Origin of the sequence: Pseudomonas sp. GL-RE-29 (assembly GCF_019947275.1) — a bacterium.
Taxonomy (GTDB): Bacteria; Pseudomonadota; Gammaproteobacteria; order Pseudomonadales; family Pseudomonadaceae; genus Aquipseudomonas; species Aquipseudomonas fluorescens_A.
The window spans coordinates 1-56920 of the sequence record NZ_JAGYGD010000013.1; the positions used below are offsets into that span (position 1 = coordinate 1).

Below are 56920 nucleotides of genomic sequence, written 5' to 3' on the forward strand. Positions count from 1 at the left end.
AGTAATGCATCTCCACAACCAAGCGAATGGCTTCTGCTTTTTCCTCTGACGTGACAACCCGATAACCCATGATGCTTCCTTAGATCGACGCTCCTACATCATGGTCTAAAAAAATTCGACCGCAACACGGCAGCTCCTACATGGAATGCGTACACCTGTAGGAGCTGCCGAAGGCTCGGGCCTCGTTCGGACGATCTTTTGTACATTTACAACCGAATCACATGCCCTTCCACCGGCGCGACCTGTCCATGAAACAAACGGGAAATAACCACCTGCGCCGCTTCGTAACCCTGACTTTCTATAACCTCCATTAACGGCGGTTCACTGCCCGTCACTTTCTTGAAAAACGCCAACAAGCCAGCACCAATATGCTCACTAACCCCTTCCGGCCCCCAATCGGCATTGCGCTTGCGGATCTGGATCGGTGCAAAAAAGAACACCGGTTGCGGCCCCGCTATGGCCGTCAATCGTGCCTCATCGGTACTTTGTGCCGATCCGGCGAAGCAGCTGTAAACCAACTGCCCGGCAAAATGCTGGTGCACCCGGTCGCGTAAATCGAGGTCGCCGGAAAAGTCCACGTACAGCGTCGGACGGTCATTGGGCAGGCTTGCCAGTTCCGCGTAAGACACCGTTCGCTCATAACAACCAAGCGTTTCGACAAAAGCTTTATTGCCGGCGGAGGTCAGCGCCACCCGTTCCAGACCCGGATGATTACCCAGGCAAACCGCGGTGCCATAGGCGGTTTTGCTCGACGCGCTGGAGAACACCAGTCGAGTGGCGCCGAAGAACTGCTTGTCCTGCAAAAAATCCGCGAGCATTGAAGAGGTCAAAAACAGTGGTTTGAGCAGAATCTGCAGGTTTTCGGTTGCCGGGCGGTAGTACGAATCCCAACTGCAACGGGTGTATTGGTTGTAGGCCGAAGTCAACCCGACTCGATGCTCGGCGCCATCGTAGAAACCCCGTTCAGTCACCCGCTCCGGACGCATCCACAAATGGCTCGCGATCGGGAAATACCCGTAGAAGCGCTCCCCAACCTTGATCCCTGGCACATCGGACGCCACGACATCAGCGAAACCCCAGGCCGGAACGTGGCCCCATTCCGCCAACCCTGTGGGAAAGAATCCCCAGTAGTTCATCGAATTGCCATACGCGGCGTAGGTAATGTTGTTGGTCGTCAGCGCGCAACGATCAATCTTCAAAATCACCTCGCCGGCCGCCGGAACCAGGCTTCGTTGCTCCTGTTCGATCCGGCTCTGATCGAGGGCGTTTTTACGGGTTATCAGCCGTGTTACCGTGCTTGAACCTTGCATCCTTCAGTCTCCTGCTGCGCAAATGTGGCGGGTAGCACCAGAGTAAAGCCAGCCGATGAAGAACGGGTTCGGAAACATTAAGGGCAGCGCGCCCACCCTAAATCCCCGTGCAAAACCGCTGAAACGGCCGACTCAGGCCCGGGCCGTTTTCACCGTCGAAGCGATTTACCAGGCTTTTGTTCGGATTTGGCAAAGGGATGGTTGGTCCGGTTTGACCACTCGGGAAGTGGCACTCGAAGCAGGCGTTGCGATCGGTACGCTGTACGATTATTTCCCGAGCAAAGAGGCGCTGCTGTCCGGTTACATCCGGCATCGGCTGGATGCCTTGTTGCAACAGATGGACGAGTTGATTGTGCAAGCAACCGAGTTGGATTGGCACACCCGGATCAAACGCCTGATACGTCTGACCTGCGATCCCGACGACGACCACCAGCCACTGTTCAACCATGCCGTGCTGCTCATCGAACACCAGTTCGCCGAACCCAAACATCATCGAAGGGTGTTCGATGAACTGTCGCAGAAATGGCACGAAGCCTTTGCGGCTTGTAGTGACTTGCCGGTGCCGCCCTCGCAAGCCACCGTCGACGCGTGGGTCATCATGGCTTGGGGCGGCCGGCGTTATTGCGTCACCGCGCAACCCGCGGCGGCGCAAACCGCCGCATGGTTGTCGGAAATGGAAACGATGATCTGTAGCCGACTGGTCAGCGCTTCGTAAGCCGCAGCATCAAAGCTTTTTGTGCTGCTCGACCCACTTCCCGTAGGCATCGATGAATTTCTGCAAGAACGGTCTGACGGATTCGGACAGGTTACCCGCCTCGTCGAACGCCGAACCGGCACCACCGAGGTAGGCTTCCGGTTGCTGCATCATCGGTACATCAAGAAACACCATGGACTGGCGCAAGTTGTGATTCGCGCCGAATCCACCGACCGCGCCCGGCGAAACACTGATCACCGCACCTGGCTTGCCACTCCAGGCACTCTGGCCATAGGGACGCGAACCGACGTCGATGGCGTTTTTCAGCGGGGCTGGCACCGAACGGTTGTATTCCGGGGTGACGAAGAGCACTGCGTCGGATGAGCTCACTGTTTGTCGGAAAGTGCTGTAGGCTGCCGGCGGTGCAGCACCATCGATGTCTTCGTTGTAGAGCGGCAGATCACCGATTTCGACAATATTCAACTTGAGGTTGGCCGGCGCCAGATCCGCCAGCGCCAGGGCGACCTTGCGGTTGATCGATGCTTTGCGCAGGCTGCCGACCACTACGGCGACGTTGTAGACATTGCTCATGGAAGACTCTCGATTGTCCGTGGGGGGAGCCTGTAGTTATAGATGATCAGGCGACGGTTCAACCAGTGAACACAGGTATATCTGCGTCCTGATTATTTTTTTTATGTCGGAAAACTTACCGTACTCGGTGGCGGTCTATCCAACCGCACATTGAGTGATTTATCTCCAGAGGTTCTAAGCAGATGGCAGCAGTACTCGTCGGTCAGTTCCATGCAAGAGACGCGGAAGGCCGCATTTATTCCGTACATGAGTTCCAGGAATCCACCCCGCCGGCAGACGGATTCGCCCCCGTCACCACGTACAAGCTGGCCATTGGCGATCGCGTAAACAAGGTTGATGAAGATCAATTTCTGCTGGTGCAATCGGGCGTGACCATCATCCGTGAACCGGTAACGAACGTCGCTTCATAACTCGACGTTATGAGCAGAAGTCATATGCGCAGACTTGGGTTAGGATTCAGCCACTGACTCCTTTCACTCGCTGAACATGGACTTCACGCATGCGCTTACGCCATATCGAAGTGATCCAGGCGCTCCTGCAGACCGGTCACCTGGGCACCGCCGCCGAATGGCTGCAGTTGCCGGTGGCCGAAGTCGAGCGCATTTTGCGCGACGCCGAGGATCAGTTGGGTTTCATGCTGTTCTCCAGCGTTCGCGGACGCTTGCAGGCTACGCGTGAAGCCCGGGCGTTGCAGGTCGAAATCACCCGCGTCTACGATGCGCTCGAACCGCTGCAACGTCTGGCCAGCAGTCTCAAGCAATACCTCGCCCCGCCGTTACGCATCATCTGCACCCCGCCCCTGGCCCAACAATTGTTGCCGCAAAGCATCGCTGCGCTGCGCCGACGACTGCCCGACGCGCCTTGTACGCTGCAGAGCCAACCCACTCGCGATATCGTTCGCAGCTTGTTGCTGCGTGAAAGCGATCTGGGCCTGAGCCTGCACGATCCCGAGCACAGCGATATCCATTGTCAGGCGATTGCTCAAGGCAAGCTGCAACTGCTCGCCCCGCACGGCTGGCTGCAACCGAAGCAGAAATACATCTCGCTACAGGACCTGGCGGGCCAAGCGATGGTCGGCCTTGAGGGTCATGACCCGCTCAGCCCGGCGCTTGAAAACAAGCTGCATGCGCTGCGGCCGGCGCCGGTCATCCAGACCCGGGTTCAGACACACCAGATGATGCGCAGCATGGTCGAGGCCGGTGAAGGCCTGGCCATTGTCGATCCCTTCACCGCCCTCGGCGCCAAGTCGGCCGGGCTCGATGTTTGCCCACTGGCGCCAGCGGTGCCGGTCACCCTTTACGCCCTGACCCTGAAGAACGATGAGCCCTCACCCGCCATTCAGAGCTTGCTGGCGATCATCACGGAACAAGCCGCGGCGATGCTGGCGAGCTGAGCGGATTTTCCAGCGGGTTATCGAACAATCGATACCAGAACAGCGCCACTTCGGCCGTATTGGGATCGATGCCGCGATAGCGCAGGTGATCAATGCCGCCAATCACATAGCCGCTGCGCTCATACAATCGACAAGCCCCAAGATTGTTGTTCTGGGTTTCGAGCATGATGCCCGGCAGCTTCTTCTTGCGACTCCAGAACTGCGCCACATCCAGCAACGCCTTGGCCACGCCATGGCGTCGTGCCGGGGCATGCACCGCCAATTCGTCGATGTGGGCAAAGCCGTTCCAATTGGTGCTGATCACCAGGTGGCCCACGGGCTCATCGTCCAGATACGCCATGAAAATCGCACTGTCGGCAGCGTCGCGAAAACTGCTGAACTCCTCGGGATCGATGCCATAACACTTGCGATAAGGGGTGATCGGCGTGACCCGCCACTGCTCCACCGGCTGACCTATTTCGGGTGTGCCGTAGGCGGCAACTTCAAAACTGAAATCACTGCCCCAGATATAAGCGGCAAAGCCTTCGTCGGCCACGCGCACCGACAGCCCTGGGTAATTCGGATTTATAACCGGTTGCATACTGGGAAAGGTCCTCATTCCTTGATGCAATCGACGGTGTAGTGCCGTCCATTGCCCTCGTCTTCGTGTTGCAAGCCGTGCACGTCAGCGACGAAACCGGGGAAGCTGCTATCGAACGTGCGAGCAAACGCCAGGTAGTCGATGATCGAGCGGGTCGACTCGGTAAAACGTTCGCCGGGCATGATCAACGGAATTCCGGGCGGGTACGGTACCAGCATGACGGCAGCGATACGCCCGTCCAAAGCATCGATCGACACCGCTTCGACTTCGCCTCGCACCAGTTGATCATAGGCGTCAGCTGGCTTCATGGCGATTTCCGGCAGCACCGTGTACATGCGCTTGAGATGCTTGGCCGTGGCGTTGCTGCGATAGCAGGCGTGCAGTTGATCGCACAAATCGCGCAGGCCCATGCCCTGATAGCGCGCGACATTCTGTTGCGCCACACAAGGCAGGCAGGCTGCCAGACTGACGTTGGCGTCATAACTGCGTTTGAATTCGAGTAACTCGGTGAGCAGCGTGCTCCATTTGCCTTTGGTGATGCCCATGGAGAACAACACCAGGAACGAATACAGGCCGGTCTTTTCCACCACCAGCCCGCGCTCCCAGAGGAATTTGCTGACGACGGCGGCCGGAATCCCACGCTCACTGAGTGCGCCGCCCGCGGTCAGTCCCGGCATCACCAGGGTGACCTTGATCGGATCGAGCAACACGTAATCGTCAGTGACGCCGCCAAAGCCGTGCCAGTCGACCTCCGGTTGCAGCAACCAGTCTTGGGTGACAACCCGGTCGATGCCTTCCACCGAAGGTGGCTGCCAGATGGAAAACCACCAGTCGTCAGCGGCAATGTGTTGGCGCAGGTTGGCCAGCGCCCGGCGAAAACTCAGGGCCTCATCGAACATTTCCTGCAAAAGCGAACGCCCGGCCCCGCCTTCCATCATGGCCGAGGCGACATCCAGCGAGGCAATGATGCCGTACTGCGGCGACGTCGAGATGTGCATCATGAAGGCTTCGTTGAAGCGATCACGGTCAAGCTGCCGCGCGCCGCCGTCCTGCACATGAATCATCGACGCCTGGCTGAAGGCCGCCAGCAGTTTGTGGGTGGAATGGGTGGTGAACACCAGCGGGCCGTCGTCGCTGCGGGACGTGCCCATGCCGTAACGCCCGGCAAAAAACTCATGGAACGCCGCATAGGCGTACCAGGCCTCGTCGAAGTGCAACACCTCGACACTGTTGCCCAGTTGCTGCTTGATCAGCTCAGCGTTGTAGCAGAGCCCGTCGTAGGTCGAATTGGTGACGACCGCAAGTTTGACCTTGGGCGCCCGGCCTCGGGTCAACGGGCTGGCGTCGATCTTGGCCTGAATCGACTCCACACTGAATTCACTCAGCGGGATCGGGCCGATAATCCCCAGTTCATTACGTTCCGGACTCAGGTACAACGGAATGGCACCAGTCATGATGATCGAATGCAGCACCGACTTGTGACAGTTGCGATCCACCAGCACCAGGTCATCGCGAGCGACCATGGAGTGCCAGACGATCTTGTTGGCGGTCGACGTGCCGTTGATCACGAAGAAGGTGTGATCAGCGCCGAAATTCCGTGCCGCGCGGGCCTCTGCTTCTGCCAGCGGACCGGTGTGATCCAGCAAGGAACCGAGCTCCGGCACCGACACCGACAAATCCGACCGCAGGGTGTTTTCCCCGAAGAACTGGTGGAACGCCTGCCCCACCGGACTTTTGTGATACGCAACGCCACCACCGTGACCGGGGGTGTGCCAGGAATAATTGGAGTCGGCGGTGTGTTGCACCAAGGCCTTGAAGAACGGCGGCAGCAGGCCATCCAGATACTTGCGCGCGGCGCGGGCAACCTGGCGGGCGAGAAATGGCACGGTGTCTTCGAACAGATAAAGGATGCCGCGCAGTTGATTAAGCTCAGCCATCGCGTCGGCGGGGGCGTTTTCCAGGGTCACCTGTTCGCCCAGGGCGAAGATCGGCAGATCAGGGGCTCGCACGCGCGCCAGGCCAATCAGCTCGGCCATATTCTGTAACAAATGAGAATGGGCGCTGGCGTCTTCCGCTGCGATCAACATGCACGAAAGGCCGTGATGGGTCGAAGCCACCAGGCGCCCTTCGGTGTAATCCACGGCCGAGACAATGCTGAAACCTTCTTGCTCCAGCTCCCGGGCAATCCCCCGAACACGATCACCGGCGACGGTGTCGGCCTTGATGTCGCGGTGGACGATCAGGACCGGGAATTTCAAATCTTTGTACATGAGGCTCAGTATCCTGAGGCGGCAGACCAGAGCCTGCCAATCACCTCAGGGTAGAGGGTTGGAGCGGATGTGGCGAGCGGGATGCCCCATCCCGGACGATGAACGCACCCTTTTGTAGCGAGGGAGCTTGCTCCCGCTCGGCGGCGCAGCGGTCAAAAAACCTGCGAATTTTCTGTCACTGGAAAAAATGCGGGGGCCGCTTCGCGACCCAGCGGGAGCAAGCTCCCTCGCCACAAAAGCTTGTATTTCTAAGCCTGAGCTTCAGCCTCAGCTTTGGCTTCAGCCAGTTGCACCCACAGCGCCGGAGCACCGGCGGATTTGGCAATGACTTCCATACGCGCCGCGTGTCGGGCCAGATCGTCTTCGCTGGCGCGGATGATGCGCGTTGGCTGTCGGTCCGCTGGCAGGCGTCGGATTTCTGTGGCCGAGTTATCCGCACCTTCACCGGAGCCATTGCCATCGGACGCATTACCGGCCAACGACAGACTGGTCTGCCCGCCGGTCATGGTCAGGTAGACGTCGGCAAGGATCTCGGAGTCGAGCAAGGCGCCGTGCAGTTCACGGCCGGAGTTGTCGACGCCATAGCGTTTGCACAAGGCATCGAGGCTGTTGCGCTGCCCCGGGTGACGTTCCCGGGCCATCATCAGGGTGTCGAGGATCGAGCAATGCTGCGTGATGTCAGCGCGATCCTGCTGACCCATCAGGGCGAATTCGTTGTTGATGAAGCCAACGTCGAACGCCGCGTTATGGATGATCAGCTGCGCGCCCTTGATGAACTCGAAGAATTCTTCGGCCACTTCAGCGAAACGCGGCTTGCCCACCAGGAATTCGTTGGTGATGCCGTGGACGCCGATGGCGCCTTCATCACTTTCGCGGTCCGGTTGCAGGTAAACATGGAAATGCCGGCCGGTCAGGCGCCGACCGATCAACTCGACACAACCGATTTCGATAATCCGGTGGCCGTCGGTTACCGGCATGCCGGTAGTTTCGGTATCGAGTACAACGGATCTGGTGGCCATCTAGTGCTCAGCTCTCAATCGGTCAATCGTGCAAAAGCGCGGATCTTAACATGGGGAAAACCGTCCCTGTAGGAGGATCGTCGTCAGGCTTGTTTGTAGCCGCGCACTTCATCCACCCCACGGTTGGCCAACTGGTCGGCCCGTTCGTTACCGTGGTGACCGATGTGCCCGCGCACCCACTTCCAGGTGACGTTGTGGCGATTGACCTGTTCGTCAAGCATCTGCCACAGGTCGGCATTCTTGACGGGCTCTTTGGCCGCGGTTTTCCAGCCGCGTTTTTTCCAGTTGGCCATCCACTCGTTGATGCCTTTCATCACGTACTGGGAGTCGGTCACCAGCAGCACGTCGCAGGGACGCTTGAGTTCTTCGAGGCCGCGAATCGCGCCCATCAGTTCCATGCGGTTGTTGGTGGTATTGGCTTCGCCGCCCCAGAGTTCTTTTTCAACGCCCTTGCACACCAGCAATGCGCCCCAGCCGCCAGGGCCGGGGTTGCCTTTGCAGGCGCCGTCGGTGAAGAGTTCTACGCTATCGCTCATGCCATCTATCCAGAAAATGCGGTGGCTCGCCAATCAACGATCGACGACGCCCGAGACCGGGGCAACCCCGGCCGAAAATAAAAGTGTGTATTACGGTTCGATACGACGACGGTTGACCTTGGCCATCGGCAACGGAATCAACTTGCCCATCGGTTCGCGGCGTTCTTGTCGCACGGGTCGCAAGCCGACCACGATTTTGCGCGCCACCAATAAATAGAAGCCGCCACCCGACAATTGCCAATCACCGGCCTTGCGTTCCCAACCGGCCAGACGGGTCTGCCAGGTGGGCGAAGCAAGCGGCGGACGATAGCATCCGAAGCGGCGTTTCTCCAGCGCGAAGCCCAGCAGGTTCAGCCAGTCGGCCACCCGTGACGGCGAAATGCAGCGGGCTTTGCGCAACGCATCATGAGCAAACACATGACGCAGGCCCCAACTGCTCCAGGGATTGATCCCGATGATCAACAGATGCCCGCCGGGCCGCACGCTGCTCGCCGCTTCACGCAGCAATCCGTGGGGCGACAGGCAGAAATCCAGACCGTGCTGCAACACCACCACGTCGGCGGCATGCTCGCTCAATGGCCAGGCCTGTTCCTCGCAAACAATCTCGACCCCAGGCAACGGCGCACCCAGGCGCACATTGCGCTGAACCTGCGGTGCCGGTGGCGGCGTCTGCGCGGACGGACCGTAGTGCACCAGGTAGCCGCCGAAGAAACGCCCAAGCTCGTCTTCGAGCATGCGCCGTTCTTCATCCAGCAAAAACTGCCCGAGGGGACCGGACAGCCATTCGCGGGCGGCGCTGATCAACGCCAGCCAGTCAGGATCGGCCTGAGCGAACGCTTTATCAGTCATTGCATTCTCCAACGCGCCAGGAAGTTCTAAGATGCGCCATTGTTTACCGCTTGGCGAATCCGACGATGATACAGATCACAGCCCTGCCCGCCTTCACCGACAACTACATCTGGTTGTTACAAGACACAGACGCCCAGCGCTGCGCGGTGGTCGATCCGGGCGATGCCGCGCCGGTGCAAGCCTGGCTCGCGGCAAACCCGCAATGGACCCTGAGCGATATTCTGATCACCCACCACCATCATGACCATGTCGGCGGTGTCGAACAGCTGAAGAAAGCGACAAACGCGAAGGTCTACGGCCCGGCCAGCGAAACCATCCCGGCGCGGGACGTTGCGCTCAAGGATAACGACAGCATCAATGTCCTGGGCCATGACTTCGAGATCATCGCCGTCCCCGGCCATACCCTGGGGCACATTGCCTATTATCATCCCGACCTGCTGTTTTGTGGCGATACCCTGTTCGCCGCTGGTTGCGGTCGTTTGTTCGAGGGCACACCTCAACAAATGTACACCTCGCTGTCGCGCCTCGCGGCCCTTCCCGAGGAGACGAAGGTCTACTGCACGCACGAATATACGCTGAGCAATCTGCGCTTCGCCGTCGCTGTCGAACCGGGTAATCCGGACACCCTCGAACGTCTCGCTGATGTCACTCGGCAACGGGAAACCGGGACCATCACACTGCCTTCCACGATAGCCCTGGAAAAGCGCACAAACCCGTTTTTGCGCACCCGTGAAACATCCGTTAAAGAAAAAGCAGATGAACGGACCGGCACCGATAACTCCGCGCCCGATATAGTTTTTGCTGCTCTACGAGCCTGGAAAGACAAGTTTTGAGCGACTTGCACGATGGTCCTAAAATTCTGAATGGTTGACCGCCGGGGGTGCGCTTTCTAGAATCGCCCGACATTTTTGCCCGGAACTTACTTCCAGCCAATGTCGTCATCTATTCGTAAAGCCATCAACTCGGACGCTTTGTCCCGCCTGGCGCAAGCCATAGCGGTGGCTGTGTCCGCGACATTGGCAGGCTGTTCAAGCCATGTGCCGCAAACCGACGCGGCACACACTCCGAATATTGCCGCGCGCGCCAAGCAGAAGCCCGTCTGGCTCAGCGAAAAGCCGAGCCCGCAGATTCCGCAGGACGTCTGGGAGCGCATGCGCCAGGGCTTCCAGTTGCAAGACGGGCTGGGCGTCAACCCACGCATCGAGCAGCAGCGCCTGTGGTTCGCCAGCAATCCATCTTTCCTGGAAAACGCCGGCGAACGCGGCAGTCTCTACATTCATTACATTGTCGAACGCCTTGAAGAACGCAACATGCCGCTGGAGCTGGCGCTGCTGCCAGTGATTGAAAGCGCCTACAACCCGATGGCCTATTCCCGGGCCAATGCGGTTGGCTTGTGGCAATTCATCCCGTCCACCGGGCGTTACTTCAACCTGCGCCAGACACGCTTCTACGATGGCCGTCGCGACATCACCGCTTCGACCAACGCCGCAATGGACTACCTGACCCGTCTGCATGACATGTTCAACGGTGACTGGTTGTTGGCACTTGCCGCTTACAATGCGGGCGAAGGTACGGTCAGCCGGGCAATCGAGCGTAACGAAAGGCTTGGCCTGCCAACCGACTACTGGAACCTGCCGCTGCCCGCCGAAACCCAGGCCTATGTGCCGAAGTTGCTGGCCCTGTCGCAAGTGGTCATGGCGCCTGAAGCCTACGGCGTGAACCTCAACCCGATCGCCAACGAACCGTACTTCCAGGTCGTCGAAATCAACCAGCGGATGGACCTGTCCAAGGTTGCAGAAGTCGCCAACATCGACGAAGACGAACTGTTTCAGCTCAACCCGGCATTCAAGCAGCGCACCACCCTCGATGGCCCTCAGCATCTGCTGGTGCCGACGTCCAAGGCGCAATTGCTGACCACCAGCCTGCAAACCATGCGGCCTGAAGAGTTGATCAGCAAGAAACAGCTCAAGCCGGTTTTCGAAGGTGCAAACGATACCCAACTGGCGAGCGCCAAACGCAGCTACAAGGTCAAGCGCGGCGACAACCTCGGCTCCATCGCCAAGGCCAACAATGTCGACGTCAAGGACTTGCAGCGCTGGAACAAGCTGAGCGGCAAGAACCTCAAGCCTGGGCAGACGCTGGTCATGCAGGACACCAGCAAACGCAACTCCGGGCGTATCAACACCGTCGTCGCAGCCAAGTCCAAGAGCAAGGACAAGAAACCGCAGTCGCAATACAAGGTCCAGCAAGGCGACTCGCTGTACATCGTGGCCAAGCGCTTCAACGTTGAAATGCAACACCTCAAGCGCTGGAACCCGCGCGTTGGCCAGGCGCTGAAGCCTGGGCAGATGCTGACGGTGTCCAACCCGCATTAAAAATGAGCCCCTGATTCCAGGGGCTTTTTTATGTTCAATCCTGTAGGAGCCGGCTCGCTGGTGATGGGTGCGCCGCGTTTAACCTGTCACAACGCGTCATCGTTAACGACCATCGCCAGCAAGCCGGCTCCTACAGAAAATCGCAAATCCTGACCCGCTGACATTACCCTTCAAGTCTCCGTCTTTTTCCTGTCCATACAAGCTGTTACTGTACCGACCACCAAGCCCAAGCCGCCCGGATCGGATTCCTTATTTGAAGCGTCCCCTCCTCCTGCTCCTGATCAGCCTGGCCTTGAGCTCCACCGCAAGCGCGTCGATCAGCGAAAGCCATGGTTATGCGCAGTTCGGCACGCTCAAGTACCCGGCCAGATTTACCCATTTCGACTGGGTCAACCCGCAAGCGCCCAAGGGCGGTACGTTGCGGGTGATGGCGTTTGGCACCTTCGATACGCTCAACCCGTACACCTTCAAGGGCACCAGCCCGGTTGCCACACCCAACTTCCTGCAATACGGCATCAACGAGCTCAACGAACCGCTGATGGTCGGCACCGGCCAATACGCGCCATCCGGCGACGAGCCGACGTCAAGTTATGGCCTGATTGCCCAATCGGTTGAGTACAGCGAAGACCGCAGCTGGGTGGTGTTCAACCTGCGCCCGGAAGCGCGCTTCCACGATGGCACCCCGATCACGGCCTACGACGTGGCGTTCTCCTACCGCTTGCTGCTCAAGGAAGGTCATCCGCAGTACCGCACCAATCTTCAGGAAGTGTTGCGGGTCGACATCCTCAACCCGCAACGCATTCGCTTCGTCTTCAAGCGTGCCGGCAATCCGCTGTTGATCCTGCGCCTGGGCGAGTTGCCGGTGCTGCCGCAGCACTACTGGAAAGGACGCGACTTCAAGGCCACGACCTTCGAACCGCCATTGGGCAGCGGACCGTATCGCGTAACGTCGGTGACGCCGGGGCGGCAGATCGTTTTCGAGCGGGTCAAGGACTACTGGGGCAAAGATCTGCCGGTCAACCGTGGCAAGTACAACTTCGATCGCATGGAAGTCGAGTTCTACCGCGACAGCGACGTGGCCTTCGAAGCGTTCAAGGCCGGCGAATTCGACATCTACATTGAGCACCAGGCAAAGAACTGGGACACCGGCTACAACTTCCCGGCAATCCGCCGTGGCGAGGTGATCAAGGCGCAAATTCCGCACCAGATCCCGACACAGACCCAAGGCCTGTTCATGAACAGCCGCCGACCGACGTTCGCCGAGGCCAAGGTGCGTGAAGCGTTGGGATTGATGTTCGACTTCGAGTGGACCAATCGCACCCTATTCAGCGGCGCCTATAAGCGCGCCATGAGTTACTACCCCAACAGCGAGTTTTCTGCCACCGGCCTGCCGCTCGGTCATGAATGGCTGATGCTCAAACCGTATCGCGAGCAATTGCCCGCCAAGCTGTTCACCGAGCCTTTCAGCCTGTCGCAAACCCAAGGCCGCGGCATCCCCCGGGAAACCATGCGCAAAGCCCTGGCCCTGCTTGCCGAGGCCGGCTGGAAGCTCAATGGTCAGCGTTTACAAAACGCGGCCGGGCAACCGTTGCGCCTGGAGATCCTGCTGGTCAACCCGAACCTGGAACGCATTCTTCAGCCTTATGTCGAGAACCTCGCCAGCATTGGCGTCGACGCCAAGCTGCGCACGGTCGATCGCGCCCAGTACAAGCAGCGCCTCGACCAGTTCGATTTCGACATGATCCTGATGACCCTCAACCAGACCCTCAGTCCCGGCCTGGAACAATGGCAGTATTTCCACTCAAGCCAGGTCGGGGTCAAGGGCAGCAAGAATTACGCAGGCATCGCCAACCCGGTGGTCGATCATTTGCTCGAACAATTGCTCGCAGCGAAGAGTCGCGATGAGCAGGTCGCCGCCGGCAAGGCACTCGACCGGGTGCTGCTGTGGCAGCACTACATCATTCCCAACTGGTACCTCAATTATCATCGCCTGGCCTACCGCAACCGGTTCGCCTTTGTCACCACGCCGCCCTATACCCTGGGCCTGAGCGCGTGGTGGCTGAAGTCTTCGGAGAAAGATCAATGAAACCCGCAAGTGCCCTGCTCCTGCAGGCCAGCGCCCTGTTGTTCGCCGGGCTGGCCTGTGCCGCCCCGCAACATGCGTTGACCCTGTACAACGAGCCGCCGAAATACCCGGCCGATTTCAAATACTTCGATTACGTCAATCCGGATGCACCCAAGGGCGGAAAATTCCGTCAGGCCGGTTTCGGTGGCTTCGACAGCCTCAATCCGTTCATCAGCAAGGGTGTCGCCGCCGACGACATCAATTTGATCTATGACACCCTGGCCAAGCAGGGCCTGGATGAACCGTTCACCGAGTACGGTCTGGTCGCCGGCAAGATCGAAAAGGCTCCGGACAATTCCTGGGTGCGTTTCTATCTGCGTCCGCAAGCGCGGTTCCACGACGGGCATCCGATCCGTGCCGAAGATGTGGTGTTCAGCTTCCAGACCCTGATCAAGGATGGCGCGCCGATGTTCCGCGGCTACTACAGCGACGTCGAAGACGTGGTCGCCGAAGATCCGCTGACGGTGCTGTTCAAGTTCAAGCACAACAACAACCGCGAGTTGCCGCTGATCCTCGGCCAGTTGCCGGTGCTGCCCAAACATTGGTGGGCCAGTCGCGATTTCAACAAAGGCAATCTGGAAATTCCGCTGGGCAGCGGTCCCTACAAAGTCGCCGAAGTAAAGGCCGGACGTTCGGTGCGCTATGAGCGAGTGAAGGACTACTGGGGCAAGGACCTGCCGGTCAACCGCGGGTTCTACAACTTCGACGTGATGATCACCGACTATTACCGCGACAACACCGTGGCGCTCGAAGCGCTGAAGGCCGGGCAGTTCGACTACTGGCTGGAAATGACCGCGAAGAACTGGGCCAATGCCTACAACATCCCGGCCGTGACCGAAGGCCGGCTGATCAAAGAGCAGATCGCCAACGGCAACCCCACTGGCATGCAAGGCTTCGTGTTCAACCTGCGACGCCCGGTGTTCCAGGATGTGCGGGTGCGCCAGGCCCTGACCCTGCTGCTGGACTTCGAATGGACCAACAAGCAGTTGTTCAACGGCGCCTACGCGCGCACCCGCAGCTATTTCGAGAACTCGGAAATGGCTGCTACGGGCCTGCCGGATGCCGATCAGCTGGCGATTCTCGATCCATTCCGCGGCAAGATTCCGGAGCAGGTGTTCAGCGAAGCCTTCCAGAACCCGATGACCGACGGCAGCGGCATGATCCGCACCCAGCAGCGCAAAGCCTACCAACTGCTGCAAGAGGCTGGCTGGCGCATCGTTGATGACAAGATGGTCGATGCCACCGGCAAACCAGTGAGCATCGAATTCCTTTTGGCGCAAACCGAATTCGAACGGGTGTTGTTGCCGTTCAAGCGTAACCTCAGCGACCTGGGCATCGATCTGGTGATTCGCCGGGTCGACGTCTCGCAGTACGTCAACCGCGTGCGCTCGCGGGACTTCGACATGATTGTCGGCAGCTTCCCGCAGTCCAACTCGCCGGGCAACGAACAGCGCGAATTCTGGATGACCGCCGCCGCCGAGAAACCCGGCAGCCGCAATTCCATGGGCCTCAAAGACCCGGTGGTGGACCAACTGGTCGAGCAACTGATCAATGCCGATTCGCGCAAAAGCTTGGTGGCCCACGCCCGCGCACTGGACCGGGTGCTGCAATGGGGCTATTACGTGATTCCCAACTGGCACATCAAAACCTGGCGCGTGGCCTACTGGAACCACATCGGTCATCCAAAGGTCTCGCCTAAATATGACATCGGCATCGCCACCTGGTGGGTCAAGCCCGATGCCAAACCGGCTATAGAGATCGAAACCAAATTGCAAGCCGACCCTGCGGGCACGGAGTAATCAGATGCTGGCGTATATTTTTCGGCGACTGCTGCTGATCATCCCGACACTGTTCGGCATTTTGCTGATCAACTTCGTGATCATCCAGGCTGCCCCCGGTGGGCCGGTGGAACAGATGATCGCCAAGCTCGAAGGCTTCGAAGGCGCCACCAGCCGCATCGCTGGCGGCGGTGCCGAAGTGTCGGTGGCCGGTTCCGCCTATCGCGGCGCACAAGGTCTGGACCCGGCGCTGATCAAGGAAATCGAGCACATGTACGGCTTCGACAAATCGGCGCCGGAACGCTTGTGGATCATGGTCAAGAACTACGCGTCGCTGGATTTTGGCGACAGTTTTTTCCGCGACGCCAAGGTCATCGACCTGATCAAGGAAAAGATGCCGGTGTCGATCTCCCTCGGGCTGTGGAGCACCCTGATCATGTACCTGGTGTCGATCCCGCTGGGGATCGCCAAGGCCACGCGACACGGCAGCCACTTCGACGTCTGGACCAGTTCGGCGATCATCGTCGGCTACGCGATCCCGGCGTTCCTGTTCGCCATCCTGTTGATCGTGGTGTTTGCCGGTGGCAGTTACCTCGACTGGTTCCCGTTGCGCGGGCTGACCTCGAACAACTTCGATGAGCTGAGCATGGGAGGCAAGATCCTCGATTACTTCTGGCACCTGGCGCTTCCCGTGACTGCACTGGTAATCGGCAACTTCGCGACCATGACGCTGCTGACCAAAAACAGCTTCCTCGATGAAATCAACAAACAGTACGTCGTTACCGCCAAGGCCAAGGGCCTGACCAATCATCGCGTGCTCTACGGCCACGTGTTCCGCAACGCCATGCTGCTGGTGATTGCCGGTTTCCCGTCGGCGTTCATCGGGATCTTCTTCACCGGTTCGTTGCTGGTGGAAGTGATTTTCTCCCTCGACGGACTCGGCCTGATGAGTTTCGAGGCGGCAATCAACCGCGATTACCCGGTGGTGTTCGGCACACTGTTCATCTTCACCCTGCTCGGGCTGGTGGTGAAGCTGATCGGTGACCTAACCTACACCTTTGTCGATCCACGAATTGACTTCGAAAGCCGGGAGCATTGAGATGAACCTGTCCCCTCTCAATCGCCGCCGCTTCGAACTGTTCAAGGCCAACAAGCGAGGCTGGTGGTCGCTGTGGCTGTTTCTGATACTGTTTGGTGCCAGCCTCGGCGCCGAGTTGATCGCCAACGACAAGCCGCTGGTGGTGCATTACGACAACAACTGGTACTTCCCGGCGCTCAAGCGTTACCCGGAAACCACTTTCGGCGGCGAGTTTCCGCTGGAGGCCAACTACAAGAGCCCGTACATCCGCGAACTGCTCAAGGCCAAGGACGCCTGGGTGTTGTGGGCACCGATTCCCTACAGTTACCAGAGCATCAACTACGACCTGAGAGTTCCGGCCCCGGCCCCACCGTCCACCGACAACCTGTTGGGCACTGATGATCAGGGTCGCGATGTGTTGGCCCGGGTGATTTACGGCTTCCGTGTTTCGGTGTTGTTCGCCCTGACGCTGACCATTCTCAGCTCGATCATCGGCGTCATCGCGGGCGCCTTGCAGGGTTTCTATGGCGGTTGGGTGGATCTGGCGGGACAGCGCTTCCTGGAGATCTGGTCGGGGTTGCCGGTGCTGTATCTGCTGATCATCCTCGCCAGTTTCGTCCAACCGAACTTCTGGTGGTTGCTGGGAATCATGCTGCTGTTTTCCTGGATGAGTCTGGTGGATGTGGTGCGCGCCGAGTTCTTGCGTGGGCGTAATCTGGAATACGTGCGCGCCGCGCGAGCCCTGGGCATGCAAAACGGTGCGATCATGTTCCGCCATATCTTGCCCAACGCCATGGTTTCGACCATGACCTTCATGCCGTTCATCCTGACCGGCGCCATCGGCACCCTGACGGCACTGGATTTTCTCGGCTTCGGCTTGCCGGCAGGCAGCCCGTCACTGGGTGAACTGGTGGCCCAGGGTAAATCCAACCTGCAAGCGCCGTGGCTGGGCATGAGCGCGTTTGCCGTGCTGGCGTTGATGTTGAGTTTGCTGGTGTTCATCGGCGAGTCCGCTCGCGATGCCTTCGACCCGAGGAAGTGAAATGAATCAGGACAATCTGATCGAAGTGCGCGACCTCTCCGTCGAATTCGTCGTCGGTGAGCGCTCGCAACGTGTAGTCGAGGGTGTCAGCTTCGATATCAGGCGCGGTGAAACCCTGGCGCTGGTAGGTGAAAGTGGTTCCGGTAAATCGGTGACGGCGCATTCGATCCTGCGCCTGCTGCCCTACCCGCTCGCCCGGCACCCGTCCGGCACCATCGAGTATTCCGGGCAGGATCTGCTCAGCCTCAAGGAAAAAACCATCCGCCACATCCGCGGCAACCGGATCGCGATGATCTTCCAGGAGCCGATGACCTCGCTCAACCCGCTGCACTCGATCGAGAAGCAGATCAACGAGGTGCTCGGCATCCACAAGGGCCTGATCGGCAAAGTGGCGACTAAACGCACCCTTGAATTGCTGGAGATGGTCGGCATTCCTGAGCCGGAAAAGCGCCTCAAGGCCCTGCCCCACGAATTGTCCGGCGGCCAGCGCCAGCGCGTCATGATCGCCATGGCCCTGGCCAACGAGCCGGAGTTGCTGATTGCCGACGAGCCGACCACCGCACTGGACGTGACCGTTCAGCTGAAAATCCTCGAATTGCTCAAGGAATTGCAGGCCCGTTTGGGCATGGCGTTGCTGCTGATCAGCCACGATTTGAACCTGGTGAAAAGAATTGCGCATCGCGTATGTGTCATGCAGCGCGGTTGCATCGTCGAACAGGCATCGTGCGAAGAGTTGTTCCGCGCGCCGCAGCATCCGTACACTCGGACCCTGCTGGCAGCGGAGCCCAGCGGCACACCGGCGACCAACGTGATTGGCCCGCCATTGCTGGCGGTCGAGGACTTGAAAGTCTGGTTCCCGATCAAGAAAGGCTTGCTGAAAAAGACCGTGGATTACGTCAAAGCCGTCGATGGCATCAATTTCAGCCTGCCCCAGGGCCAGACCCTGGGGATTGTGGGAGAAAGCGGTTCCGGCAAATCGACTCTGGGTCTGGCGATCCTGCGGTTGATCGGCAGTACAGGCGCCATCCGGTTTGAAGGCAAGCAGCTAGACTGCCTGACGCAGCAGCAGGTTCGACCGCTTCGGCGGGAGATGCAGGTGGTGTTTCAGGACCCGTTCGGCAGCCTGAGCCCACGGATGTGCGTGAGCCAGATCGTTGGCGAAGGCCTGCGGATCCACAAAATGGGCACCGAGGCGGAACAGGAACAAGCGATAATTGCAGCACTCAAGGAGGTAGGCCTGGATCCGGAAACCCGGAACCGCTACCCCCACGAATTTTCCGGCGGGCAGCGGCAGCGAATCGCCATTGCCCGGGCACTGGTGCTAAAACCGGCGTTGATTCTGCTGGACGAGCCGACTTCGGCCCTCGACCGCACCGTGCAACGCCAAGTGGTGGAGCTTTTGCGTTCACTGCAAAGCAAGTACAACCTGACGTATCTGTTTATCAGCCATGACCTGGCTGTGGTGAAAGCGCTGAGCCACCAGCTGATGGTGGTCAAGCATGGCCAAGTGGTCGAACAGGGAGACGCGCAAAGCATTTTTGCCGCCCCCCAACATCCGTATACACAGCAGTTGCTGGAAGCCGCTTTCCTGGCTCCAGCCACTGCGCAATAACCTGAAAAGAGGAGCAACACATGGGTTTTCTCGCCGGTAAGCGCGTACTGATCGTCGGTGTCGCCAGCAAGCTGTCCATCGCATCCGGCATCGCTGCCGCCATGCATCGCGAGGGCGCTGAGCTTGCCTTCACTTATCAGAACGACAAACTCAAGGGTCGTGTCGAAGAGTTCGCACAAGGCTGGGGCTCCAGCCCTGAGCTGTGCTTCCCGTGCGACGTGGCCAGCGACGCCGAAATCGCCAAGGTCTTCGAAGAACTGAGCAAGAAGTGGGACGGCCTGGACTGCATCGTGCACTCCGTGGGCTTCGCCCCGGGCGACCAACTGGACGGCGACTTCACCGAAGCCACCACCCGTGAAGGTTTCCGCATCGCTCACGACATCAGCGCCTACAGCTTCGTAGCCCTGGCCAAGGCCGGTCGCGAAATGATGAAAGGCCGCAACGGCAGCCTGCTGACCCTGTCGTACCTGGGCGCCGAGCGCACCATGCCGAACTACAACGTCATGGGCATGGCCAAGGCTTCCCTGGAAGCTGGCGTACGTTACCTGGCCGGCTCCCTGGGCCCGGACGGCACTCGCGTCAACTGCGTGTCGGCTGGCCCGATCCGTACCCTCGCGGCTTCCGGCATCAAGAACTTCCGCAAGATGCTGGCCGCCAACGAAGCGCAAACCCCGCTGCGTCGCAACGTCACCATCGACGAAGTCGGCAACGCCGGCGCCTTCCTGTGCTCGGACCTCGCATCCGGCATTAGCGGCGAAATCATGTACGTGGACGGTGGCTTCAACACCACTGCCATGGGCAATATCGAAGAGTGATCTTCGGTTAGCCAATAAAAAACCCGCCTGTCTGGCGGGTTTTTTTATGTGTTCAAAATCAAAAGATCGCAGCTTTCGGCAGCTCCCCTGTAGGAGCTGCCGAACGTTCGGACGATCTTTTAAAGACTCACGCCACAGTCTTGCCTTCCCGATGATCAGCAAAGAACGCCTTGCCCTTGCCGATCCGGTCGGAAGCCTTGGGCATGTTCACGGCCTGGGTGTCCTGCGTATCCACATACCAATAGCAATGACTCACTGCCCGGGTAATACCGACGTAAGCCAGTCGCAATATCTCGTCTTTTTGCGCGTTGTCATAAGGCTCGCTGTCACCCGCCTTGCCCAAACCTGCCATGCGATACACCTGGTTCTTGTACGGTGAACTGGTCAGACGCTGACAATCGCCGAGCAGAAACACCGCATCAGCCTGAAGGCCTTTGGCGCTGTGATAAGTCAATTGTTTCAAGCGTCGAGATTCATACGGCAAGCTAGAATCAACATTAACTACCGACTGAATATGCTCTTCAATCAATAACTTATCGCTACTTTTTCGATAGAGCATCAAGATTGAATCGCCCTTGCGGTAATGCTCGATCAGACGTTTGGCCATGCCTTGATCGTCCCGGTCCAGCACGTTGACTGGCAGCAGGTCTTTCGGCTCGCCACTGGCTTTGGCCTTTTTGCCTGCGATGGCTGGCGCAGCACGCACGATGTGCTCGGCGGCGTCGATGATGTATTGGTGGCTGCGATAGTTGTCGCTGAGCATGACTTTGGTGGTGCTCGGCGAAGAAAACTCCTTGTTGAACTCCATGAAGTAACTCGGTGAGCTGCCGCGCCAACCGTAGATCGATTGCCAGTCGTCACCCACACAGAGCAACGACGAGCGCTGGGCCCCTCGCCCGACGCGCATGGCCGGGCCGCGGCTACGGATTTCGGCCAGGCTGGCGCGGATCCACGAAACAATTTGCGGCGATACATCCTGGAACTCGTCGATCATCAAGTGCGACAGCGGCCTTAGCAGTTCATCGCTAAGCAGCTTGAGGTTTTCCGGGGAATGTTCGCTGAACAGGGCAAACATCCGGTTGTACGTCATGATCGGTGGCTTTTGGTCGAGCAGATGATCTTCCAGCGCTCGCCAATACAGGCTCAATGCCTCGAAGAAAAACCGGTCCGGGTCGTCTTTTGAAAAGCTCATCTGGCCAACGGCGGTCGGCACATCCAGGCCAAGGTTTTCGATAAACCCGGCGGCGGCGACGAAACTGTCCAGCAAAGGCGCGGACGCGAGTTCACCTTTTACCTTGTAATCGAAGCCCGGCCCAGCGCTGGCATCACCGGCAAGAGAGGCCAGAACACGCTTTGATGAATCGTAACTATCAAGCCATATCAATGGCTTACGGCAGAAAGCTTGAAACAGGGTGCGCTTGACTGCCCATTCCGCGCGGACAGTGAGCTTGGCGTTTGGACGGGAGACCTGAGGGTTTTCCCGAGGATCGAACCCCAATACCACCCAGGCGTCGAGGGAAGGAATGTAGCCGTGACAATGAAAGGTCGATCCGTTGATATCGAAGGTCTGACGATTCGGTTCTATGCCTTTGATCGGCCAGGCCCCGGCGCGAAACCACAAATCCTCAACAGTGTCGCAAAGTTCCTCATCGCGTTTGGCGGCCAGTTCGGTCACCGCCATGCGTTTCTGCACGTCCGGGTGGTCACGTTCCAGTTCTTTGAGCTGCAAGGCGTGGCGCGACAACGGCTTGATCAGCTCACGGAAACGCTCATCACGGGTGTGCAAGGCGTGATAGCAGGCATTGAGCTGTTGGCGTTGTGCGTCGTTGATGCGCAGGTCGAACGGATTGCTGTCGACCTCTTCATCGCCGCTTTGCGCGCGGTGGCTGAGATTCTCGAAGGCTTGCAAGCGTTCGAAGCCCGGCAGGCTGCGAACCATCGGCAGGATCCGCGAGTGGAAGGTACGCACCAGGTCGCGCGCTTCCTTGTAGCCGAGCGCCCGTCCCCACAGCGCAAACAGTTCGATCAGTTTGTTGATGAAGTCCTTGCGCGACTCGCGAGTGAAGGTCACCACGGTCATGGAGCTCAGTTCAAAGCCCAAATAATGTGTCAGCAACACAATGCGCAACACCAGGGTCGTCGACTTGCCGGCACCCGCACCGGCAATCACTGAAGTTGACGGCGTATCACTGAAAATCATCTTCCACTGGTTGGTGCTCGGTTGGGCGTGAGGAGGCAGCAGCCGGGCGACATCGGCCTTCATGCGCTTCTTCAACTCCGCGGTCAATGGCAGGCGCCAGTCGTCGAACAGATGATCATCAACGTTGGGTGGCCGATGCTCGGTCGAGCGCGAATCGCGTATCAGCAGGACCTGTCGACCTTCCTCCAGCCCTTCGAGCTTGCCTTCCTTGTAGCCGTAATCCACGCCGGCGATGTGACCGCTACGAAAGCCATCCGCCTGCCCGTGCAACCAGGATGCACGGTGTTGTGCACGCAGGCGCGTCAGGCCGTGGCCAAAGAATCGTGCGGCCAGGCGTTTGAGCAGCGGCATCTCGGACAGAGGACGAAGTTCAGGCGGAAGATCGGGGGTGTGTTGCGGCACGCGGGCTGACTCCAGGGTGTGAGGCTGTTGAGGGCTATGGTGTCTGCATTTGCTTCTGAGTTCTAGTGAAATGCTTATGACTCATTGGCTTAGGTGATGAACTGAAGGCTGAACAAGAATGTTTCGAAGCGAGTTTCTATCAACTGATTCGATGGTTATAAGGCATTTTTTACGCTTTTTATCGATCAGTGCCTGATGGATGATGCCCACCATCAACCACCGGTCTCGCTTCGTGGCCCAGGCGCACTGCCCCATGACGAACCTTTTCAGGAGACGATCATGCTTGAACTCAGACCTTTCAATTCGCTCGGTGGTGCTCACCATGGCTGGTTGGATGCCCATCACCATTTTTCGTTCGCCGAGTACCACGATCCGAAACGCATGAACTGGGGCAACCTGCGGGTCTGGAACGATGACGTGATCGCGCCCGGCACTGGTTTCCCGCAGCACCCGCATCGGGACATGGAAATCATCACCTATGTCCGCGAAGGTGCAATTACTCACCAGGACAACCTGGGCAACAAGGGTCGCACTGAAGCGGGTGACGTTCAGGTCATGAGCGCCGGCACCGGGATCGCTCACAGCGAATACAACCTGGAAGCGGCACCGACGAAGATTTTCCAGATCTGGATCATCCCTAACGAATCCGGCCTGGCACCTTCCTGGGGCGCCAAGCCGTTTCCGAAAGGCCAGCGCGAAGGTTTCGTAACCCTCGCCAGCGGCAAGGCCGGGGACGATCAAAGCCTGCGAATCCGCGCCGATGCGCGCTTGGTGGCGGCGAACCTCAAGGCGGGTGAAACCGCTGAATATCAGCTGGACAGCGGCCGTCGCGCTTACCTCGTGCCAGCCACGGGTGTTATTGAAGTCAATGGCTTGCGTGCACAAGCTCGAGACGGTGTTGCGGTTGCGCAAGAGCAGGTGTTGCGGGTGACGGCGATCGAGGACAGTGAGATCGTGTTGGTGGATCTGGCTTGATTCGGTAAATGCGGGGCAAAAAAAGGGGCGACCATGTAGGTCGCCCCTTTTACTTTGTTCTACACACAACCTGTAGGAGCCGGCTTGCTGGCGATGGGGACCCTGCGTTAAATCAGACCACACGCGTCATCGTTAACGACCATCGCCAGCAAGCCGGCTCCTACGGTTATTTGGCGGAGATGGCGCCATCCACCAACGTCTGCGCCTCAGCCACCAACTGCTTGAGGTGGTCGTCGCTGATGAAGCTTTCCGCATAGATCTTGTAGATATCTTCGGTGCCCGAAGGACGCGCCGCGAACCAGCCGTTTTCGGTCATGACTTTCAGACCGCCAATCGCCTGATTGTTACCCGGTGCGTGGCTCAGAATGCTCTGGATCGGTTCGCCCGCCAGTTCGGTCGAGGTGACCTGATCCGGCGACAACTTGCTCAGCAGGGCTTTTTGTTCCGGGTTGGCCTTGGCATCCACCCGCACCGAGAACGGTTCGCCCAGTTCATCGGTCAAGGCACGATAAGCCTGGCTCGGGTCACGCCCCGTGCGTGCGGTCATTTCAGCGGCCAGCAGAGCCGGGATCAACCCGTCCTTATCGGTGCACCAGACGCCGCCATCCTTGCGCAGGAACGAGGCACCGGCGCTCTCTTCCCCGCCAAAACCCAGCGAGCCGTCGAACAGGCCATCGGCAAACCATTTGAAGCCGACCGGCACTTCGTACAGGCGACGACCCAGACGCTTGGCCACGCGATCAATCAAACCGCTGCTGACCACGGTTTTACCCACGGCCGCATCGGCACGCCATTGCGGACGGTTCTGGAACAGGTAGTCGATGGATACCGCGAGGTAGTTGTTCGGCGCCAGCAGGCCACCGGACGGGGTGACGATGCCATGACGGTCGTGATCCGGGTCGCAGGCAAACGCCACATCGAAACGCTCTTTCAGACCAATCAGGCCCTGCATGGCGTGGGTGGACGATGGGTCCATGCGGATCTGGCCATCCCAGTCGACGGTCATGAAGCGGAAGGTCGAATCGACCTGCTTGTTCACCACATCGAGGTCCAGGCGATAGTGCTCGGCGATCGCCGACCAGTAGCGCACCCCTGCTCCGCCCAGCGGATCGACACCCAAACGCAGCTTGGCGTCGCGGATGGCATCGAAGTCGATCACGTTAATCAGGTCGGCGACGTAGGTGTTCAGGTAATCGTGACGATGGGTGGTACTGGCCTTCAGGGCTTGCTCGTAGCTGATGCGCTTGACCCCGGCGAGCTTGTTGCTCAGCAGCTCGTTGGCCTTGGCTTCGATCCACTTGGTGATGTGAGTATCGGCCGGGCCACCGTTGGTGGGGTTGTATTTGTAGCCACCGCTTTGCGGTGGGTTGTGGGACGGCGTAATGACGATGCCGTCCGCCAATCCTGAAGTTCGCCCACGGTTGTAGCAAAGAATCGCGTGGGAAATGGCCGGGGTCGGGGTGTATTCATCACCTTCTGCGATCATCACGGTGACGCCGTTGGCGGCGAGCACTTCCAGGGCGCTGGCGCCGGCCGGCGTGGACAACGCGTGAGTGTCGATGCCGACAAACAGCGGGCCGTCGATACCTTGGGCTTCGCGATACAGGCAGATCGCCTGGCTGATCGCCAGGACGTGCCATTCATTGAAACTCAAGTCGAATGAGCTGCCCCGGTGCCCGGACGTACCAAAGGCAACCCGTTGGGTCGAGACGGCGGCGTCGGGCTGGCCGGTGTAATAGGCCGTTACCAGTCGCGGGATGTCGACCAACAATTCTGCCGGTGCCGGTTTGCCCGCAAAAGGACTGAGTGTCATGCAAAACCTCTGGAATAGAGTGGTTCAGGAGTAGGACCGCAGTTTACTGGCACTTTGACCGTAGCGCGATGGGATCGATCCATCAGTGTGGACGATGTTTTGCCGCCCTGCTCAATCGATCGCTTCCAGGCGCAAGGCGTCCCCTAACAACCCCAGTGCAGCAGCGAGGTCGTGATCGCCGCCGAAGGTGTGACTCAGGCGCAGGTGTTGCGCATGCAGGCCCCGGAGACTGAAGAGTTCTCCCGGGGCAATCACCACCTGTTGTTTGAGCAGGCGCAGGAACACTTGACGCACATCGACACGGCGCAGCGAGCGAACCCAGATCGTCGCGCCCCCTTGCGGCTCGACAAAGTGCAACGCTTCACCCAGCCGTTCCCGCAACAACTGTGTCATCTGCGCTTTGCCGTCCTTGAGTCGCCGCCGTAACACTTGCAGATGCTGGTCGATACGTCCGTTGCTGTACAAACGGGCAATGGCTTTCTGGCGAATCGGTGACAGGCGAAAGGCGCGAAACAGAAAGTGTCGCTGCAATTCAGCGCTCAGATGGCGTGAGAGCAAAAAACCGTAAGGGGCTTCCGGGCCGATGATTTTCTCGAACGTGGAGAACACGATCAGCCGCTCTGGCGCCAGAAGTTCGCGAAACCGCAGGCCATCCGGCTCAAATCCGAGTTCACCGTAACAATCGTTTTCCAGTACCCAAGTGTCATGCCGTTCCAGCAAGTGCGCCACGGACAGCCGGTTTTCGTCGGACGCCCTGCTGCCCCGGGGCATGTTCAGCGCGGACGAGACCATCACTAACCGCACTGATTCGGTTTCCAGTAGTTCTTCAAGGTGATCGATGTCCAGGCCGCCGTCAGCCAGGACTGGCCATTCGATCACCCGCACGCTGGCGGATTGAAGCAAGCGCAATATCACCCAGTCACAGGGCGACTCGACCACCACCGTGGTGTCCTTGAGGGCTAGCACGTCGATCAATATTTCCAGCACACCGCGAAGGTCCGCGCCAATGAAAACATCATCGGCGTGCCAGCAACGCACGGGGGACGTGGTGTAGCGCGCAGCCAGCGCCGTGCGCAACTCCAGTTCGCCGCAAGGCTGCGAAACCGGCTGCGGCGCACGCGGGTACTGGCGCAGCAGCTCTCTTTCCAGCAACAACAACGGGCTGTCGAGTGGCTGTAACAACGCGGGCTCGTCGGCACTCAGGACCAGCATTCCAGGGCGACGGGCATTCACATAAACGGTTTCGAGCAAGTCGTGACCACTGTAGAGCGTGTTGATGGCGGGCATAGGCAGTGCGAAGTAACCGGACTTGGCCACCGAATAGACGCGCCCCTCCTTTTCCAGCAGGGAATACGCGTACTGAATGGTCGAGATCGACACATTCAAACGCTGCGCCAGCTGCCGCAACGAGGGCAATCGTACGCGTGTATCGCTGACGGGCTCACTGATCAGAGTGGTGAGGTAACGGTACACCGCCTGGTACGCGAAGTCGGTTTCACGTGGGCCTTTCATGGCGAGGGGCCAAATGCCTGACGACAGTCATTCACTTTCAACGACCTGCTGACTTTTCACAGCTCAAGGAGGTAGCGTCGTCGGCTTCGATCATCAATCCCGTTTCTCCGTTCGCCGTATCAATGACCTGTCCCTGGCACGCGGATACCGGCCCCATTTGGTAGATCATGCCGATCTGGCTGACAGACAGACCGCTGACATCAACCATCCACTGCATGATCTGGTCTGCCACCAATTGCCCCTGCATGGCCCGGTGCAGTTCCGGCATGGCCACGAGCATGCCCGGATGGCACTGGCGCAAGAAGCGTTCAAGCATCGCGCCCTGTTCGACAAATGGCGCAAACAGCAGGCACACCCATTGGGCCTCGTTCAAGCCGAAGGTGCGTTGAGCTTCGGAAGCTGTCCGCACTCGCTGTTCTGCCAGCATCGTTGAATGCCCGAAGGCGTCCACCACTTGTTCACACAAGCGTTCCGGTAACTGTTTGCGGCGCATCATCACCAGTGCTCGTTGCAGGTATTGCGCCACACCTGCCTCGTAGGTACTCCCCTGCATGAAGCAGGCCTGCAACCCCTGAATATGCGCCGCGACAGAGAAGCTGACGAATTCGTTATCGCTGAGTTGTGCCGCCAATTCGTCAGCCTTGAATCCGAGGAATTCAGTGAGCAGCGGCCAGCGTTCTTCCAGGTTGCTGACCAACAGATCGTGAATGCCGATGAATGTGCTACGACGACACGCTTCAAACTGTCCTGCGGGGCGCCAGGGCGCCTGGTCTTGTTCCGGATACAAGCCCTGATACCAATCGTTGCCCATGGCGTCGAGTAGTGGGAATAGTGCGCCGTAGCCCGGCTCATCGTGATCCGGTGTATCGATTCCGGCCTTGGCGGCCGCACGTTTCAACCCTTCGATAAACTGCTTCTGCTGGCGCGGCGTGTCACCGCTGACTAACGCATCGACACCATGATTCCAACGGGCGATTTGCCCAAAGAATTCACCCGTGGCCAGATACCCATCATCCGCCAATTCAAGCATCCCGAGCGAAGCCTGGCGATGTCCCATCATCAGCAGGTTCATCCGGTTGGCCTCGCGTCCGGCATCGGAAATCGGCGCCAGATGGTCGAACGACAAGACTTCGCGGTGATCAACCATCAGCACTTCGACCCGCGGATCGTCGTAGACGAACAACGCGCTGTAGGTGCGATGGATGTTTTCCAGCGCTGTCGGGCTAGTGCCATTCAGGCGCAGCGTCGCCACCCGCAACTTGAACGTTGCCGGCGTGCGACTGGCGATGGTCAACTGTGCAGCGCGCAGTAGCGCCAGGGTGTAACAACTGTCACGGGAACCGGACTGGATCGCCAGCACCTTGAAGTCCCCTATACGGTCCATGCCGCCGGCGGCCATGGCCAAGCGCTGAATCAACAACTGCAATGCCGTGCGCTCGGCGCGGGAAAAAAAACTCAGCAGGCGCTGCAGCACTTGTTGATAGACATAGTTCATCGCTTGATCATGGATGTTCGTCATCTTGATTTACCTGGTGCTCATAGTTTCGAAACGGTACAAACAGCTGCACGCACAGAACAAAGGATTGTCTGGGCATGTTTGAAGTACTGGACTTTACTGCCGAATGCTAACACTTAAGTTTTTAAGGCAACATTTGATTTATTTGACAGCGACTGGAGTGTCGACCACGCTCAGGACTGCCGAAAAGCCCGGCTGGCGCGGTTCGATGCGAATACACTCTGCGTCCTAGGAAATGTCCGACACAGTCCCACAGACGTTTAGTACAAGAAATAAAGAAAGAAGTTATCCGTTCTTCGGATACTTCGAAGAAGCCCACTAGTTGTTGACTATTTATCAACAGTGCGCATTGAAAAGTATCAGCCTGATACCCATTCATGGCTCATTCCTTGAGATGAAAGTAATCATCCAATTATCAGGGCTTGGATATTGATTAGAAGCTACAGATCGAGAGCAAAAACCAGTTCAGTTGCTGAACCGGCCCATCGACAGGTCAATGGGACGTCTCGTGTTGGCAGGGGCTAAAAACAAAAAAGTCCGTGCGGGCACGGACTTTTTGAGGGGCTTAGGCCGGTTCGACCTGAAGGGCAACCCGTTCCCGACATGGACATTCGTCCATGTAGCGGTGTGCTTCGACCACCTCGGCAAACGGGAAGACCCGAGTCTTGAGCGGCAGCAGCACGTGGTCAGCGGTCAGCTGGTTGATGTCGCGCAAGGCACGTTGCAGTGCGACCTGGTCCTGGATAATGCCCAGTTCCGGCTTGCCAGTGAAGTTGCCGATGCAGTGCACAAAGAACTGAATGTTCTTCTGGAACGCCGCACAGGCCGGGAATGGCGTCTGGTTGCCACCTTGCAGGCCGTACAGCACCAGGCTGCCGCGCGGTGCCAGCACATCGCCAAGCAGCGACATCTGCGGGCCACCCAAACCATCGAACACCACATCCACGCCGCGGTTATCGGTGATTTTGTTGATCCGCATCAGCAGATCTTCTTCTTCGGTGACGATCACTTTCTCGGCACCCAGCGACAGCAGGTAGTCACGCTCATCCGCCGTTTTAGTGGCAGCGATCACCCGTACACCCAAGGCTTTGCCCAGTTGTACGAACGATGGTCCGGCGCAGTGACTGGCGTCGGTGACCAGGGCAAATTGCCCAGGCTTGACCCGCGCCAGATCAACGTAGCCGAAATAAGCGATCAACAGCGGCGTGTAATGCACGCTGGCTTCGATCGGGCTGAGCACGTCCGGGTAACGGGTCAGCGACGAGCGCGGCAGCACAATCAGCTCGCCGTAGACCGGGTAATCATTCGGGCTTTGAGCCGGGAAACTGGCGACCTTGTCACCGACCGCGAGGTCATCGACGCCTTCACCGACCGCAGTGACGATACCGGCCATTTCCTGGCCAATACCGGCCGGCAGTTGAGCACGGGACGACGCCAGGTTCTGACGCCAGAGGGTGTCGTACCAGCTGATGCCAATGGCTTCGACGCGCACCTGCACTTCACCCGGTGCAGGCAGAGCAGCCGCATGCTCTTCGCATTTGAGCACCTCGGCCGGACCAAACTTGTGAAAACGGATCGTGCGGGACATCGCAAACCTCGCCAAATAAACCTCTAATGCCATGAACTCTAGCTGGGCTTTTAACCCAACACTATCAGTGGCTATTAATAGTCGACATGCCTGTCATTGATTCCGCAGCGGCGGCAACATCGTCAAATGTCGTAAGAAACCGAAGCAGCCTTTGTAGGAAAACTGAATTACTCGGTGCAGAGTACCAGCCTTTCCCCGTAATATTCTTGCTGGCCATTGTTCTCATATGGCCGCTCACGTCAAGTTTGCTGACTCTGCCAGGACTCCAGATGAATCGTAATGACCTGCGTCGTGTCGACCTGAACCTGTTAATCGTATTCGAAACATTGATGCACGAGCGCAGCGTGACGCGCGCGGCCGAGAAGCTGTTCCTCGGCCAGCCGGCCATCAGTGCGGCGCTTTCACGCCTGCGCGGGTTGTTCGACGACCCGCTGTTCGTGCGTACCGGCCGCAGCATGGAACCGTCCGCTCGAGCCGTGGAGATCTTCGCCCTGCTCTCTCCGGCACTGGATTCGATCTCCACCGCTGTCAGTCGTGCGGCCGAATTCGACCCGGCTACCAGCACCGCGGTGTTTCGCATCGGTCTATCCGATGATGTGGAATTCGCCCTGCTGCCCATGTTGCTCAAGCGCCTGCGTGCCGAATCCCCGGGGATCGTGCTGGTGGTGCGACGGGTCAACTACATCCTGATGCCGGGGTTGCTGGCCTCGGGCGAAATCTCCATCGGGGTCAGCTACACCACCGACCTGCCGGCCAACGCCAAGCGTAAAGTGCTGCGCCGCAGCTCGCCAAAATTGTTGCGCGCCGATACCGTGCCCGGGCCATTGAGCCTGGATGACTTCTGCGCGCGCCCCCATGCGCTGGTGTCTTTCGCGGGTGACCTGAGCGGCTTTATTGATGAAGAGCTGGAAAAGCTCGGGCGCAAACGGCATGTGGTGCTGGCGGTTCCGCAGTTCAACGGGCTGAGCACCCTTCTCTCCGGAACCGACATCGTAGCGACAGTGCCGGACTACACGGCGGACGCGTTGACGGCGGCTGGCGGTGTGCGGGCTGAAGACCCACCGCTACCGGTGCGCAGCTTTGAGCTGCACATGGCGTGGCGCGGGTCCCAGGACAACGATCCGGGGGAGCGTTGGTTGCGGTCGCGGATTCAGATGTTTTTTGGAGACCCCGATAGCCTGTAATGGAATTCCACTAAGCTCCATAAAATCGTTTTATAACAATGACTTATTTATAATTTAAGTCCACTGCCGTCTGTCTAAATCCAATGGATTCCACGACTCATGGGGGCATAATTGGGGGCAAATTTCGGTTCCTTAAAAAAGATGCCCCCACCGATGCCCTCAGCTAATGCGGTTGTTTTCAAACGAAAACTCAGCGATGCCTTGATCCGCTCACTGACCGAACCCGGCAAACACGCCGATGGCGAAGTCCCTGGCCTCTACTTGGAGATAAGGGCGTCGAGCAAGGTCGGCAAAACCCCTTCCAAGGTTTGGCGATTGAAGTATCGGCTGCATGGCAAGGAAAATCGCTTCTCCATCGGCGCTTACCCCGACATTGGTCTCAAGGAGGCGCGCGACATTGCCCGCGGCGCACGCCGCGACGTGGCTAACCACACCGCTCCGCTCAAGGCCAAGACCGCCAAGATCGAGGCGCAGTTGCTCAATGAAGAGCGCAACTTCGAATACGTAGCCAAGCAATGGTTATCGTTCAAGTCTGCCGAACTGGTGACCAAGTCCATCGCGGGATTTAACGGAGCGCTGAAAAACCACATCCTGCCCGCGATTGGTAAAAAACCGGTCAGCGAGATCAAGCTGGAGCACATCACCACAATCATTACGGAGTTGCGCCGTCAGCGCACTATGGCCATGGCCCGCCGCGTGCGTACCATCATCCGCGCCGTCCTGGGCTTTGCTGAAGGGCGCGGCTGGGTGGAGCGCAACGTGGCTCTCAGCAACATTGAGGAGTTGAAGATTCGCCACATCGTGACCAGCAACCCGGCGATCGAAAGGCCATCCGACCTGGGCAGGTTTCTTCTACGCCTTGATGACTGCAACAACGGCAGCGTAGCCGTAGCAATGCGACTGCTGGTCATGTTGCCGGTTCGCCCAGGCGAACTGGTGCAGATGCGCTGGGAAGATGTCGACTTGGTGGGCGCCGATTGGCGTTATGTGGTGAGCAAGACTAAGCACCTGGACAAGAGCAAACACATCGTGCCGTTGCCTGAGCAAGCTTTGGTTCTGTTACGAGAGCTACATAAAACCCGCGTGGTGGATGAAGACGGCAAAGGCTGGGTGTTCGTCTCGCCGGTCTATCCGGGACGTCCCATAAACCCAACCTCCATGCTCAAGTCCTTCCAGCGCATCTGGCCGGAGTACGACATCACTGCCCATGGCTTTCGCGCCACGTACCGCTCCATTGCTCACGAGCACTTGGGCATCGATCCCATCGTGCTTGAACTATCCTTATCGCACCGGATGCCCGGTGCGCTCGGTGCTGTGTACGCGCGCGCGCAATTGCTTGTGCAACGGCGAGAGGCCGCCCAACAATGGGCGAATTACCTAGACCAGTTGCGGCAAAACGCGGCGCAGGTAACAACAGACTAGCCGCAGTTGCCGCGTACTGTGATCCATCACGAGCCGGACAACACTCGGTGCGCTTGCGGCTGCCAGTTTAATTGCATAGGTGAAGACGTCAGCGAAAAGCTGGACTACACACCGGGCGTGTTCACCGTCGAACAGCACCTTCGTGGGAAGTGGGCCTGCCGGATTTGCGAAACACTGATCCAGCCCCGGTGCCGCCACAGGTGATCGATAAGGGCATCCCCACTTCCGGCCTGCTGGCGGATGTGATGGTGGCGAAGTTCGCCGACCAACTTCCGCTGTATCGACAGAAAAAGATCTTCGGCCGTGCAGGCCTGACAATCCCGCGCTCGACACTGGTGCAGTGGGTGGGTCAAACCGGCGTCGATGCGCTGCGCGAAGTGCTGCTGGCCCAGCGCGTGGTTTAAGGTGAAGAGGTGTCTACGGTGCCGGCGGCAGTCCAGTTGTTGTTCCCGCAGTCGCAGATGGCCTGCGCGGTCTTTCCCTAGGTGTCGGATTCAGCTCGCCGTCTCATATCATTCAGGCGTCGGCGCAAGCGTCAGAAGCGTACCTCCTTGCCGAGCTGAAGCGTAGGCAGCGTCCATGGCCTGCATGATGGCCTCGGCGTCACGCAATCAGGCATTGCGACTTGCGCCGATCTCTGTCTGGATTGAGGAGATTGGGTCGTTTGATTAGTCGAGCCGTCCACTATTCTCCCGTGCGTGCTTGATGTCTCTAGAGGGTGGGGCTCCGAAACGCCGGGCATATTCGCGACTGAATTGAGCGACACTTTCATAGCCGACCCGCAAGGCGGCCGTGTTCACATCAACCCTATCGGTCAACATCAGGCTGCGCGCGGCTTGCAGCCGTAACGACTTTTGATATTGAACGGGGCTGGTGCCTGTCAGCTTGCGAAAGTTGTGATGCAGAGTAGAACTGGCCATGCCCGATCGTTGGGCGAGATCGGCCACATGCAGCGGTTTGTCGTAATGATGTTTCAACCATTCAATGGCTCTCACGATCCCCTTATCTCGGTAACCATCGCGAGTGACGCTGCGCAGCCACTGGCCTGCGCCACTGAGCAGCAGCCGAACGCATATCTCTCGCTTGATAAGGTTCGACATCAAGCCTGCCTCAAGCGGCCGTTCGATCAGCGTGGAGAGTCGGGTGAACGCGTCGAGCATCTCGCTCGACGCCGCACCAGATGCGAAGCCTCGTGCTTCAGAAGCCATTTCCTGCCTTGGGGGTTCCAAGGTCTGGATCACCTCATTGAGCATGGCAAGATCGAGCTTCAACACAACTGATAAATAAGGGGTTTGCTCGTTAGCCGCGGTAACGCGAGCCAGTGTAGGTATATCGACCGAAGTGACGAAGAACGCTCCCTGTCCAAACTCACAGGCTTCCTCACCGAACGTTATCTCCTTCGCACCCTGCAGAATGATGGCTACGCAAGGCTCATAAATACAGTACGTGGGCGTACCCAGTTCGGTCATTCGATAAAAGGTCAGGCCTGGAATCGATGTTGTGCATACCTCGTTCAAACCAATCTGCAGGGTGACTTTTTCGATAAGCCGTCTGAGTACCTGGAGGCGCTCGTTGGGCTGAGCGGGTTCGCTCAAGGCCAGGGAATGCGCATCGCCGAAACCGAACTGCAAGAATGAACCGCTCGTCATCACATGCCCCCCTATTTACGGAATGTTCGAGTCTGCTGAGAGTGCGTGACCAGCACAAGTGCATCGGCAGGATTGTGCAAAAGATATGGCGCATTAGGGTCACCCGGCCAACCCTCGTTGTTCTAGTTTCTAGCATGAAGACCGGCTTTGATGAGCCCGTGAGCCCTCAGTTGCGAAAGGAAATTTGGATGGACAGACGAGATTTTCTTACTTATTCGGCGGCGGGTGCTGTTGCAGCCGCTTTGCTGCCAGCATCGAGTGTCGCAAGTTCAGTGGCTACAGCCCCAGCGCCCTCTTCACTGACAGAGCGCGGAAGCGTGATGCCTACGCAAGGCCGCCTCGTGCGCACAGACCTGCCCCTCAATTCGCCCTCACATGCAATTAGATACATGACACCTCAACGCTTTGGTATGGGCGGGACGCAGATTGGCAATATCTTTGCGCCGATCAGCGACGAGCAGGCGGCCTTGGTTCTGCAGGCTGCTTGGGGGGCGGGTGTAAGGCTTTACGACACGTCACCGTTCTACGGGTTTGGCTTGAGTGAATATCGTCTGGGCCGCTTCCTGCACGGCAAAAATCCAGACGATTATGTGGTCTCTACCAAGGTCGGCCGCGTATTGACGGCCGCTGGTGGCCTGCGCGCGGACCATGCTATCTGGAAGTCGCCGGCGCCCTTTAACTATCGATATGACTACACCGCAGCAGGCACACGTCGCTCCGTGGAAGACAGCCTGCAGCGTCTGGGCTTGCCCCGTATCGATATCGTCTTTATCCATGACCTCTCGCCAGATAACACCGAGCTGGAGGGCGGATGGGAAGCGGCATATCAAATTGCACGCACAGGGGCGATGGTTGAGCTTGAAAAAATGCGTGATGAAGGACTCATCAAGGCATGGGGCTTCGGAGTCAATACACCGAACGCCGTGGTTCAGGCGCTGACCAGTAATGACCCGACGCCCGACATCGTGTTGCTTGCCTGTCAGTATTCCCTCCTCGACCACAGCGATGCGTTGCGCAACACCTTTCCGGCATTGAGAAGCAAGGGCACCAGTGTCGTGGTTGGAACACCCCTGAATGATGGATTTCTGGGAGGGCGCAGCCGATATAACTTCAGCCTGGATCTACCTGCCGGAGCGGTAGAAAAGCGCGCGCGGATCATGGCGCTTGCCAGCCGACATGGCATCGACATTCATACCGCCGCCCTGCAGTTCGCCGCGGCACATCCGCAAGTGTCCGCGATCATTCCGGGGGCGCGTTCCCCGGGGCAGATAGTTTCCAATGTACAAGCGATGAAGGTCGGTATTCCGTCAGCCTTTTGGGAGGAGCTCAAGAGCCAGAGCTTGATCGATGCGCAAGCACCGGTTCCTTCCTGAATAGGGGCCACGCCCGTGCTACCTGCTGAATAAGAACACTAGCCTGAGGTCGTAACAAATGAAGATACGAACGTCTTTCATGATTTTCGGCGGCCTACTTGCGCTCTCCAGTAGCAGTCACTTATTCGCAGACACACTTGCGCTGAGCGTTCCCTTGCCTGATCCACTCCCACAGCTAAACGTTCTGACACTCCTTGTAGGTATACACCTGCTCGGTATGTGCTTCGGTCTCGGCGGGGCAACCATGCTAGACCTCTGGATTTTCCGTTGGATGCGCAGGGGGAGCCTCCCAGTTGAAATCGGACGCACCTTTCACTTCATCAGCGACGCGGTCACTACTGGACTATGCCTCCTATGGCTTTCAGGCCTTGGTTTCCTAGCCCTTTACGCGATGGAGTCACCGGGGAAATTGGAAAACCCTAAACTCTGGGCGAAAATAATTGTGGTGATCGCCCTGACCATCAATGGAGTAATCATCCATGCGTTTGTATTGCCAGAAGCACTACGCGACTTGAGTCGCCCCCTGCTCTTTGGAGTCTCCCGCAGCAGAGCTGCCTTATTTCTCGCATCAGGTGCAGTTTCGGGTGGGTCTTGGTACACCGCTTTTGCCTTCGGCATTTTCCGTGAGTTAAACAATAGCGTCACATTCAGCGTGTTGGTCATCATGTTGTTTACGCTGATAGTAGCCGCCTCTCTCGCTGCCATTCTGCTCTGGTTAAACTCTGCAGCAGGAGCAAGAAAATTTTCTGCGCTCAGCCCTCCGAGTTAGAAATAAAGAGTCGAGCGAAAAAACAGGCACTCCCGCACGCGCCTAGGCCGAGTTTCGACAAAAAATTCCTCTACATGAAAATTGCGCAGTCTTCGGCCAAGGTGGCTGCCTTCCTCAAGGAGTTCCCGGCAGCCTTCTGGTGAAATACCGCAACGACGACAGTCTCATTGCGCAGATAAGACGCTACTTGCATGGATCAAGCCCGGAAAAATGGCCCGAGCGCATGAACTGGCGGTGATCCTTCACATGTCCAACTCGACACTGCAACGCCGCTTGCAAGCCGAGGGCACGCATTATCAGAACCTCAGGGACAACCTTCGCCGCGACATGGCGATTGACCTGCTATCGCGTGGCGATATGACCGTCATACAGGTTGCGGCCGCCACCGGCTTCGAGGAAACCAGTGCGTTTCATCGGGCGTTCAGGCAACAGGAAACTCCAGAGTGCGACCTTTGGGGAAAAACCGCCGCAGGCGCAGAAAGACAAGGTGATAAGCCTTCATTCTGAGCATCCCGCCCTGTTTCCAGAAACGAGTAAATTTGCAGAACACTTATAGCGAATTGGATCAATCATGCAGCTGCGCAATCCTGACGGTCTCGCGGTCTTCCTAGGGGTGGTGGGATGCGAGGATTTTTCCTCCGCAGCCCGGGCGGTGGACCTGCCCCCTGCCACGGTGAGCACGCGCTGGGTGCCCGCCTGTTCGAGCGCAACACGCAACACTTGCGCATCCCTGACGAGGGCCGCGCCGTCGCCGAGCGCGCCCGCCCGGTTTTGGCCTTGCTGGACGAGGCAGCCGACGTGGCCCGGCAAGGCACGGGCATGTTGCGCCTGACGGCGCCGGTGCCGCTGGGAGTGCGTTACCTGGTGCCGGTCATCGCTGCCTTCCGAGAGCATCATCCCCGGCTGGGCTTGATTTGCAGTTGAGCGACCATGTGGTCGATCTGTACGGCGGCCATATTGATCTGGCCGTGCGCGTGGGCCAGTTGGCGGACTCCCGGCTGGTCAGCCGCAATCTGGCCGACAGCCGGCGGACTCTGTTGGCGGCACCGGCCTATCTGCGAAGAGCAGGCGCACCCTCCCATTCCAGCGAGATGCACCAGCCCCCATTTCTGCTGTTTGCCTATCCCGGCCTGCGGCAGAACCGTTGGACCCTCAAGCACAGCGTCCGCGGCGGCAGAACCGAGGTGGTGGAAGTCGTGGGCGATCTGCGCAGCGATAACGGCGATGCGCTACGCGCTTGGAGCGGCGCCGGGATGGGAATTTCGCTGTGCGAGACTTGGGATGTCGCCGACGAACTGGGCAGCGGTGCCCTGATGCGCGTTCTGCCCGTATGGGCGGAACCTGCGACGCCCATCCCGGCCGTGCGCGTCCAGCGCGACCCTGCGCCGCGCCGGATCGGCGCTTTCGTGGATTTCCTGGCCGGACAATGGCGCGAGGCGCCCTGGGATGCGGGACAGTGACGGTTGCAACTAATGCTGGGCGGCCGTGTGAGCGAAGTGAAATTGCTCGCCCACGGCCCGAAAGCAACTAAGTTGACGAAGCTCCATCGCTATCCCCTCATCCAGCGGCTTCAGTGTGTTGAGCGCGGTTTCTTCGCATCTGCCAGAGCATCCAGACGATCCCCAGGCCGACGGCCAGCGTACCGACCCAAGCCGTGCTGGTCAGACCCATCGCTTCCAGGCTCGCCCCGCCTAGCAGCGAACCCAACGCGATGCCGCCATTGAAGCCGGCGATGTTCAGCCCAGCCGCCACTGCCGGTGCCTGCGGCGCGTGGATGTGCGACAACCCGATCACCCGCGCCTGCAAGGCAGGCACCGCTGCATAGGTCAGCGCACCGAGCAGGCCCGTCAGCAACACCATCAACGGCAACGACGGTGCCGATGCCCATATTGCCAACAGCACGACGGCCAGGCCGACCAGTACGGTCATCACCGCAAAGTCGGCACCCTTGCGGTCGGTCAGCCGCCCGCCCCACACATTGCCGATGGCGGCCATCACGCCGTAGCCCAGCATCAAAAGGCTCGCCGTGCTTTCACTGATGTTCGTCACTTGCAGCAGGATCGGCGAAATGTAGGTGTAGAGCGCGAAAGACCCCGCATACGCCAACACGGTGATGCCGGCTCCGGCCAGCAGACGCGGATTGAACATGGCTTTCAGGCCATCCATCGCCTTGGCCTGCGCCGAGGCATCGTTGCTATCTGTCGGCATCAGGGCCAGCAGGCCGACGAACCCAATGGCACCACTTGCGGCCACTGCCATGAAGATGACCTTCCAGCTCAACACGCTGCCCAGGTAGGTGCCGAGCGGTACGCCCAGCGCCAGTGCCAGCGTCAGGCCGCCGAACACCACGGCCACCGCCGCACCGGCGCGATGTCGGCCCGCCAATTGGGTTGCCACGCTGGATGCTACGGCGAGAAATACCCCATGTCCCAGGCCGGAGGCGAAGCGGGCCACCAGCATGGGCGTCAGTGCATCGGACAGACTGACTACAGCGTTGCCCAACGTGAACAGCCCCATCGCCACCAGCAGCAGCCGCTTGCGCGGCCAGCGGGTCGCCAACGCGGTCAGGCCCGGTGCACCAATCACCGCACCCAGCGCGTAGGCCGTAACCGCCGTGCCAACCTGGCTGACGCTGGCATGCAGATCAGCGGAAATAGTGGACACCAGCCCGATGGTGACGAACTCGGTAAAGCCCAGGGCGAACGCGCAAAGCGCGAAGACGTAGATGACGAAAGGCATACGTGGATTCATGGTTTAGGCTCGCTTCTCGGCTGTCACCGCTAATAGGGGCAGCATCGCTTCCGCGACGCCCTTGGCCGAGGCCGGGTTCTGCCCCGTCACCAGTCGCTCGCTCACCACTACCTGCGCCTGGAAATTCGCCGCAGGCACATGCCGGGCACCACGTTCCTGCAAAGCATCGGCCAGCAGGAACGGCACCGTGTCGTACAGGCCGACCGCACGCTCCTCGTTGGTGAAGGCCGTCACGTCCTTACCCGCTACCAGATAGCCGCCATCGGACAGCTTGAGGTTTACCAGCCCGGCCGGCCCGTGGCACACCGCCGCGACCACGCCTCCACGCTCGTAGATGAACGCCGCAATGGCCGCCAGTTCGGCGTTGTCCGGGAAGTCCCACATCGTCGCGTGGCCGCCGGCGTAGAAGATCGCGGCGTAGGCATCGGGATCGACCTGCGTGGGTGCCATGGTGTTCTCGGTGGCGCTTCTTAGCGTCGCATCGTTCCAGAACGCGGCATTGATCGGATCGTCCAGATCGAGTCCATCGACGTGCGTCTTGCCGCCCTTGGGGCTGACGAAATCGACCGCATGACCGGCGTCTGCCAGCACCCGATGCGGATGCGTGACCTCGGACAGATAGAAACCGCTGGGCGCGGCATAGGCGGCGCCGGCCGGCCCCTTGCGGTCGTGGCTGGTCAGGACGAAAAGAATACGTTGGGTCATCAGAAGCTCCTGCAAGCGAATCGAGCACACCGCCGGACACCTCCAACGGAGGCATGCGCGTGGCAGCGTGGGAAGTTGGGATCCTCATTCTGGTGAATCCGGCATATCCTTTAAATGACCAAAATTGACAAACACTTTCCCCGGAACGACCCAAATGGCCCTACGCAACCTTGATGACCTAGCGGTGTTCGTGCATGTTGTGGAGCGCCACAGCTTTTCCGCCACCGCACGCGACCTGCACCTCGCGCCTAAGACGGTCAGCAAGCAGATCGCCCGGCTGGAACAGGCGTTGGGCACCACGCTGTTCGAGCGCAACACCCGTAACTTGCGAATCACCAACGAAGGCCGCGCCATCGCCGAGCGCGCACGAGTTGCCCTGGCGGTGCTGGAAGAAGTGCAGGAACTGGCAACTGGCGGCAGCCAGGAACTGAACGGCACCATCCGCCTGACCGCGCCCACGCCGTTCGGGCGCAAGTTCGTGGCCCCGGCGATCCACGATTTCTGCCGCCTGCATCCCCGCGTCGGCTTCGACCTGCGCCTGTCCGACCAGGTGCAGGATCTGTATAGCGGCGACCTCGACTTGGCGATCCGTATGGGCGAATTGGCCGATTCACGTTTGGTGGCGCGGCGCGTGGCCGATAACCGGCGCATCCTGGCGGCGTCTCCTGCCTATCTGAAGGCGCAGGGTCATCCGGGGCAGCCGGAGGAACTGGAACGACATAGCTGCTTGGTGTTCGCCTATCCGGGCCTGCTGCAAAGCACCTGGCCGCTGCGCAAAGGCCACCGGGAGAAGCCTATTGCAGTCAGTGGCACGCTGTGCAGCGACAGCGGTGACGTGCTGCATGCGTGGTGCCTGGCCGGGTTGGGTATCTCGCTGCGCGAGACCTGGGACATTCACGAGGAACTGCGCGACGGGAGGCTGGTGCGCGTGCTGCCAGAATGGGAAGCCACGCCCTCGAAGATCAGCATCGTGCGGGCGCGGCGCGAACCCGTGCCGCGCCGGCTGACGGCGTTCAGCGATTTTCTGTTCGACCGCTGGCAGGAGGCGCCGTGGGATCAATGACCTCATTCGCCGCAGCCGACGCATCGTAGGCATCTCGAACTGCCGCTAAGTTTCGTAGGAAATTTTGTAGGTCTTGCCTATCCGCTCGACATGTGCAAATCCGAGCTCGCCAAGGTGCATACCAGCGATAAGAATCTTATCCGAGCTAACAACATTCAATAGTTTGGATCGTGTTTCGGCGGAAAGAAGCGGATCTTGGTCGAATGCAATGGATACGTCGGGACGAGCAATCTGAATTTGGGGGAAATGAACGATATCCCCCCAAACCAGCAGACTACGATCATTGGAATCGAGACGATAACCGGAATGTCCTGCGGTATGCCCCAGAAGGGGCATCGCACTAATGCCAGGGAGAACTTCGCTATCAGTAAACATGCGCGTCTTCTCCCGATACTGATCGAACACCTTCCGAGCAAACAGAAAGTTGCCACGAGCACGCTCACTCGCTCGACTGAGATTGCCCTCATCCTCCCAGAAAGAAACCTCACGCTGGTGGACGACCAGCTCTGCATCGGGAAAGGCTGCTTCCCCTGAAGAGTCAAGCAGCCCCCCAACATGGTCGGGATGTGCGTGGGTCAGAAGAATGGTGTCAATGTCAGCGGGTTGCACGCCAGCAAGCGCGAGATTCGCCTTTAGCTTGCCGCCCCACTGCTTGAAACCACCAGCCCCCGCATCGATGAGGATCGTGCGGCCCATTCCACGCACCAGGTAACAGTTGATGTGGATCGAGAATGGATCGCTCACACCTGCGTCCTGCTGCAACTTGGACGCCTCCGTAGGATCGATATTGGAGAGAAGATCTAGACTTGCGGAAAGGTATCCGTCACTGATGGCCGTAATAGAAAACTCGCCGATCTGCTGGCCCGGAAATTTCATGTCGTTCATTGCGGCACTCCTTGCGAGTCATCAGTTCCGCGCGTAGATGGCGGGGGGCGAATAGCCGAAGCAACGGATGCGCGCCGTTAGCCCTGTATGGCGCTTTATGGCCACATCCAATCGCGCCGTGAAGGCGTCCATGACCGATGGCGTTCTGAACGGTTCGAGGCGGTACTTGATTTCCGCGTAAGCAGGATGCCCGCGCCCCTGGCGGGCAGCGACATAGATGACATGCACGTTGTCCAGCGCCGCCTGAAGGACGTCCGTGCAAAGTCGAGCGCATCGTTCGGTGAGTTCCGCCAGATTTGCTTCGGGTGGCATCTCGTCCGCCTGGATGAAGATCGTCAGGTTAGGCATGTCGGTTCTGCACCTGCGTCTGGGGCTCTGCGCCTCTGCCACTCGTCAATTGCGCGGTCATCGGGGCATAGAGATGCACGTTCTTCGGAAGGGTATCTACACCAAGACTAATGGCGCTATCCAGCTTCGCCAGCCACCTGTTTTCAGGACATTTCTCCAATGCGACGGCCCACATCTGCTCAGGCGTGAGCCCCATCTCGATGAGCGGCTCGGGACCGACTGCGCTCACGATCAGATGCTCGCCTTCACCGATGGCAGGCGCACGCTCAAGGCCGCCGTAAAGATTGCGGTGCCAATCGGTGATGTGCTGCTGCCAGCGTGCGAAGTTGCCCCCGCCCTTCTGGCGATACTCATCGCCCTCAAGCACAGCCAGACCGTCGATCGAGTGCATGGCCAGGTAGACAGGGCAACCAGCGCTAAACGCCTTGAAGCGCTGCGAAGTATGGAACCCGCTCACGGAAATAAGCGCGGGTAGCTTTTCCAGGCTATAGAAATCATTCCACTCTGCTTCGCTGGCTGGGTCGGCAAAGCTGCACTCAACGGTGTAGATCATGGATCACTCGCTACCGGACTTCTTGTACGTCCGGCCCTCTTTGTTGATGTCTCGTCATGGTATGACCTTGATATCCGCGAATAAAACGATTATTCGGTATGCTTCAGTGACAAAAGATCAAGCTAAGCTAGATCGTCATCTTCAGAACGGGAACGCTCATGCGAAGGAAGATCCCTAGCAGCACGGCACTGACAGCATTTGAAGCCGCCGCCCGCCACGGCAGTTTCGCGCGCGCGGCAGAGGAACTGTCTTTGACTGAAGGAGCTATCAGTCGCCAGATTGGCCGGTTGGAAGCCTTCCTCGGGATCACGCTGTTCGAGCGGGTCGGCAATCGTGTCCGACTCCTTCCTAACGGAGAGCGTTACGCGATCCAAGTTCGAGAATCGCTTGACCGCTTGGATCGGGACAGCCAGTACTTAATGGGGCAGCCGAACGATGGCGCAAGCCTGGACATTGCCACTATCCCGACGTTCGCGATGCGATGGCTCATTCCTCGCTTGGGACGATTCCAGCAGAAGCATCCGAACATTACTGTGCATTTGGCCGAGCGCATGGAGCCCTTCGTCCTGGCAGGGAGCGGATTCGATGCTGCCATCCATTTCGAGCACCCAGCGTGGACAGGAATGCGGACTCACCAACTTTTGCATGAAGTGCTGGTTCCGGTTTGCCATCCTGAACTTCTGACAGGACGCAATCGAACAACCGCACTGGACGAATTACCGCGCCTTCACCGACGACAGAACCCTGAAGCTTGGCAACACTACTCCCAAGAGACGGGAAGCCCGCTGACCAATCCTGCAATTGGCGCACGCTTTGATCTCCATGGAATGTTGATAGAAGCCGCATTGGCCGGCCTCGGCGTTGCGCTAGTACCGCGCCTGTACGTTGAAACCGAACTTGCGTCAGGAAACCTGATCGCCCCGTGGCCAGAGGGAAAAGCCATCTCCAAAACCTTTTGCCTCATCCTTCCCGAGCCCATCGGGTTGAGCAGAGAGCCAATACAAGCGTTTTCTCAATGGCTACTCGACGAAGCAAAGCAGGGAAAAACGGTTAGCTCGTAGGAAATGAGCTAATGTGACTTACCCTTTCATCCGATTGGATGAAGGAGGTACGCTTGTGACTCTTGCACCGCCCCTGAATGATTAGAGCCGCCGAGCTGAATCCGACACCTAGACAGCTAACAATTGCGACTTGCGTCGAGCTCTACCTGGATTGAGGAGATTCGGTCGCTTAAGTTGCCCTGCCCGGTATGGCGGTTCCTCGATGTCAGGCCTGTGTACTGGCCTTGCAAATATTATTTTCATAGCCCTCAGTTTGGCTCTACCTCTTCATCGCCACGTGTTCCGCTTGAACAATCATCGCGTCATTCAAAAGGCACCTGGTCAGGTCCCACCCTGAGCCAAAACTCCTCGGCAGACTGGCTCAGCATTGCTTTGGGGCGGGTTAAATGAATTTCTAACGGTATGTCCCAGCTTTCGTCAAGAGCTCTGACTAAGCGACCATCAAGAATTTCTTGCTCCGTGAGGCTCTTGGGCAGCCACGCGACTCCTTTGCTCTCCAGAGCCATGGACATAAGTACCGCTGCAAGATGGCTGCTGAATAGTGGTTTGAGGTGAAGGTAGTCCTCCTTCCCTCGAAGTCTGTGGGCGACAATACGCCCAAGTCCCGACTCATGCGTGTACGCGAGATATGGCAACGCTGCAGGCAAAGTGCCGAAGTTTATTGACGCACTAGCAAGGGGCACGAGAACGTCTTCACCCACCTTCTTGCTTATGAACTGATCAGGTGCCAGTAAAGGGGGAACATCAGGATGGCGGTGACAGAGCATAAACTGGACCTGACCATGTATCAGCATCTGCTCACAGACTGCCATGCTATCTGAATGTAACTGCACAGCCTCAATTGGCGCACCGTTTTCCGAGCTTCGGAGCCACTTCGGAAAAAATGTGAACGACAGAGAATGCGTCGCAGCAAATTTGAGTGACCTCGCTGTCATCCCAGCGACTTCTTGAGCTTCGCTACGCATCCTGTAGAGGTGCCTAGCCGCCTCCTGCGCACTGGGCAAAATTTGCCGCCCTGCCTCGGTCAGGGTAGCTCCATGCGGTGTGCGCACAAACAGGTCAATGCCCATCCAGTTTTCCAGTGAGCGAACTCTCCGACTGAAAGCGGGCTGAGTAACATGACGTGCTTCAGCGGCTCGGACAAAACTGCCGTACTCCGCAAGCGCTGAAAGGTCTTCGAGCCATACGAGTTCCATGGGCCATGCCTCCTGTGCATAGGGTGCGGCATTAATAGCATTGGGCGGGTGACATCGCAAAGCATAACGTGGGGCCACAAACAACAAGAGGAACCCGTCATGCGTATCGTAGACATCCGTGAAAAAACAGTTTCTATTGCCTCCCCGATTGCCAATGCCTATATCGATTTTTCGAAAATGACCTGCTCGGTCGTCGCTGTTATCACGGATGTGATTCGCGATGGCAAACCTGTCATCGGCTACGGTTTCAACTCCAACGGTCGCTATGGTCAAGGCGCTCTGATGCGTGATCGTTTCCTGGCGCGTATCACCGAAGCGGATCCAGACACGCTCGTCGACCATGAAAACAACAACCTGGATCCGTTTGCCATCTGGAAAGCCCTGATGACAAACGAAAAGCCTGGAGGTCACGGTGAGCGCTCAGTAGCAGTTGGCACCATCGACATGGCTGTATGGGATGCCGTCGCCAAGATCGAAGGCAAACCTCTTTATCGTCTGCTGGCTGATCGTTACCGCAACGGCGTGGCCGATGACAAAGTTTGGGTCTACGCAGCAGGTGGCTACTACTACCCAGGCAAAGACCAGACCAAACTCAAAGCAGAAATGCAGAGCTACCTGGATCGTGGCTACGACGTTGTTAAAATGAAGATCGGTGCGGTGCCACTGGACGAAGATATCCGTCGCATCGAAGCGGTACTTGAAGTGGTTGGGGACGGTCGTCGACTGGCGGTCGATGCCAACGGTCGCTTCGATCTTCAGACCGGTATTGCTTACGCGGAAGCCATCAAGAAGTACAACCTCTTCTGGTACGAGGAGATCGGCGACCCGCTCGATTACGCACTTCAGGCTGAGCTTGCCAATCACTATGAACTGCCCATGGCGACCGGTGAAAACCTGTTCTCCCACCAAGACGCCCGTAACCTGTTGCGTCACGGCGGCATGCGCCCGGATCGCGACTTCCTGCAGTTCGACTGTGCGCTGTCCTACGGGCTCGTGGAGTACATGCGCACCCTGAAAGTGATGGAAGAAATGGGCTGGTCTTCCCGCCGCGTAGTTCCGCACGGTGGTCACCAGATGTCCTTGAACATCGCAGCCGGTCTGCACCTGGGCGGCAACGAATCTTACCCCGACGTGTTCCAGCCTTTCGGCGGCTTCGCCGACGGAATCAAGGTGGAAAATGGATATGTCGGCCTGCCAGATATTCCAGGCGTTGGCTTTGAAGCCAAGTCAGCCTTGTATGCAGTCATGCGCGAGCTAGGCGAAGGCTGATCAACCTAGATCTGCGGTTTCTTTTAAAGAGACCGCAGACTCAGGCGTCACCCGCTGACGCCAAACCACATGCCCATCACAAAAATAAAATGAGGTGCTTCCGTGGAAATTTCCAAGTCCCGCTGGTACAGCCAGCTATATGTGCAGGTGCTGATCGGCATCGTCATCGGCGCTGCGATTGGTCACTTTGAACCGCAATTCGGAGCCAAGCTTCAACCTTTTGCCGATGGCTTTATCAAACTCATCAAAATGCTCTTGGCGCCGATTATTTTCGGTACCGTCGTGGTTGGTATCGCCAAGATGGGCAGCATCAAGGAGGTTGGGCGGATCGGCGTCAAGGCGCTGCTCTACTTTGAAATCCTTTCAACCATTGCGCTAGTCATCGGCCTTATTGTGGTCAACATCGCAAAGCCAGGCGCCGGGATGAATATCAACGCTACCACGCTTGATGCCAGCGCTATCGCCAAGTACAGCCAAGCCGCCACGGAACAGGGCGGCACTATCGATTTCTTTCTCAACATCATCCCTAGCACCTTCATTGGCGCATTCTCGAATGGCGTCATGCTTCAGGTCATTCTGATTTCGGTATTGATGGGCGTTGCCCTCGTTCAGATGGGCGAAACCAGCAAACCGCTCATCAATACCATCGACTTGTTTCTGCAAGGGCTGTTCAAGATCGTGGCAATGGTGATGCGCTTGGCTCCCCTTGGCGCCGGCGCCGGGATGGCTTTCACTATAGGCAAGTACGGCATTGGTACCTTGCTGTCACTCGGCCAGTTGCTGGTCGCGCTCTACATCACCACCCTGATTTTCATCGTGGTAGTGCTGGGTACGGTTGCCAGATGGTCGGGCATGCCGCTGATGCAATTTCTTCGTTATTTCAAAGATGAAATTCTCATCACGCTTGGCACCTGCTCAACCGAAGCTGTGCTTCCGCGAATGATGGTGAAACTTGAAAAGCTGGGCTGCAAGAAGTCAGTGGTAGGCATGGTGCTGCCAACTGGATATGCCTTCAATGCAGATGGCACCTGCATTTACCTCACCATGGCGGCGATTTTTATCGCACAGGCAACCAATACGCCACTGACGTTTATGGATCAGATGATTCTGTTGGGCGTCTTCCTGCTGACCTCAAAAGGTTCCGCTGGCGTGGCGGGTGCCGGGTTCATAACCCTTGCGGCAACGCTAACAACCATCCACTCCATTCCTCTGGTCGGCCTCGTCTTGCTACTGGGCATTGACCGATTCCTGAACGAAGCACGGGCCGTGACCAACCTGATCGGTAACGGCATCGGCACCATCGCCATTGCCAAGTGGGATAACTCGTTCGATGTCGAGGCCTGCGAGCGTGAAATCGCCGCCATGAAACACGAAAAAGCGGCCAGGAAGGCAATGCTGGCACAGAAATAATCTGCAAAGGGAGCCGGTCATCTCGCCTTAAAAACGGTTATGACCGGGAGTGTCTTCCAGGTCTCGTTCAAATCGAATGAGACCAACAAATTACTTGTAAGAATTTGATGGAGCCAAAAATGATTGAACGATCGCATTATGAACTGCGCAAGGCGTTTGGTGATTTACTCCAGGGTACCGTCTGCAAATTCGCTGCTTCCGTATTCGATCCGATCTCGGTTCGTATGGCTTCCGACCTTGGCTTTGAGGTCGCCATTCAAGGTGGTTCCGTCGCCTCGCTTCAGGTGCTCGGGGCACCGGACATCGCACTGCTCACGCTGGATGAGTATGTCGAGCAGGTTTCCAGAGTCGGACGAGCCAGCCAAATCCCAATCATTGGGGATGCTGACCATGGATTCGGAAACGCGCTGAATGTAATGCGAACTGTGACCGAGCTGCAGAAAGCCGGCGTCGCTGCGCTAACGCTGGAAGACACCCACCTACCGGCCAAGTACGACGAGCAATCGCATGTGCTCATCGAGAGGGAAGAAGCCGCGAGCAAGATTTACGCTGCGCGATTTGCGCGATCAGACGATGCGCTCAGCATCATCGCCCGTACGAATGTGGCCGTTACCACCTTGGAAGATTCCATTGCACGTATTACGGCCTATGAAAAAGCCGGGGCCGACGCGATTTGCCTCGTCGGGGTAAAAGACTTCCACCACTTGGAAGCACTCACAGCACATCTCAGTGTGCCGATCATGCTGATCAATTATGGAAATCCGGCTCTTAGTGATGTTGAGAAACTGAGTGCTGCCAATGTGCGGATTGTGGTCAATGGGCATGCACCGTATTTGTCCGCAATCAAAGCGACATACGAGGCGCTGCGCGAACAAAGCGGCACAGAGGGAGGCGAGCTGTCGCTTCCCGATCTGCTTTCTAAATACACACTCTCGGACAATTACCGAGAGTGGGCAAAGACCTATTTGAAGTCAGAACACGATTCGAATTGAGTTTGAAACAGGTGAAATAAAGCTTCATGAAAAAAACAATCTTGGCCTTCAGCCGCGTATCACCCAGCCTGCTTGCCCCTTACAAAGACAAGTACAACATCATCGTCATGCGTCCAGAGCTTGGTGACATGGATGCTCAGTTCGAAGATGCCATTCCCAGCGCTCATGGATTGATCGGCGGGAATCGGCGCCTAGGTGAAGCAGAGCTGGCTTCGGCTAAAAACCTTGAGATCATTTCCAGCATTTCGGTTGGCTACGACAACTATGACCTCAGCTATCTCAATGGCCGAGGGGTCATGTTGACCAACACGCCAGATGTCTTGAACGAAACCACAGCTGATCTGGCTTTCGCTCTGATCCTGGCCACAGCGAGACGCGTCCCTGAGCTTGATGCTTGGACGAAAGCCGGCAATTGGACAAAGACCATCGAAGCATCCCACTTCGGATGCGATGTGCATGGAAAGACCTTGGGCATTATCGGTTTAGGCAAAATTGGAGAGGCCATCGCACGCAGAGGGCGTTTCGGTTTTGGCATGAACATCCTCTACAGCGGCAACAATCGTAAACCGCAGCTTGAGAAAGAACTCGGTGCGCGGTTCGTCCCGCAAGAGAAACTTTTAAGCGAGTCTCATTTTGTCTGTCCGGTCGTGCCGTTGACGGACGGCACGAGAAACCTCATCGGACGTAAGGAGCTAGCGTTGATGGGCCCGGAGAGTATTTTGATTAATGTTTCTCGCGGCCCTGTGGTTGATCAGGACGCACTCCTTCAAGCGCTTGAGGAGAATACGATACGAGCAGCCGGTTTAGATGTTTACGTGAAAGAACCGCTTGTGAGTTCAGGTCTTTTCAAATTGAAGAACGTTGTCACCGTGCCTCATATCGGCTCTGCAACAAGCGATACACGCAATGCGATGGCACTGCGTGCACTGGAAAATTTGCTATCGGGGCTCGAAGGACGGCAACCGAGAGACCTCGTGAATACTCACGGGCTAGGACGTAGATGGACGCAGTGACGACAAGGACGCTGGCAGTATGGCCGCCGCGCAGGATGGATCGCGGCTTATAGGTCGGGGCGCCTACTCAAGCTTAAGCCGCTCTAAACAAGATCGACTATTTGCCGATGCGCTCCGTTTCCTGTTCTCGCCGACGCGTGTCCTGACGTTGATGCTACCCGTTATTCTTTTTCAGGCTTTCGGGGCTGCCAGCGCACAGACCATCCATCACCAAATTCATCAATCTGGCGAGACGTAAGCGCCATTCGCTCTGGGCATCCATTTGCCATATTCCCGCGATGGCTAGAAAAAAGTCGTCGTTTGTAATCCCGCTACGAATCGTTCCTGCCTTTTCATTTGCCCTCAAAAGCAACTCGGCAGCTCCTTGGACAGGAGCGTATCCCGACTTCCCTGGGAACTCGTAAACGCAAGCAGCTTGCTGGATCGCAGCAGCGAGCCCTGCCTTTGTCATTGCATATTCAGCGAGGCAGTCCATCCACTCTCGGAGGGCTTCCTTAGGTGGTTTTGTCGCCAGCAACTCTTCCGCCAACAAGGCCACCTGCTGCATTTCGAATTGATAGACCTCGAATACCAACTTCTCCCTGCTAGGGAAGTGACGATAGAACGTGCCCTGCCCTACCCCCGCCTTCTTCGCAATCGTACTCAGCGGAACAGCAGGATCGCTAGTCAGCTCTACCACTGCGACCTCCAGAATCCGTTCCCGGTTTTTCTTGGCGTCAGAACGCATCACCAAATCGTGAGTCATGAACAAAATTTTCCTTCACTGCATTGCTAAGCGGACAGTTGTCCGGTACGGTTTTAAAGTGGACAGCTGTCCGCTTAGTCATCGTTTCTGGAGTTTACTATGAACAGCACTGGCAACACGATTCTGGTTACTGGCGGCACCTCAGGCATCGGCCTCGGTCTGGCTCTAAGATTTCACAAGGCGGACAACAAAGTCATTATCGCGGGACGTCGCAAGTCTCTGCTCGACAAGATCGTGTCGGAACATCCTGGCATTGAATCAGTATTGCTGGACGTCTCTGATGGCCAATCCATCCAACGCACCAGCGAAGCGCTTGCGATCAGCCATCCGAATCTGAACATTCTCATAAATAACGCTGGGATCATGCACTGGGAGGATCTGACTGATCCGGAAAGCCTGAGCACAGCCGAAGATATCGTGACGACGAACTTACTTGGCACGATTCGCATGGTCTACGCACTCACTCCCCATCTGATCAAGCAGACCAGTGCAACGATAGTGAATGTCAGCTCGGCGTTGGCATTCGTGCCGCTGCCAGCCACACCGACCTATAGCGCAACTAAAGCGGCGGTTCACTCGTTCACTCAAAGTCTTCGAGTACAGCTAGAAGCCTCGCCAGTCGAGGTCATCGAGCTTGCGCCACCGGGGGTACGTACCACCTTACTTGGTCAGGAAAATGACGAGCACGCGATGCCATTGGAGGATTTTTTGGATGAAATCTTCGAACTGCTCAAGACTGTTCCGACCCCACTAGAATTAGTAGTCGAGCGCGCGAAGCCATTACGATTTGCAGAAGCGAGCGGTTCACATGATGAGGTGTTGAAAATGCTTGCCGGATACAAACCACCAGCAGAGTAACGTTTAACTTGTGGGCACACCTGATGCGTCCAAATAAGCGGCTGGCATCTGCCTACTGGGCGCACAGTTTTTTTGTTGCTCCTATTCATATTGGGAAAAGGGCGGCACAGCTGATAATCCAATTGGAGCGGATAGATGGATGCGGTGCGCAATCTCACGCCCATAAATTTGGCTACCAGCGGAGCAGTCCGATACAGCCTGGAACGCTGGCCTACGCATCTGGCAAGTGGGATTGGCCATTCCCTACCGCATGACTAGGCGTCCGGCTCAAATCACAGTAGCTGTGAGGCATATTCTACTTATCTAGATGAGCCATTCGTCGAGTGCCGAAGGCGTCGGTTGACACAGCAACTCTCCTTCTAGAATATATAGCGCACTATATAATAGTGAGCTATGAAATGACCTCAAACCGGAAGCGGGTGGGTACCCAGCTGTCTTTTTCACTCTACGCGGCGGCAAATCGGGTGGTGCGATTGCACAAACCCTACCTGGAGCCGTTGGGCCTAACCTTCCCTCAGTACCTGGTCATCCTGGAGCTTCTAAACGGTTCGCCACTCACTGTGGGAGCACTCGGAACCCGCCTTGCGATGGACGCTGGAACCATAACGCCATTGCTGAAAAGGCTTGAGGCTGCCGAACTCGTCAGCCGCGCACGGGATCCTTCCGACGAGCGCCGCGTGATGATCGACCTGACGCCTAATAGCCGCATGTTGGAAGCTGACATTCGGGGAATCACTAGCAAAATTAAGTCAGCTTGCCAGCTTGATGAGCGGGGTATCGATGAGCTTCGACAAACACTCGATGCGCTCGGTCATCCGGCAACCGACTGAGTATTTTTCACGCCTTGCACAAAGAGGAAATCATGACTATTTCAATATCTAGATTCGATGCTGATACAGCGATGGATGACACCCTTCAATTTCAAAAGACGGCACGCACTCGGCGGTCTTTTCGCGGGTTTCTGGACACCTCCGTGCCCGACCACATCATTCAGGAGGTGTTGAAGGATGCTCAGTGCGCCCCCTCCAACTGCAACACCCAACCTTGGGATGTACACATCGTTCGCGGGCAAAAACTGAAAGAGCTTTCGCAGATTCTCCACGCAAAAAATACTGCAGGCGAATTCACGCCAGACTTTTCGTTCGATATGGATGCTTTTTACGGCATGTATGGGGATCGTAAGAATGCGCAAGGCAAAGCCTACTACGAGGCTATGAATGTTATGCGCGAAGACAAGGAGGGGCGTCGGCGGGCCGCAGCCCTGAACTTGTCTTTTTTCAATGCTCCCCAGGCAGTTTTTTTATTCATGCCGGTGTTTGGCGACAGTGTTCGAACTGCTGGCGACATTGGTATGTACGGCCAAACCTTCCTACTGTCACTCGCTGCCCGTGGGTTAGGCGGCATCCCGCAAACCTCGCTTGGTTTCTATGCAGAAACGATCCGCGAGGTGTTAGGAATTTCTGAAGAAATGAAAATGCTGTTTGGCATGTCATTTGGCTACCCAGACGAGAGTGCTCCAGGCAACCGCATGCATATGGATCGCGTGCCAATTACTGACAGCGTGACCTTTCACTCTTGAAGAGTCGTATTTACCTGAGCCAGGCGACATGCGTGCCCCAGAGCGAAGTGGCTGCGTGACATGCTTAATTCATTCGCATATCCAACCAAGCGGTCACTCAAGTATTGGTTGTAGGTAAGGAGGTTGAAGTGAAAATCGGAATTATTGGCGCCGGCAATATTGGGGCTACCCTTGCCCGCAAGCTTGCTGCGTGCGGCCATGAAGTTAAGCTGGCAAACTCGAAAGACCCTAGCAGCATCCAGAACCTTGCCAATGAAATCGGCGTGAGCGCGGTCACCAAGGAAGATGCGGTGTCCGGGGTAGACGTTGTTATCCTCTCGATCCCGTTCGCCAAATACCCTGATCTCAAACAGACGTTGAGCAATGTTCCTGAGAAAACCGTCGTCATTGACACGTCCAATTATTATCCGGGGCGCGACGGGGCGATCAAAGAAGTTGACGACGGCAAGCCTGAGAGCATCTGGGTAAGCGAACAGATTGGCCGACCGGTGATTAAGGCTTGGAACGCCGTTCTCGCAGCGACCCTTGCCAATAAAGGTCAATCAGGCGAATCCTCAACTCGTATTGCCGTACCTGTAGCTGGAGGAGATACCTATGCTGAGTCAATCGCGCAGGATCTTGTTGAGGGTACGGGCTTCCTCGCGCTCGCCGCTGGCGACCTTGAAGATTCGTGGCGTCAGCAACCAGGTACACCAGCGTACTGTACCGAGCTGACATTACCACAGCTGAGATTGGCGCTGGTATCGGCAGACAAGGCCAGAACGCCGCAAAACCGCGACGCACTGATCGCCAAATTTATGGCTCATGACGGCCAGTTAACACATGAGCAAATCGTTGCCTTGAACCGGGCCATGACCGCCTGACCAATCAGATTGGTGGCATGCTTACCTGAAGATTCACCTTGTCGATTCCATATTACAGCGGCGGAAGTACTCTCAGTCGCGCCGTGTCTGCCTGGGACGAAATGGTTACAGAAAATAAGGTATTGGATGGATGAAATGACCTCGTCGAGCTGAAAATCCAAATAGCAGCCACTGTTATCAGGTAGGCGATGTAGAGATGTTTCGATTGAGGTCGTCCATGCGGATGGAGGCCCGATCGCACATGTCGTCGAAGAGAATTAATCCACAGGCTAAAACCTTCTATCGTCCTATTGAAGCAGCACTGCGCTGGTGCAATCTCATTCGTTTCGAAACTCAAATCCTGCAAGCTCCTTGGTCTTACCCAGGAGAGCTCAGGCGCCTGTTTCCCCAGTGGCCATGCCTACAAACCAATACCGAACTAATTTATGACGCCGTCCGCAATGGCGAATTGCCATACGGCTGTTTCGGGATTCCGGTGCCATCGGGCACCACCGTGGAGCCCAATTTGTTAACGGTCCGACATTCAGATCTGCGTCAATGGCTGGCGATTTGTTACCCTGATCAGCGACCTGGTTTTTTGTTCGAGCCATGCGCCGTCACTCGAGACAAAATTAGCTTGGGCATTTACTTTGCCCTCCAGGCCGAGCGCAATGCCCTCTTGCGAGAACGCGATACGCTGCGACGTCAGCTCCAAGATGTAAGAGCGGACCTTCGTGCGTTAGGACTTGAACAGGAAAACCTTAAATCAATGGTGAGCTCCAATGGGCGTCTCAGCGAGCGGAGCGAACGAACCTACCTACAAATCATCGGTGCCCTGCTCAACACCGTCTTGGACTCGTCACCCGCGGGCAAGCCTCTTTCCGTGTTTAAGAGCCAAGCCGCAATCGTCGATGCTTTGACCGCGCGCCACAGTGACATTCCCGGTCTGAGTAAACGAACATTGGACGAAAAGTTTGCTGCAGCCAACCGTAGCATCAGGAAAAAACCTAATACATAACATTGCGCTGCAATCACGTTGATTGCAGCGCAATGACTCTCTTCAATTTCTGCGATTCAATTCAGGTCACTTCCTACTACGTGCCAATCGCCGCCAGGAGTGACCATCATGTCAACCCAAACCTCACCCATCGTTGAAGTGTCACAACCGCAAATCGAGCGCCATATTATGCGGCGCGAGGAGGTAGAGCGTAAAACCGGATTCAAGCGCGCGCACATCTACAACTTGATGAAGGAAGGTAAATTCCCTCAAGCCAAGCGCATTGGGCTGCGCGCGGTTGGTTGGGACTCGCTGGAAATCGAGCGATGGGTCGTTGAACGCCTTGGCCAGCAGAGTTGACGCCATGCGTGTGGTCGCGGTGCTTTCCACCAAAGGTGGGGTCGGCAAAACCACAGTAGTGGCCAATCTCGGTGGTCTGCTGGCGGATGCTGGTCTACGTGTCCTATTGCTCGATCTGGATAGCCAACCCACCCTCTCCAGCTATTACGCCTTGAGCCAGAAAGCTGTTGCTGGGGCGTACGAGCTCATTGCACTCAACTTAACAACGCCTACACAGATTGTATCCAGGACCATGATCGCAGGGCTCGACCTGATCATCTCCAACGACGCCCAAGGCCAGTTGAATACGTTGCTGCTGCACGCCCCTGACGGGCGATTACGGCTGCGTAATTTGCTCGACGATTTTCGCCCCCGTTACGATCTACTTTTGATCGACACCCAAGGCGCACGTAGCGTGCTACTGGAAATGGCCATCCTAGCCTGCGATATCGCCCTCTCTCCCATCACACCGGAAATGCTAGCCGCTCGCGAACTGCGCCGCGGCACTTTGAGGCTGTTCAGTGAACTTGAACCATTCCGTCACCTGGGTATTACGTTGCCACCGTTGCGACTGCTGCTGAACCAGGTAAATAGCCTCCGAGTAGACACGCGAATGATCATCCGTGGATTACACGAGGCCTTCGCTGGGGCTTCCAACATCTCGGTTCTAGGCACCGTAGTTCCAGACCGAGTGGCTTACCTGAATGCCGCCTCTCTTGGCCTACCCGCCCATCGAATTGAGACTCGCCAGCCACGTGAACAACGTTCTCAATCAGCGCTGGAAACCATGCAAGCGCTGGCCATCGAGTTGTTTCCGGAATGGCGCGAAGCGATTTCCAGAGTGAGCAGATACGAAGATGTTCGATAAGGCGAATTCCGAAGACGGTGTTTCTCGCCGAATTATTTTGTTTGTTCAACCTTGAGGCCAACAGCGTTTGGCGAGGAGTCTTTTGATGCTGGATCAGTTTCCCATCATCGTTCAGCCATCCATTCGACAAGATCATCCACCTAGCGAGGAATATTGCACCGTGGTCTTTCGCCGGCAGCGTGGGCGCTCGGCCATGGGTCGGTCTCTCGCGGAACTGTCTCGTTATTTCGAAGGTTCGGGAATAGCCGAGATCGTTAAGTTCGAGGTCGGTGACCATTTGCATAACCGGCGTTAACTGAGGCTGTTCAAATGAAGAAGCTCAGTCAGGAGGAGATCACCAACAAACTGCACCAGGACCATTTTCCTCGGAGTCCAGAACTGGAGCGACTGTCCGATCCAGTCATCGACACCCCCATGCTGGTCACGCTGGAACAGTTGCGGCCCTACGAGCACAACCCACGCTTCATCCGCAATCCACTTTATGACGATATAAAAGCCTCGATCCGTGAACGAGGGCTGGATCAACCACCACCGATTACCCGCCGCCCGGGTGAAACCTATTTCATAATCCGCAACGGCGGTAATACGCGATTGGCGATTCTCGGCGAGCTGTGGCAGGAAACCCGCGACGAGCGCTTCTTTCGCATTCATTGCCTGTTCCGGCCCTGGAGCAATGAAATCACCACTCTGCTCGGCCATTTGGCCGAAAGCGATCTGCACGGCCAACTCACCTTCATCGAACGTGCTCTGGCAGTAGCCAAACTCAAAACCATGCTCGAATCAGATGGAGCAACGCTCTCGCAACGCGAGCTGGCACGACGTCTTGCCGCTGGGGGCTACCCCATTTCACAGTCACACGTCAGCCGGATGCTCGACACCCTCGAATACCTACTGCCCGCCATCCCACAAACCCTGTATGCCGGATTGGGTAAACCCAAAATTGAACGCCTGATCGCACTGCGTAGCCAGGCTGAAC

Annotated in this window: 53 protein-coding genes and 1 pseudogene (1 of these 54 cut by a window edge); 34 read left to right on the forward strand and 20 right to left on the reverse strand. The window is 57.6% G+C overall.

Going from position 1 to position 56920, the window contains the following annotated elements; all coding sequences use genetic code 11:
• Positions 1-206: 206 nt before the first annotated feature.
• Positions 207-1310 carry a DUF2855 family protein gene (locus tag KGB21_RS12685; protein ID WP_223505278.1) on the reverse strand — a complete coding sequence of 368 codons (1104 nt, stop codon included), beginning with the start codon at positions 1308-1310 and terminating at the stop codon, positions 207-209.
• A 55-nt stretch (positions 1311-1365) separates the two neighbouring features.
• Between KGB21_RS12685 and KGB21_RS12690 the strand changes: the two genes are divergently transcribed.
• Positions 1366-2025 (forward strand): TetR/AcrR family transcriptional regulator, encoded by a 660-nt coding sequence (locus KGB21_RS12690; protein ID WP_223505279.1) that lies wholly within the window; start codon positions 1366-1368, stop codon positions 2023-2025.
• A gap of 9 nt (positions 2026-2034) precedes the next feature.
• On the opposite strand, the gene KGB21_RS12695 is transcribed toward KGB21_RS12690, so the two are convergent.
• A complete protein-coding gene (locus KGB21_RS12695) occupies positions 2035-2595 on the reverse strand; it encodes an NADPH-dependent FMN reductase (protein WP_223505280.1) in 561 nt (186 codons plus the stop codon).
• A gap of 182 nt (positions 2596-2777) precedes the next feature.
• On the opposite strand from KGB21_RS12695, the gene KGB21_RS12700 reads away from it, so the two are divergent.
• Together KGB21_RS12700 and KGB21_RS12705 are read left to right on the forward strand one after the other, a co-directional pair.
• Positions 2778-3005 (forward strand): hypothetical protein, encoded by a 228-nt coding sequence (locus KGB21_RS12700; protein WP_223505281.1) that lies wholly within the window; start codon positions 2778-2780, stop codon positions 3003-3005.
• Positions 3006-3094: 89 nt separating this feature from the next.
• Positions 3095-3988 (forward strand): LysR substrate-binding domain-containing protein, encoded by an 894-nt coding sequence (locus KGB21_RS12705; protein ID WP_223505282.1) that lies wholly within the window; start codon positions 3095-3097, stop codon positions 3986-3988.
• On the opposite strand, the gene KGB21_RS12710 is transcribed toward KGB21_RS12705, so the two are convergent.
• The 5 genes from KGB21_RS12710 to KGB21_RS12730 form a co-directional block, all read right to left on the reverse strand.
• Positions 3954-4568, reverse strand: coding sequence for a GNAT family N-acetyltransferase (locus KGB21_RS12710; protein WP_034146470.1), 615 nt, complete (start codon positions 4566-4568; stop codon positions 3954-3956). The genes KGB21_RS12705 and KGB21_RS12710 overlap by 35 nt on opposite strands.
• Positions 4569-4582: 14 nt before the next feature.
• Positions 4583-6838 (reverse strand): Orn/Lys/Arg decarboxylase N-terminal domain-containing protein, encoded by a 2256-nt coding sequence (locus KGB21_RS12715; RefSeq protein WP_223505283.1) that lies wholly within the window; start codon positions 6836-6838, stop codon positions 4583-4585.
• A gap of 248 nt (positions 6839-7086) precedes the next feature.
• Entirely contained in the window at positions 7087-7857 is a 771-nt protein-coding gene (dnaQ, locus tag KGB21_RS12720) for a DNA polymerase III subunit epsilon (RefSeq protein ID WP_223505284.1), read from the reverse strand.
• An 83-nt stretch (positions 7858-7940) separates the two neighbouring features.
• Entirely contained in the window at positions 7941-8393 is a 453-nt protein-coding gene (rnhA, locus tag KGB21_RS12725; protein ID WP_223505285.1) for a ribonuclease HI, read from the reverse strand.
• Between the two features lie 90 nt (positions 8394-8483).
• A complete protein-coding gene (locus tag KGB21_RS12730; protein ID WP_034146530.1) occupies positions 8484-9242 on the reverse strand; it encodes a methyltransferase domain-containing protein in 759 nt (252 codons plus the stop codon).
• A gap of 65 nt (positions 9243-9307) precedes the next feature.
• Between KGB21_RS12730 and gloB the strand changes: the two genes are divergently transcribed.
• From gloB to fabI, 8 genes are all read left to right on the forward strand, one after another.
• Positions 9308-10075 carry a hydroxyacylglutathione hydrolase gene (gloB, locus tag KGB21_RS12735; RefSeq protein WP_223505286.1) on the forward strand — a complete coding sequence of 256 codons (768 nt, stop codon included), beginning with the start codon at positions 9308-9310 and terminating at the stop codon, positions 10073-10075.
• A gap of 99 nt (positions 10076-10174) precedes the next feature.
• A complete protein-coding gene (locus KGB21_RS12740; protein WP_223505287.1) occupies positions 10175-11617 on the forward strand; it encodes a transglycosylase SLT domain-containing protein in 1443 nt (480 codons plus the stop codon).
• 271 nt (positions 11618-11888) lie between these two features.
• A complete protein-coding gene (locus tag KGB21_RS12745; RefSeq protein WP_411741380.1) occupies positions 11889-13703 on the forward strand; it encodes an extracellular solute-binding protein in 1815 nt (604 codons plus the stop codon).
• Complete coding sequence (locus tag KGB21_RS12750) at positions 13700-15541, forward strand: extracellular solute-binding protein (protein WP_223505289.1); 1842 nt, start codon at positions 13700-13702, stop codon at positions 15539-15541. Before KGB21_RS12745 ends, KGB21_RS12750 begins: the two co-directional genes overlap by 4 nt.
• A gap of 4 nt (positions 15542-15545) precedes the next feature.
• On the forward strand, positions 15546-16619 hold the full coding sequence (locus KGB21_RS12755; protein ID WP_034146535.1) for a microcin C ABC transporter permease YejB: 1074 nt from the start codon (positions 15546-15548) through the stop codon (positions 16617-16619).
• A 1-nt stretch (position 16620) separates the two neighbouring features.
• Complete coding sequence (locus KGB21_RS12760) at positions 16621-17640, forward strand: ABC transporter permease (protein ID WP_034146536.1); 1020 nt, start codon at positions 16621-16623, stop codon at positions 17638-17640.
• A 1-nt stretch (position 17641) separates the two neighbouring features.
• Positions 17642-19252, forward strand: coding sequence for an ABC transporter ATP-binding protein (locus tag KGB21_RS12765; protein ID WP_223505290.1), 1611 nt, complete (start codon positions 17642-17644; stop codon positions 19250-19252).
• Positions 19253-19272: 20 nt separating this feature from the next.
• Positions 19273-20067 carry an enoyl-ACP reductase FabI gene (gene fabI, locus KGB21_RS12770; protein ID WP_034146538.1) on the forward strand — a complete coding sequence of 265 codons (795 nt, stop codon included), beginning with the start codon at positions 19273-19275 and terminating at the stop codon, positions 20065-20067.
• Between the two features lie 127 nt (positions 20068-20194).
• Here fabI and KGB21_RS12775 read toward each other — a convergent pair whose 3' ends face one another.
• Positions 20195-22669 carry a UvrD-helicase domain-containing protein gene (locus KGB21_RS12775; protein ID WP_223505291.1) on the reverse strand — a complete coding sequence of 825 codons (2475 nt, stop codon included), beginning with the start codon at positions 22667-22669 and terminating at the stop codon, positions 20195-20197.
• 279 nt (positions 22670-22948) lie between these two features.
• On the opposite strand from KGB21_RS12775, the gene KGB21_RS12780 reads away from it, so the two are divergent.
• Entirely contained in the window at positions 22949-23644 is a 696-nt protein-coding gene (locus tag KGB21_RS12780; RefSeq protein ID WP_223505292.1) for a pirin family protein, read from the forward strand.
• Between the two features lie 166 nt (positions 23645-23810).
• On the opposite strand, the gene pgm is transcribed toward KGB21_RS12780, so the two are convergent.
• From pgm to KGB21_RS12800, 4 genes are all read right to left on the reverse strand, one after another.
• Positions 23811-25457 (reverse strand): phosphoglucomutase (alpha-D-glucose-1,6-bisphosphate-dependent), encoded by a 1647-nt coding sequence (gene pgm / locus KGB21_RS12785; protein WP_223505293.1) that lies wholly within the window; start codon positions 25455-25457, stop codon positions 23811-23813.
• A gap of 111 nt (positions 25458-25568) precedes the next feature.
• Complete coding sequence (locus KGB21_RS12790; protein WP_223505294.1) at positions 25569-26969, reverse strand: PLP-dependent aminotransferase family protein; 1401 nt, start codon at positions 26967-26969, stop codon at positions 25569-25571.
• Positions 26970-27006: 37 nt separating this feature from the next.
• Positions 27007-28488 (reverse strand): hypothetical protein, encoded by a 1482-nt coding sequence (locus tag KGB21_RS12795; RefSeq protein ID WP_223505295.1) that lies wholly within the window; start codon positions 28486-28488, stop codon positions 27007-27009.
• A gap of 562 nt (positions 28489-29050) precedes the next feature.
• A complete protein-coding gene (locus KGB21_RS12800) occupies positions 29051-30073 on the reverse strand; it encodes a zinc-dependent alcohol dehydrogenase family protein (protein ID WP_223505296.1) in 1023 nt (340 codons plus the stop codon).
• A 269-nt stretch (positions 30074-30342) separates the two neighbouring features.
• Between KGB21_RS12800 and KGB21_RS12805 the strand changes: the two genes are divergently transcribed.
• From KGB21_RS12805 to KGB21_RS12815, 3 genes and pseudogenes are all read left to right on the forward strand, one after another.
• A complete protein-coding gene (locus tag KGB21_RS12805) occupies positions 30343-31257 on the forward strand; it encodes a LysR family transcriptional regulator (RefSeq protein ID WP_223505297.1) in 915 nt (304 codons plus the stop codon).
• Between the two features lie 153 nt (positions 31258-31410).
• Complete coding sequence (locus tag KGB21_RS12810) at positions 31411-32679, forward strand: tyrosine-type recombinase/integrase (RefSeq protein WP_223505396.1); 1269 nt, start codon at positions 31411-31413, stop codon at positions 32677-32679.
• Positions 32680-33080 (forward strand): annotated as a pseudogene (locus KGB21_RS12815) (IS66 family transposase); the annotation flags it as partial.
• Positions 33081-33347: 267 nt separating this feature from the next.
• On the opposite strand, the gene KGB21_RS12820 reads toward KGB21_RS12815, so the two are convergent.
• Positions 33348-34328 (reverse strand): AraC family transcriptional regulator, encoded by a 981-nt coding sequence (locus KGB21_RS12820; protein WP_223505298.1) that lies wholly within the window; start codon positions 34326-34328, stop codon positions 33348-33350.
• 188 nt (positions 34329-34516) lie between these two features.
• On the opposite strand from KGB21_RS12820, the gene KGB21_RS12825 reads away from it, so the two are divergent.
• The 5 genes from KGB21_RS12825 (at position 34517) to KGB21_RS12845 (ending at position 37930) form a co-directional block, all read left to right on the forward strand.
• Positions 34517-35701 carry an aldo/keto reductase gene (locus tag KGB21_RS12825; RefSeq protein ID WP_223505299.1) on the forward strand — a complete coding sequence of 395 codons (1185 nt, stop codon included), beginning with the start codon at positions 34517-34519 and terminating at the stop codon, positions 35699-35701.
• 409 nt (positions 35702-36110) lie between these two features.
• Positions 36111-36470: a hypothetical protein gene (locus KGB21_RS12830; protein WP_223505300.1), complete on the forward strand. Its 360-nt coding sequence runs from the start codon at positions 36111-36113 to the stop codon at positions 36468-36470.
• Positions 36471-36716: 246 nt separating this feature from the next.
• Positions 36717-36977 carry a helix-turn-helix domain-containing protein gene (locus tag KGB21_RS12835; protein ID WP_263386200.1) on the forward strand — a complete coding sequence of 87 codons (261 nt, stop codon included), beginning with the start codon at positions 36717-36719 and terminating at the stop codon, positions 36975-36977.
• 114 nt (positions 36978-37091) lie between these two features.
• Positions 37092-37394, forward strand: a complete 303-nt coding sequence (locus KGB21_RS12840) for a LysR family transcriptional regulator (protein ID WP_223505302.1) — start codon at positions 37092-37094, stop codon at positions 37392-37394.
• On the forward strand, positions 37391-37930 hold the full coding sequence (locus KGB21_RS12845; protein WP_223505303.1) for a substrate binding domain-containing protein: 540 nt from the start codon (positions 37391-37393) through the stop codon (positions 37928-37930). The genes KGB21_RS12840 and KGB21_RS12845 overlap by 4 nt, the downstream gene beginning before the upstream one ends.
• A gap of 97 nt (positions 37931-38027) precedes the next feature.
• Here KGB21_RS12845 and KGB21_RS12850 read toward each other — a convergent pair whose 3' ends face one another.
• Positions 38028-39221: an MFS transporter gene (locus KGB21_RS12850; protein WP_223505304.1), complete on the reverse strand. Its 1194-nt coding sequence runs from the start codon at positions 39219-39221 to the stop codon at positions 38028-38030.
• Between the two features lie 3 nt (positions 39222-39224).
• Positions 39225-39926: a type 1 glutamine amidotransferase domain-containing protein gene (locus KGB21_RS12855; RefSeq protein WP_223505305.1), complete on the reverse strand. Its 702-nt coding sequence runs from the start codon at positions 39924-39926 to the stop codon at positions 39225-39227.
• A 154-nt stretch (positions 39927-40080) separates the two neighbouring features.
• On the opposite strand from KGB21_RS12855, the gene KGB21_RS12860 reads away from it, so the two are divergent.
• Positions 40081-40989 (forward strand): LysR family transcriptional regulator, encoded by a 909-nt coding sequence (locus KGB21_RS12860; RefSeq protein WP_223505306.1) that lies wholly within the window; start codon positions 40081-40083, stop codon positions 40987-40989.
• A gap of 45 nt (positions 40990-41034) precedes the next feature.
• On the opposite strand, the gene KGB21_RS12865 is transcribed toward KGB21_RS12860, so the two are convergent.
• Genes KGB21_RS12865 through KGB21_RS12875 form a run of 3 tightly spaced genes read right to left on the reverse strand, consistent with a single transcriptional unit; the run spans position 41035 to position 42775 of the window.
• Positions 41035-41874, reverse strand: coding sequence for an MBL fold metallo-hydrolase (locus KGB21_RS12865; protein ID WP_223505307.1), 840 nt, complete (start codon positions 41872-41874; stop codon positions 41035-41037).
• 21 nt (positions 41875-41895) lie between these two features.
• Entirely contained in the window at positions 41896-42222 is a 327-nt protein-coding gene (locus KGB21_RS12870) for a hypothetical protein (RefSeq protein WP_223505308.1), read from the reverse strand.
• Positions 42215-42775 carry a sugar ABC transporter gene (locus KGB21_RS12875; RefSeq protein WP_223505309.1) on the reverse strand — a complete coding sequence of 187 codons (561 nt, stop codon included), beginning with the start codon at positions 42773-42775 and terminating at the stop codon, positions 42215-42217. The genes KGB21_RS12870 and KGB21_RS12875 overlap by 8 nt, the downstream gene beginning before the upstream one ends.
• Positions 42776-42933: 158 nt before the next feature.
• Here KGB21_RS12875 and KGB21_RS12880 point away from each other — a divergent pair, with 158 nt between their 5' ends.
• A complete protein-coding gene (locus KGB21_RS12880; protein WP_223505310.1) occupies positions 42934-43836 on the forward strand; it encodes a LysR substrate-binding domain-containing protein in 903 nt (300 codons plus the stop codon).
• A 302-nt stretch (positions 43837-44138) separates the two neighbouring features.
• On the opposite strand, the gene KGB21_RS12885 is transcribed toward KGB21_RS12880, so the two are convergent.
• Complete coding sequence (locus tag KGB21_RS12885; RefSeq protein ID WP_223505311.1) at positions 44139-45032, reverse strand: LysR family transcriptional regulator; 894 nt, start codon at positions 45030-45032, stop codon at positions 44139-44141.
• A 99-nt stretch (positions 45033-45131) separates the two neighbouring features.
• On the opposite strand from KGB21_RS12885, the gene KGB21_RS12890 reads away from it, so the two are divergent.
• From KGB21_RS12890 to KGB21_RS12905, 4 genes are all read left to right on the forward strand, one after another.
• A complete protein-coding gene (locus tag KGB21_RS12890; protein WP_053123197.1) occupies positions 45132-46301 on the forward strand; it encodes a mandelate racemase/muconate lactonizing enzyme family protein in 1170 nt (389 codons plus the stop codon).
• 102 nt (positions 46302-46403) lie between these two features.
• The gene (gene dctA / locus KGB21_RS12895) at positions 46404-47711 is read left to right on the forward strand and encodes a C4-dicarboxylate transporter DctA (RefSeq protein ID WP_223505312.1); all 1308 of its coding nucleotides are present in this window, start codon (positions 46404-46406) and stop codon (positions 47709-47711) included.
• 119 nt (positions 47712-47830) lie between these two features.
• Positions 47831-48703: an oxaloacetate decarboxylase gene (locus tag KGB21_RS12900; protein ID WP_223505313.1), complete on the forward strand. Its 873-nt coding sequence runs from the start codon at positions 47831-47833 to the stop codon at positions 48701-48703.
• Between the two features lie 26 nt (positions 48704-48729).
• On the forward strand, positions 48730-49716 hold the full coding sequence (locus KGB21_RS12905; RefSeq protein ID WP_223505314.1) for a 2-hydroxyacid dehydrogenase: 987 nt from the start codon (positions 48730-48732) through the stop codon (positions 49714-49716).
• 154 nt (positions 49717-49870) lie between these two features.
• Here the strand turns inward: KGB21_RS12905 and KGB21_RS12910 are convergent, their stop codons facing one another.
• Positions 49871-50461, reverse strand: a complete 591-nt coding sequence (locus KGB21_RS12910) for a TetR/AcrR family transcriptional regulator (protein WP_223505315.1) — start codon at positions 50459-50461, stop codon at positions 49871-49873.
• Positions 50462-50560: 99 nt separating this feature from the next.
• On the opposite strand from KGB21_RS12910, the gene KGB21_RS12915 reads away from it, so the two are divergent.
• From KGB21_RS12915 to KGB21_RS12950, 8 genes are all read left to right on the forward strand, one after another.
• Positions 50561-51319, forward strand: a complete 759-nt coding sequence (locus KGB21_RS12915; RefSeq protein WP_223505316.1) for an SDR family oxidoreductase — start codon at positions 50561-50563, stop codon at positions 51317-51319.
• Positions 51320-51717: 398 nt separating this feature from the next.
• Entirely contained in the window at positions 51718-52149 is a 432-nt protein-coding gene (locus KGB21_RS12920) for a MarR family winged helix-turn-helix transcriptional regulator (protein ID WP_223505317.1), read from the forward strand.
• Between the two features lie 32 nt (positions 52150-52181).
• The gene (locus KGB21_RS12925; protein WP_160057855.1) at positions 52182-52898 is read left to right on the forward strand and encodes a nitroreductase; all 717 of its coding nucleotides are present in this window, start codon (positions 52182-52184) and stop codon (positions 52896-52898) included.
• A 128-nt stretch (positions 52899-53026) separates the two neighbouring features.
• Positions 53027-53761, forward strand: coding sequence for an NADPH-dependent F420 reductase (locus KGB21_RS12930; protein ID WP_223505318.1), 735 nt, complete (start codon positions 53027-53029; stop codon positions 53759-53761).
• 241 nt (positions 53762-54002) lie between these two features.
• The gene (locus KGB21_RS12935) at positions 54003-54758 is read left to right on the forward strand and encodes a hypothetical protein (RefSeq protein ID WP_223505319.1); all 756 of its coding nucleotides are present in this window, start codon (positions 54003-54005) and stop codon (positions 54756-54758) included.
• 108 nt (positions 54759-54866) lie between these two features.
• Complete coding sequence (locus tag KGB21_RS12940) at positions 54867-55097, forward strand: AlpA family phage regulatory protein (RefSeq protein ID WP_223505320.1); 231 nt, start codon at positions 54867-54869, stop codon at positions 55095-55097.
• A 4-nt stretch (positions 55098-55101) separates the two neighbouring features.
• Positions 55102-55944: a ParA family protein gene (locus tag KGB21_RS12945; RefSeq protein WP_223505321.1), complete on the forward strand. Its 843-nt coding sequence runs from the start codon at positions 55102-55104 to the stop codon at positions 55942-55944.
• Positions 55945-56253: 309 nt separating this feature from the next.
• Positions 56254-56920: the 5' portion of a ParB family protein gene (locus KGB21_RS12950; protein ID WP_223505322.1), read on the forward strand. 896 nt of this gene lie beyond the right edge of the window; 667 of the gene's 1563 nt are visible here — the first part of the coding sequence; the start codon lies at positions 56254-56256; its stop codon lies off the right edge, out of view.

What these genes read in the sequence shown, in the direction of transcription:
- KGB21_RS12685 (WP_223505278.1), bottom strand. Translation starts at nt 1,310, where the DNA reads ATGCAAGGTTCAAGCACGGTAACACGGCTGATAACCCGTAAAAACGCC.
- KGB21_RS12690 (WP_223505279.1), top strand. Translation starts at nt 1,366, where the DNA reads ATGAAGAACGGGTTCGGAAACATTAAGGGCAGCGCGCCCACCCTAAAT.
- KGB21_RS12695 (WP_223505280.1), bottom strand. Translation starts at nt 2,595, where the DNA reads ATGAGCAATGTCTACAACGTCGCCGTAGTGGTCGGCAGCCTGCGCAAA.
- KGB21_RS12700 (WP_223505281.1), top strand. Translation starts at nt 2,778, where the DNA reads ATGGCAGCAGTACTCGTCGGTCAGTTCCATGCAAGAGACGCGGAAGGC.
- KGB21_RS12705 (WP_223505282.1), top strand. Translation starts at nt 3,095, where the DNA reads ATGCGCTTACGCCATATCGAAGTGATCCAGGCGCTCCTGCAGACCGGT.
- KGB21_RS12710 (WP_034146470.1), bottom strand. Translation starts at nt 4,568, where the DNA reads ATGCAACCGGTTATAAATCCGAATTACCCAGGGCTGTCGGTGCGCGTG.
- KGB21_RS12715 (WP_223505283.1), bottom strand. Translation starts at nt 6,838, where the DNA reads ATGTACAAAGATTTGAAATTCCCGGTCCTGATCGTCCACCGCGACATC.
- dnaQ (WP_223505284.1), bottom strand. Translation starts at nt 7,857, where the DNA reads ATGGCCACCAGATCCGTTGTACTCGATACCGAAACTACCGGCATGCCG.
- rnhA (WP_223505285.1), bottom strand. Translation starts at nt 8,393, where the DNA reads ATGAGCGATAGCGTAGAACTCTTCACCGACGGCGCCTGCAAAGGCAAC.
- KGB21_RS12730 (WP_034146530.1), bottom strand. Translation starts at nt 9,242, where the DNA reads ATGACTGATAAAGCGTTCGCTCAGGCCGATCCTGACTGGCTGGCGTTG.
- gloB (WP_223505286.1), top strand. Translation starts at nt 9,308, where the DNA reads ATGATACAGATCACAGCCCTGCCCGCCTTCACCGACAACTACATCTGG.
- KGB21_RS12740 (WP_223505287.1), top strand. Translation starts at nt 10,175, where the DNA reads ATGTCGTCATCTATTCGTAAAGCCATCAACTCGGACGCTTTGTCCCGC.
- KGB21_RS12750 (WP_223505289.1), top strand. Translation starts at nt 13,700, where the DNA reads ATGAAACCCGCAAGTGCCCTGCTCCTGCAGGCCAGCGCCCTGTTGTTC.
- KGB21_RS12755 (WP_034146535.1), top strand. Translation starts at nt 15,546, where the DNA reads ATGCTGGCGTATATTTTTCGGCGACTGCTGCTGATCATCCCGACACTG.
- KGB21_RS12760 (WP_034146536.1), top strand. Translation starts at nt 16,621, where the DNA reads ATGAACCTGTCCCCTCTCAATCGCCGCCGCTTCGAACTGTTCAAGGCC.
- KGB21_RS12765 (WP_223505290.1), top strand. Translation starts at nt 17,642, where the DNA reads ATGAATCAGGACAATCTGATCGAAGTGCGCGACCTCTCCGTCGAATTC.
- fabI (WP_034146538.1), top strand. Translation starts at nt 19,273, where the DNA reads ATGGGTTTTCTCGCCGGTAAGCGCGTACTGATCGTCGGTGTCGCCAGC.
- KGB21_RS12780 (WP_223505292.1), top strand. Translation starts at nt 22,949, where the DNA reads ATGCTTGAACTCAGACCTTTCAATTCGCTCGGTGGTGCTCACCATGGC.
- pgm (WP_223505293.1), bottom strand. Translation starts at nt 25,457, where the DNA reads ATGACACTCAGTCCTTTTGCGGGCAAACCGGCACCGGCAGAATTGTTG.
- KGB21_RS12790 (WP_223505294.1), bottom strand. Translation starts at nt 26,969, where the DNA reads ATGAAAGGCCCACGTGAAACCGACTTCGCGTACCAGGCGGTGTACCGT.
- KGB21_RS12795 (WP_223505295.1), bottom strand. Translation starts at nt 28,488, where the DNA reads ATGACGAACATCCATGATCAAGCGATGAACTATGTCTATCAACAAGTG.
- KGB21_RS12800 (WP_223505296.1), bottom strand. Translation starts at nt 30,073, where the DNA reads ATGTCCCGCACGATCCGTTTTCACAAGTTTGGTCCGGCCGAGGTGCTC.
- KGB21_RS12805 (WP_223505297.1), top strand. Translation starts at nt 30,343, where the DNA reads ATGAATCGTAATGACCTGCGTCGTGTCGACCTGAACCTGTTAATCGTA.
- KGB21_RS12810 (WP_223505396.1), top strand. Translation starts at nt 31,411, where the DNA reads ATGCCCTCAGCTAATGCGGTTGTTTTCAAACGAAAACTCAGCGATGCC.
- KGB21_RS12820 (WP_223505298.1), bottom strand. Translation starts at nt 34,328, where the DNA reads ATGACGAGCGGTTCATTCTTGCAGTTCGGTTTCGGCGATGCGCATTCC.
- KGB21_RS12825 (WP_223505299.1), top strand. Translation starts at nt 34,517, where the DNA reads ATGGACAGACGAGATTTTCTTACTTATTCGGCGGCGGGTGCTGTTGCA.
- KGB21_RS12835 (WP_263386200.1), top strand. Translation starts at nt 36,717, where the DNA reads ATGTCCAACTCGACACTGCAACGCCGCTTGCAAGCCGAGGGCACGCAT.
- KGB21_RS12840 (WP_223505302.1), top strand. Translation starts at nt 37,092, where the DNA reads ATGCGAGGATTTTTCCTCCGCAGCCCGGGCGGTGGACCTGCCCCCTGC.
- KGB21_RS12850 (WP_223505304.1), bottom strand. Translation starts at nt 39,221, where the DNA reads ATGAATCCACGTATGCCTTTCGTCATCTACGTCTTCGCGCTTTGCGCG.
- KGB21_RS12855 (WP_223505305.1), bottom strand. Translation starts at nt 39,926, where the DNA reads ATGACCCAACGTATTCTTTTCGTCCTGACCAGCCACGACCGCAAGGGG.
- KGB21_RS12860 (WP_223505306.1), top strand. Translation starts at nt 40,081, where the DNA reads ATGGCCCTACGCAACCTTGATGACCTAGCGGTGTTCGTGCATGTTGTG.
- KGB21_RS12865 (WP_223505307.1), bottom strand. Translation starts at nt 41,874, where the DNA reads ATGAACGACATGAAATTTCCGGGCCAGCAGATCGGCGAGTTTTCTATT.
- KGB21_RS12870 (WP_223505308.1), bottom strand. Translation starts at nt 42,222, where the DNA reads ATGCCTAACCTGACGATCTTCATCCAGGCGGACGAGATGCCACCCGAA.
- KGB21_RS12875 (WP_223505309.1), bottom strand. Translation starts at nt 42,775, where the DNA reads ATGATCTACACCGTTGAGTGCAGCTTTGCCGACCCAGCCAGCGAAGCA.
- KGB21_RS12880 (WP_223505310.1), top strand. Translation starts at nt 42,934, where the DNA reads ATGCGAAGGAAGATCCCTAGCAGCACGGCACTGACAGCATTTGAAGCC.
- KGB21_RS12885 (WP_223505311.1), bottom strand. Translation starts at nt 45,032, where the DNA reads ATGGAACTCGTATGGCTCGAAGACCTTTCAGCGCTTGCGGAGTACGGC.
- KGB21_RS12890 (WP_053123197.1), top strand. Translation starts at nt 45,132, where the DNA reads ATGCGTATCGTAGACATCCGTGAAAAAACAGTTTCTATTGCCTCCCCG.
- KGB21_RS12900 (WP_223505313.1), top strand. Translation starts at nt 47,831, where the DNA reads ATGATTGAACGATCGCATTATGAACTGCGCAAGGCGTTTGGTGATTTA.
- KGB21_RS12905 (WP_223505314.1), top strand. Translation starts at nt 48,730, where the DNA reads ATGAAAAAAACAATCTTGGCCTTCAGCCGCGTATCACCCAGCCTGCTT.
- KGB21_RS12910 (WP_223505315.1), bottom strand. Translation starts at nt 50,461, where the DNA reads ATGACTCACGATTTGGTGATGCGTTCTGACGCCAAGAAAAACCGGGAA.
- KGB21_RS12915 (WP_223505316.1), top strand. Translation starts at nt 50,561, where the DNA reads ATGAACAGCACTGGCAACACGATTCTGGTTACTGGCGGCACCTCAGGC.
- KGB21_RS12920 (WP_223505317.1), top strand. Translation starts at nt 51,718, where the DNA reads ATGACCTCAAACCGGAAGCGGGTGGGTACCCAGCTGTCTTTTTCACTC.
- KGB21_RS12925 (WP_160057855.1), top strand. Translation starts at nt 52,182, where the DNA reads ATGACTATTTCAATATCTAGATTCGATGCTGATACAGCGATGGATGAC.
- KGB21_RS12935 (WP_223505319.1), top strand. Translation starts at nt 54,003, where the DNA reads ATGTCGTCGAAGAGAATTAATCCACAGGCTAAAACCTTCTATCGTCCT.
- KGB21_RS12940 (WP_223505320.1), top strand. Translation starts at nt 54,867, where the DNA reads ATGTCAACCCAAACCTCACCCATCGTTGAAGTGTCACAACCGCAAATC.
- KGB21_RS12945 (WP_223505321.1), top strand. Translation starts at nt 55,102, where the DNA reads ATGCGTGTGGTCGCGGTGCTTTCCACCAAAGGTGGGGTCGGCAAAACC.